Raw genomic sequence first — 56,227 nt, forward strand, 5'->3', positions numbered from 1 at the left:
TTCTTCCGCCAGCTCCTTGCGCAGGGCGCTCTTCTGGGGATTGGTCCCCAGGCGGCTGCCGAGCGCTCCGATGCGGGCCTCGGAGAGGTCCATGTCCTGGGACTCGTCGAACTCCACGGCCTCACCGCCGCCCCGCCGCTTGCGGAGCACGTCGATGCAGATGTTCGACGTGATGCGGTAGAGCCACGTGTAGAACGAGGCGTCGCCCTTGAAGTGGTCCAGGTACTTGTAGACCTTGACGAACGCCTCCTGGGAGACGTCCATCGCTTCCTCCTTGTCCTTCAGCATGCCCAGCGCAACGGCGTACACCTTGCGCTGGTAACGCTCGACGAGGAGTTTGAAAGCGCGCTGGTCGCCGCTGCGGACGCGCTTGACGAGTGTAAGGTCGTCGGTGGCCAAGGGAGTGCGGCACCGTAACACAAGCCGCCATAACCCCAAGTCTTCCGAACAACCTCCCTGCTTTAGAGGGAGCTGACCAGGGCGATGACCGCCAGCGCGACGCCCGTGATGGCCAGCACCGCCCCGAAGACCATCCGGTCCCACTGCCCTTCGGCGAGGGCGTCCTCCTCCTCCGGGCCGGCCCGGAAGCGGTGGAGCACGTTCCAGAACATCCGCCCGCCAAGCTTCCCATCGGAGCCGCCGCGCCGGTCCGGGTCGCCCGGCGGCAGGGGCTGGCCGTGCTCGTCCCGGCGGATGAACGGCCTGGGCATCGGCTGGTAGAGCCCCGGCGTCATGGGGGCGGCCTGTTCGGAGTGCCGCACGTCGGGCGGGGGCTCCAGCTGGACGTCCTTCGCGCGCTCGCGGGCCTCCTCGGGCGAGGGCGCATCCAGCACCCAGAGCCCTGCCTCCACGCCCGTCTGGCCGGTGGAGGGGTCCTGGAGCTGGGCGAAGCCCTGGTCCTTCAGCGCCTGGGCGAAGGCGGCCTTGCCCTCCGGGGTGGGCGGGTGCCGGGCGGCGGCCTCCGCGTAGGCGGCGAAGAAGGTCCACAGGCGGGCCACCCGCTCCGACGAGGGCAGCGACGCGGGCCGCACCTGGGCGAACAGGAGCGCGCCGTCCGAGGCGAAGCGCTTCGCCACGGCGGGAGAGTCTTCCAGGCCCTGAAGGTCGCCGGGCACCAGCGACTCCACGTCCAGCACCGGGCCGCGCGCCTCGCCCGCGCCCAGGTAGGGGCTGGCGGAGGTGGGCTGCTCCGGCGTCCGGAAGCCGTCCTTCACCTTGCGCTGCTGCGGCGGGGCGCCCGGCGCGCGGGGCGGCTCGAAGCCGGTGCCGGGCTCCGCGCGGGGACCCCGGGGCGCGCCGGGACCGCGCGGCGTGCCGGGGCCACCGGGCCTGGGCAGCGGGACGCGGAGCGACTGGGGCCCGACCTCCGCCCCCTCCGGGAGCGCGCCGGCCTCCGGGCCCTCACCACCGGGGGAGCCCCCGGGGAGCCCCTCGCCGCCGGTTGAGGGCTCCATCCCGTCGTCCTGGAAGGGGGATGGGACGGGGCCCGTGACGGGCGCCGGGGCGGGCCCCGCGTCGGTGCGAGGCCCGGTGCGGGGGTCCGGCCCCCCTCGGGGACCGCGAATGTCGCCGACGTTTCCCATCCCCCGGATTCTCTCACATCGAGAACCCGGAGTTGCATGGGGGGCCCTACTCGCCCTCCCGCTCCACTTCCATGGGGCTGGTCATTCCGTTGGCATCCAGACGGATGCGGTAGACGGCGTTGAGGCCGTCGCCGTCCGCGTCCGCGCGGGCGAGGCAGGACACCTCCGGCTCGCCCACGGGGCTCTCCTGCACCGTCACCTCGTACTGGAAGTGCACGGTGGCGCCCGGCGCGAAGCCGATGCGGAGGAAGTCCTCGTGGTCCTGGGCGAAGGGCACCGCCTCGCCGCCCCGGGGCACGGGGACGGGAAACGGCGCGATGGGCAGGTAGTCGCCGTGCTCGTCCCGGTGCGCCTGCACGGCGTCGCACAGCGCCAGCACCTGGATGCGCGCCTCCTGGGTCAGCTCCTCGGGCGAGGCGCGGCCCCCGGAGCGGGTGGGCCCCGTGAAGATGAGCAGCAGGGCCATGGCCGCGCCCGCCACCACCGCGCCGACGAGGCCCACGACCACCGCCCTGCTGCGACGGGACGGCGGGACGGCAGGGAGCGGCGGCGGCATCAGGCCCACTCCCGGGGGTTGCGCAGCACCTCTTCCAGCCGGGCCTCCGGGGTGCCGGGCTCCGGGTGGTGGTCGTAGCGCCAGCGCACGCGCGGCGGCAGGGACATGAGGATGGACTCCGTGCGCCCCTGCGTCTCCAGGCCGAAGATGGTGCCCCGGTCATAGACGAGGTTGAACTCCACGTAGCGGCCCCGGCGCACCTCCTGCCAGAAGCGCTGCGCGTCCGTCACCGGCGTGTCCTTGCGCCGCTGGGCGATGGGCAGGTACGCGGGGATGAAGGCGTTGCCACAGTCCTGCACGAAGGCGAACTCGCGCTCCAGGTCGCCGCCCATGTTCTCGAAGAAGAGGCCGCCCACGCCGCGCGCCTCGCCCCGGTGGCGCACGTGGAAGTACGTGTCGCACGCGGCCTTGAAGCGCGGGTAGTACGTGGCGTCGTGCGCGTCGCACGCGGCCTTGTGCACGCGGTGGAAGTGCGCGGCGTCCTCGTCGTGCAGGTAGTACGGCGTCAGGTCCGCGCCGCCGCCGAACCACGCGCGCGCGCCCTGCTGGATGAAGCGGTAGTTGGCGTGCACGGTGGGCACGTGCGGGCTTCGGGGGTGCAGCACCAGCGACAGGCCGCCGGCCCAGAAGGAGCGCCCCTCGCCCTGGAGCTTCTTCGCGAAGGCCTCCTCCAGCTCGCCGTACACGATGGAGGTGTTGACGCCCGCCTTCTCCAGGACGGCGCCCTCCTCCAGCACGCGGCTGCGACCGCCACCGCCGCCCGGGCGGCTCCACGCGTCCTCGCGGAAGCGACCCTGCCCGTCCAGCGTCTCCAGCGCGCCGCAGATGTCGTCCTGGAGCTTCTGGATGAAGGCCGTCATGCGCCCCTTCATCCCCTCCACGTCCACCGTCGCCGTCATGTGCCCGTTGTCTCCCGTGCGGTACGAACGGGCGCGGATGCTACTAGGGCCCCTGGGCGGACGGGGCCTCGAAGTCCACCGGCGGCGTGGACGGCGCCAGGTTGCCCGCCGCGTCGAAGGCCTCGATGCGGGCGCGGTAGCTGCGGCCGTCCTCCAGCGCGAACGCCCCACCGCAGGCCTCATGGCCCAGATAAGCGGTGTTGGACTGGATGGGCAGCAGGTACTGCTGGGGGCTGACGCCCAGCCGGCGCGGGGCCAGCTTCACCACCAGGAAGGCGGGGCTCTCTTCCCGCATGGCGAGGTTCAGCTTCACGAACCGCGCGATGCCCTGGGGCGAGCGGCGCACGAAGCCCTCCGACACGGCGGGCTTCTTCACCCACTTGGGCGCCTTGACGTCCGGGCCCTTGCCGCTGAGCCACGAGGGCTGGACGCCAGGGCGGCCGTTGAGCACCGGCACGCCGGGCAGCACCTCGTCCAGCCGCAGCAGGTAGCGCTTGTCGGGCTGCATGGGCTCCGCCAGCTTGAGGATGATGACGGCGCGGCCCAGGGTGCTCTCCCAGCCCTTGATGACCTTGAGCTTCACGTCGTGGCCGTCCGCCTCCAGCCGCAGCGGCTTGCCCACCAGGCCCAGCACGGGCGAGCGCGCCGTGCCCACCCCCTCCAGCAAGAGGCGCATGTTGGTGGGGACGATGCCCCCGGGGGCTGGATACAGCTGGACGCCGTCCCCGGTGCACTGGGCGGAGGCGGAGGCGGCATACAGCAGGACGGCGATGAACACGCAGGCACGGAGCACGGTGCCCCCAGTGTGCGCCGGGAACGGGCGCAGGGAAAGTCAAAGTGGACCCCACCCTCCGGGGTGGGAGCGGGTCAGTGCCGGGGGCCCTCGTCCTCGCTCAGCAGGATGGGGCCGAAGCGCTCCTCGTGGCGCCGCAGGTTCTCCTGGAGGACGCCCAGCAGCCGCTTGAGGTGGCGCGGGCTGGTGATGATGCGCGAGCGCACGCGCGCCAGGGGCTGCTGCGGCTGGACGAAGAGGAAGTCCAACACGAACTCCGTCTCCGTGTGGTTCACCAACGCCATGTTGGAGTACTGGCCGTTGGCGACCTCGTCGTCCATCTGCACCTGAAGCTGCATGTCCGGGGGTTTCGGAGTGTCCGCCATGAGGCAGGCGGCATAGCGCCTGGGGCCCGTCATGGCCAGTGTCCACCGGGTGAGCACGCGCTGGCGGGACATCGACGGGGACGCCACGGCGGCCTTCACGCTGGGTCGCGGCCCGGACGCCTGCCTGCTGCTGCACGGCTTCACGGGCAGCCCGTGGGAGGTCCGTCCCCTGGGTGAGGCCCTGGCGGCGCGGGGGATGCGCGTCGTGGCGCCCCGGCTCCCGGGCCACGGCACCACGCCCGAGGCCCTGCTGGACGTGGACCACCACGACTGGCAGGACGCCGCGGAGGACGCGCTGACGGCCCTGTGCCGGGAGGGCCACCGCCGCGTGTTCGTGGCGGGGCTGTCCATGGGGGCCCTGCTGGCGCTGCGGCTGGCCGCGCACCACCCGGACCGCGTGCGGGGGCTGGCGCTGGTGGCGCCCGCGGTGCGCTTCCGGGGGCCGCGCATGGCGCTGGTGCGCCAGCTGGTGCGCACGCCGCTGCTCCAATGGACGACGCCGTGGGTGGACAAGGGCGGCACGGACATCTCCGACCTCCAGGTGCTCTCCCAGGCGCCGGTGCTGCCGGCCTTCCCGGTGGCCCGCCTGAGGGACCTGTGCACGCTCCAGGACCTGGCGGTGGCGGACGCGCCCCGGGTGCGCTGCCCGGTGCTGGTGGCGACCGCGGAGCAGGACCACGTGGTGGACCCCGAAGGCGGACGCTGGCTGGTGCGGCGGTTGACGGCGGCCCCGGCGGTGCGGCTGGTGAACTACCGGGAGGGCTTCCACATCATCCCGCGCGACGTGGCAGGGCCCCGGCTGGCCACGGAGGTGGGGGACTTCCTGGAGCGCTGGCGCGGGCCGACGGAGGCTCCGGAAGACACGCGGGACGACTTCAGGGGCGCGGCGGGATGGGAGGCGCAAGGCGCGCCACCGCCGTGAGCAGCTCCACCGCGTCCAGGGGCTTGGTGACGAACGCGCTGAAGCCCGCGCGCAAGGCCCGGTCCCGGTCCTCGCGGCGGGCGGCGGCGGTGACGGCCAGCGCGGGCACGCCGCCGCCGGACTCCCAGGGCAGCGCGCGCAGCCGGTACAGGAGCGAATAGCCGTCCTCGCCCGACAGCGCCACGTCCGTCACCAGCACGGTGGGCGGGGCGCGGCGCACCTCGTCCATCGCGTCGGTGACGTTGGTGGCGGTGAGGACGTGGGCCCCCACGCGGGTGAGCAGCACGGACATCCATTCGCGCGCGTCCGGCGCGCCGTCCACCACCAGCACGCGCTGGCCCTCCAGCTCCGGGAAGCGCGGCAGCGTCATGCCCTCCAGCGGGCGCGGCTCGCGCGTCGCGCCCGGCGTGGAGCCCACGCGGGAGCGGGGCAGGAAGACGGTGAAGGTGGAGCCCCGGCCCGGCCCTTCGCTGGCCGCGGACACGGTGCCGCCGTGCAGCTCCACCAGGTGGCGGACGATGGACAGGCCCAGGCCCAGGCCGCCGTGCTGGCGGCTGACGCTGGTGTCCGCCTGGTGGAAGCGCTGGAAGAGGAAGGGCACGAAGTCGGTGGGGATGCCCTCGCCGTCGTCCTTCACCACCAGCTCCGCGCCCTCGTCGCGCGTGCGCGCGGACACCGACACGCAGCCCCCGGGCGGGGTGAACTTGATGGCGTTGGCGAGCAGGTTCCACACCACCTGCTGGAGCCGGTCCGGGTCGCCGAACAGCGGCACGCCGTCCGCGTCCACGGAGACCTCCAGGCGCAGCTCGCGCGCGAGCGCCGTGGGCCGCACCGCGTCCAGCGCCGCGTCCACCACGCGCCCCAGCTCCAGCGGCACGGGCTCCAGGCGCAGCCGCCCGTTGGCGATGCGGCTGATGTCCAGCAGGTCCTCGATGAGCTGGCGCTGGGCGCGGGCGTTGCGTTCGATGGCCTGCACCGCGCGCTGGCGCTTGTCCTCGCCCAGCAGGCCCTGCCGCAGCATCTGCGACCAGCCCAGGATGGACGTGAGCGGCGTGCGCAGCTCGTGGGACACCATGGCCAGGAACGCGTCCTTGGCGCGGTTGGCGGCCTCCGCGGCGCCCCGGGCCGCGCGCTCCTCGTCGTAGAGCCGCGCGCGGTCCAGCGCCTGCGCGCACTGGCGGCCCACCGTCAGCAGGAAGGCGCGCTCCGCCTCGTCGAAGTCGCGCGCGTCGCTGAAGCCCAGGCCCAGCGCGCCCAGCACGCGCCCGCCGCTCACCAGCGGCACCGCGGCCCACCCCACCAGCGACAGCGTGCGGGGCAGCAGCCCCAGACGCGGGTAGCGCGCCATGCACTCCGTCCAGGAGCCCATCGCGCAAGGCTCGCGCGTGCGCGTCACGTCCGTGAGCGGGCAGGTGGCGGAGACGTCGAAGCGGCGCCAGTCGTCCCGCTCCAGGTCGCCCGGGGAGAAGCCGTGCGCGGCGACGCGTTCAAAGACGTCCGCGGACTCCGACGTGGGCACCACCACGAGGCCGGTGAGGGCCCCCAGCGCGATGGCGCCTTCGCGCGCGGCCACGTCCACCACCTGCGCGGGGGTGAGGGCCTCGGAGAGCGCGGCCGTCATGGCCTGCAGCCGTTCGGTGCGCCAGGCCGCGGTGGCCCACGCGGCGCGGCGCGTCCGCACGAGCTCCGTCACGTCCACCGCGAAGGCGAGCACGCCCTCCACCTGCCCCTGGGCATCGAGGCGGGGCAGCAGGGAGAGGTTGAAGAAGAAGGCGTCGTCGCCCGGGCCGGCGGCGGAGGAGGAGGTCTCACGCAGGTGCAGGGCCTGCCCGGTGGTGAAGACGCGGTCCCAGGCGTCGTGCCAGCCCGCGCCGTCCAACTGGGGGCAGGCCTGACGCAGGGGGACACCCACCTGTCCGCGCGCGTCGAGCAGGCCCAGGCGCGTGGCGGTGCTGAACTCGATGACGTGGGTCGGCCCTCGATAGAGGCCGAAGAAGGCGGGGAGCTGCTGGAGCAGCTCCTGGAGTCGGGGGGGCTCACCGCCGGGCGTTGCCCCCCAGACAGCCTGGGCTTCGTTCACGGAGTGCCCCCTCCCTTCCCTGAAAGCCGATGCCTCCTGACCGAGAAGAGGCGGCCATTCAACGCCAGCCGCGCCAGCATGGCACGAAAAGCAACGCGGGGCCGGCGCGGATGTCCTGGGCCGGGCGATCCCTTCCGCTGCTGACGTCCAGTAGAGGGCATCCGCCCGGTGGCGGCGGAAACGCTGCCGGGCACCGGGCATCGGTTATGTCGGATGACAGGCATGCACTCCTCCCCTCCTGATTCGCGGCCCCTCGTCGAACTGCGCGCCGTCACCAAGTCCTACGCGGAGGGAGACTCCGTGCGCGAGGTGCTGTCCGGCACGTCGCTCACCCTCCACCGGGGCGAGTTCGTGGTGCTGCTGGGCCGCAGCGGCTCCGGCAAGTCCACGCTGCTCAACCTCATCAGCGGCATCGACCAGGCGACCCGGGGCGAAATCCTCGTGGAGGGCCGCGACCTGGGCCGCATGCAGGAGCGCGAGCGCACCCTGCTGCGCCGCGAACGCGTGGGCTTCATCTTCCAGGCCTTCAACCTGCTGCCCACGCTGACGGTGGAGGAGAACGTGCGGCTGCCCTTGGAGCTGCTCGGGCGCACGGGCGCGGAGGCCGGCGCGCGGGCGCACGAGCTGCTGACGCGCGTGGGGCTGGAGGGCCGGGCGAAGAGCTTCCCGGACCGGCTGTCCGGCGGCGAGCAGCAGCGCGTGGCGGTGGCCCGCGCCCTGGCCCACGCCCCGCCGCTGCTGCTGGCGGACGAGCCCACGGGCAACCTGGACGAGGAGACGGGCAAGCAGGTGCTGGACCTGCTGGAGGGGCTCACGCGCCAGGACAACGCCTGCGCGCTCATCGTCACGCACGAGCCCGCGATGGCGGCCCGCGCGGACCGGGTGCTGACGATGGAGGGCGGGCGGCTGGTGGAGCGCCCCGGCGGCGCGCGCGGGGGGACGTCATGAAGTCGCTGCTCGCGCGCTCCAGCCTGCGCCACCTGGGCGGGCACCCGTGGCTCACCGCCCTGTCGCTGCTGGGCATCGCGATGGGCGTGGCGGTGGTCGTGTCCATCGACCTGGCGAGCGGCAGCGCGCTGCGCGCCTTCGAGCAGTCCACCGACGTCGTCGCCGGCAGGGCCACGCATCAAATCATGGGCGGCACGTCGGGCCTGCCCGAGGGCGTCTACACGGCGCTGAAGCTGCGCCCGGACGCGCCGGAGGCGGCGCCCGTGGTGCAGGGCTTCGTGCAGGTGGAGGCGGGCAACCGCCGCACGCTCACGCTCCTGGGGTTGGATCCGTTCGAGGAGGCGCCCTTCCGCGACTTCTCCACGGGCAACGCGGTGGGGGACGTGGGCGAATTGCTCACGAAGCCCGGCACGGTGGTGATGGGCGCGAAGACGGCGCGGGTGCTGGGCGTGAAGGCGGGGGACACGCTGCCGGTGACGGTGATGGGGGTGCGCCGGGAGCTGCGCGTGTCGGCCCTGCTCTCCCCGGCGCAGGAGACGACGGAGCAGGCGCTGGAGTCGCTGCTCATCTGCGACCTCTCCACCGCGCAGGAGGTGCTGGGCCAGCAGGGCCGGCTGACGCGCGTGGACCTGAAGCTGACGGACGGAGAGGCGCAGGCCGCGCGGCTGAGGGCCGCGCTTCCCCAGGGCGCGGAGCTGGTCCAGACGTCGGGGCGCGCGGGCACGGTGGAGCAGATGACGCGGGCGTTCCGCACCAACCTCACCGCGCTGTCGCTGCTGGCGCTCGTGGTGGGGATGTTCCTCATCTACAACACGATGACGTTCTCGGTGGTGCAGCGGCGCGGGATGCTGGGCCGGCTGCGCGCGGTGGGCGTGACGCGCGGGGAGCTGTTCGGGCTGGTGCTGGGGGAGGCGCTGGTGCTCGGCATCGTGGGCACCACGGCGGGGCTGCTGCTGGGCATCCTGATGGCCAGCGGGCTCGTGGGCCTCATCACGCGCACCATCAATGACCTGTACTTCGTGGTGAACGTGCGCCGTCTGTCATTGGAGCCCTTCACCCTGTTCAAGGGCCTGGGGTTGGGCCTGGGCGCCACGGTGCTGGCGGCGCTGGTGCCCGCGTGGGAGGCGGCGCACGCGACCCCGGTGACGGCGCTGCGGCGCTCGACGGTGGAGGACGCATCCCACCGCAAGGCCCCCCGGAGAGCGTTGCAGGGCCTGGGGTTGCTGGCCCTCTCCGTGGGGCTGCTCGCGTGGCCCACGCAGGCGCTGACGCCCGCGTACGCGGGGCTGTTCGGCGTGATGATGGGCGCCGCGCTGCTGGTGCCCTGGGTGACGGAGAAGCTGACCGCCGCGGCGGCGCGGCCCCTGGGCGCGCTGTTCGGTCCGCTGGGGCGCATGGCGGCGCGCGGGGTGACGGCCAGCCTGTCGCGCACGGCGGTGGCGCTGGCGGCGCTGATGGTCGCGGTGGCGACGACGGTGGGCGTGGGGCTGATGGTGTCCAGCTTCCGGGGCACGGTGGTGGCGTGGCTGGAGTCCGCGCTGCAAGCGGACGTCTTCGTGTCCCCGCCATCGCTGGTGGCACGGCGGGGGGACTCCGCGCTGGTGCCAGGGCTCGAGCAGAAGCTGCGCACGACGCCCGGGGTCGCGGCGAGCGGCTCCATCCGCGTGGTGCACGTGCGCGTCAACGGCGTGGACACGGACCTGCTGGCCATCGACTTCGCGAAGGGGCACGAGCGCTCCTACCGCTTCAAGGAGGGGCGCGCGGAGGACGTGTGGCGGCGGGTGGACGCGTCCCGGGACGCGGTGCTCGTGTCGGAGCCCTTCGCCTTCCACCGCCGCGTGCGCGCGGGCGACACGCTGCGCGTGTCCACGGACCGGGGCCCGCACGACTTCCGCGTGGCGGGCGTGTACTACGACTACGGCTCGGACGTGGGGACGGTGATGATGCCGCGCGCCACGTACGAGCACTGGTACGACGACCGGGGCGTGAGCGGCCTGTCCCTCATCGCGGCGCCGGGCCAGGACGTGGACGAGCTGGTGTCCCGCGTGCGCGACCGCGCGGGCGGTGAGCAGGCCTTGAACGTGCGCGCGAACAAGGCCCTGCGGCAAGCGTCGCTGGAGGTGTTCGACCGCACCTTCACCATCACGCAGGTGCTGCGCCTGCTGGCCATCGGCGTCGCGTTCGTGGGCGTCCTGAGCGCGCTCATGTCCCTGCAACTGGAGCGGGCGCGCGAGTTCGCGGTGCTGCGCGCGACGGGGCTCACGCCAGGTCAGCTCTGGGGGATGGTGTCGTTGCAGACGGGTTTGCTGGGACTGCTCGCGGGGTTGTTCTCCATCCCGCTGGGGCTGGCGCTGGCCTACGTGCTGGTGCACGTCATCAACCAGCGCTCGTTCGGGTGGACGTTGCAACTGGTGGTGTCACCCGGCGTGGTGGGACAGGCGATGCTGCTGGCATTGGTGGCGGCGGCGCTGGCGGGCCTGTACCCAGCGTGGCGGATGGCGCGCGCGAATCCGGCGATGGCGTTGCGGGAGGAATGAGACATGGGCCGCGGACTCGTCATCGGCGTGGGGTTGGTGCTGGCCGTGCTCGGCGTGGCGGTGGGCGTGGTGATGCGGGACACGGAGGAGGCGGGCCAGGGCGGCTCCGGCACCATGACGGTGGCGGGAGCCCTGGGAGGCAATGGCAGCCTGGAGGGGTATGCGCGCGCCATGGAGTTCCGGCCCTTCCGCTTCCCGGAGGACCACGGCCCCCACCCCGACTTCCGCACCGAGTGGTGGTACTGGACGGGGAACCTGGAGACGGAGGACGGCCGGGCCTTCGGCTATCAGTTCACGCTGTTCCGCAGCGCGCTCTCGCCAGGGAAGCAGGACCGGGACTCGGCCTGGGGCACGCGGCAGGTGTTCATGGGGCACTTCACGGTGACGGACGTGAGCGCCGGGCGGTTCCACGTCACCGAGCGCTTCAGCCGCGCGGCCCTGGGGCTGGCGGGTTCGGAGGGAGCCCCCTTCCATGTCTGGCTTCAGGACTGGGACGTGCGCAGCGAAGGCGCGGGCACGTGGCCCATGCGCCTGCGCGCGCAGGGTGACGGCGTGGCGCTGGACCTGGTGATGGACGAGGGCAAGCCGCCCGTGCTCCAGGGCGACCGGGGCCTGAGCCAGAAGGGTCCGGAGAAGGGCAACGCGTCCTATTACTACTCCCTGACCCGCATGCCCTCGCGGGGCACCGTGTCCGTGGACGGACAGACGGTGTCCGTGAAGGGCGAGAGCTGGATGGACCGCGAGTGGAGCACCAGCGCGCTGGGCCCCGACATGGTGGGCTGGGACTGGTTCGCGCTCCAGCTCTCCGACGGCGGTGAGCTGATGAACTACCAGCTGCGCAACAAGGACGGGAGCGCGGATCCGTTCAGCGCGGGCACCTGGAACCCGCCCTCGGGTGACGCCGTGCACCTGAGCCGCGAGGACGTGAAGCTGGAGGTGCTCGACACCTGGAAGAGCCCGCGCGGGACGAAGTACCCGTCCCGCTGGCGCCTCCAGGTGCCCCGGCTGTCATTGGACCTCACGGTGACGCCCAGGCTTGAGAACCAGGAGCTGCCGGTGAGCGTGCGCTACTGGGAGGGCACGGTGTCGCTGGAGGGCACGCGGGAGGGCAAGCCCGTGCAGGGGCGCGGCTACGTGGAGCTGACCGGGTACGCGGACAGAATGCACACAGAGGACGTGACAACCCGCAGCCGCACGCCGTAGACCATGGGAGGCAGCTCGTCCGGAGAAACCCTCAACGTCAGAAACCCTCAACCTCGCCAGAACGAACAAAGCCATCCCCAAGGAACTCCCCCAGAGACTCTAGTCGCATAGAAACAGGTACTTTACACTTCAAGGCGCCTTCAAGCGCCCTGAGGCGCATCGCCCGACATACTCACACACGAGGAGAGGCCAGAAACTCCGGAGAAACACAGTGTTCAGCAGACACAAGCCACAACCCCGCACCCGCACCCCGCGCCATGCCCCATCCACCGACCTCAACATCTCCCCCTCAACAGTATCCGCGCGTCACGTCAGTAGTCAACCTAAAGGGAGGCGTAGGAAAAACAACACTTTGCGTAAATCTCGCTTATGGACTCGCGTACTTCAAAGACAAGCGAACACTACTGATTGATCTCGACCCACAGGCCAACGCGACACAGTACCTCATCTCTCAACACACATACCAAAAACTCTACCTCTCCGAACCACCGCCCAAGTCGACAATTGTCGAGGCTTAGAACACCTAACGAAAGTCAGGACTGGGCTGGTCAGCGGCAAGGGGCATCCTCAGCTTGTGGGACATGGTCCGTGAACTTGTCCCCGACGCTTTCTGGCAGCGCGTGGCGCCCCTGCTGCCTCCGCCTCGGCCCAAGAAGAAGCCCGGTCGCCCTCGGGCGGATGACCGGGCGGCGCTGGAGGCCATCGTCTTCGTGCTCCGGAGCGGCATCCCGTGGGAGATGCTGCCTCGCAAGCAGTTCGGCCTGTCGGGCATGACGGCCTGGCGCAGGTTGGAGGAATGGACCCGAGCCGGCGTGTGGGAGCAGCTTCAAGCGCGGCTCTTGGATGAACTGGGCCTTCGCGGCAAGGTGGACTTCTCCCACGTCTCCATCGACTCCGCGTCCGTCCGGGCGTCAAAAAGGGGGCCCTCACGGGCCCAAGCCCGACGGATAGAGCGAAGGCGGGTAGCAAGCATCATCTTCTCGTAGAGGCTCACGGTCTGCCGCTCACCGAATCGGTGACAGCGGCCAACGTGCACGACACGCACGAACTCTTCCCCCTCATCGACTCCGTGCCCGCGGTGAGGATGCCTTCGGGGCAGCGGCGACAGCGGCCTGGGAAGCTTCACGGCGACAAGGCCTACGCCTCCAGGAAGAACCGGTGGGGACTTCGCCTGCGCGGCATCACTCCGCGCATCGCTCGTCCTGGCGTCGAGTCCAAGGAGCGGCTGGGACGCTACCGCTGGGTGGTGGAGCGTACGCTGGCCTGGAAGAACCAGCTGCGCAGGCTTCGGGTCCGCGACGAGCACAGGGACGATGTCCACTTCGGCTTCCTCGTCCTTGGCTGCTGCGTCATGCTCCTACGCAGGCTCTACCCTGACATTTGTTAGGTGCTCTTATGACGAGTTCGTCCAGGCGACCCGCACCACAGACGCCCCGCCGAAGGATCCCAACCGATACATTCAGCGAATCTACAAAGGCGAAAAGGGATATCTAGACCTAGTCGCATCCAAGCTCGAACTAAGCCTATTGGCCTTCGAGGGAGGCCAAGTCCACAAAAACAACCAAGTTCGCTGGCTAATCGAATCAGTCCAGAACAACTACAACATAGTACTAATCGATTGTCCGCCAACAGTGTCGCGAATGCTAATGGGCGGCTTCGAGGCTTCAGACCACGTACTAGTACCAATGAAGCCAGAGTTCCTGTCAACAATCGGACTCCCTCTCCTGCACAGGATAATCACAAAAACCTACAACAAGGAAATAAGCAAAAGAGCCGACTTTCTCAACAAAGAACTCAGCGTCATAGGAATTGTCTACACAATGTCCAACTCAAACTTAATAATGACACAAGAAAGCATGGCCGAAATACAAAAAGAAGCGACTCGCCTCAAGTATCCGATTTTCAGTTCGACCATCTCACAATCAACAAAATTCACATGGAGCGCCAAGCGAACACTGCCCATCTTCCGCACAGAACCAAACAGTCGATATGCTTCTGAAATCGAGTTCCTGGTCACCGAATTTCTCACGAGACTCAATCCAACCAAAGCCTCGCCATGACAACAGCACAAATATTCTCACTAATCGCCGAAATTTTCGCCTTGTCGGCTCGACTTGAACCCAAATCCATCAACTCTCTCCACAAATACATTTCCGAAAACTTCCAAGGCGACACCCAGCACGGACTGCTGACAATTTTAAAGGGGATAGAGTACCTCCAAGCCCCCTCAGAGGCCCCTCCCTCACATCCACTTGCCTTTGAGGAACCAACAGAATCCTACCCATCTACCAGCACACTCGACTCCACAACGCGTGAATTCAAAGCAATGCTCCTAGACGGCATATTCGTCCCAACCAAAAGCGACTTGGTCGACATCCTAAAAAAGACCTTCAACAAAGACAATCCGGTCCGAATCAACAACAAAGATTCCAAGCAAGAATTAATTGAACGCTCCGTCCGCTACTTCAAGAGCGCCAATGACGCCGAGCGTAGGCAGGCGTTCCAACAACTCCGGAATCTCTACTTCCGCAACCGCAACTCCAGCCTAGAGGAGTGGTCCAGAATTATCACTAAGGGAAAATAGACCAACCAATGCTCCCAGACGACCTGAACGACAAAGACGGCCCTACGATAGCCCAAGAGCTATTTGGTCGAGACCCAGAAACCCCCTCTTGGTGGTCACTGGAGAGAATAAACAACAAACATCTTGAGTGGAAAGACAATCGACTCGGTCTATCTTGGAAGGTAACCCATGGACTTCTCGTTGCCCTCCGAGAAGTCAGCACTCCAGAAGACGCAGCATCATTCGCGTTAAGTAATAAAATCCACCTGCTACCCAACGGAGGATTCTATTTTCGGAACACCGCCGAAATCCTCATTCACTGCAATGAAATTCCAGCACCCGAACAAGTGACGACGCCCGATGACTTGTATGGAATATCAACTACCGCAAACATGGAAGCCACTATCGGATATTCTTCTCAACTTTTCGTTCGACTCGTTGGCTCTCCCATGGCCGAGATCAACAAAGGAGCCCAAGAGCCCTTCTCAATAAGAACCATTGTTATTTCACATATCGAAAAGGAGCAGGTCGGCGGCGCAGCAGAACTAGCGCTCTATCACCTCCGTAAGAAGTTCCCCGGTCTCTCCCTTTCCTTTGGTCCCTTCTCTGACACGGGAAGCATGCCGGGCCTCTTAGACCTAGAACACCCCATCAGTCCAATGAGGTTTGAAAACCTCCTAAGCACGGACCGCACAGAAGCAATTGCCTTTTACAATAGGGCACTGGAATCACCGCCCATCCCCGGATTCCTCTACTACTACAGAGTACTGGAGTCTTGTTTTGACGACATTCTAAGAGCCTGTTGAAATGGAGCGAGCGAGCCAGGGCGTTGAAGGAACAAGATGCCGGACCTCCCAATGCCCTCGCGCACGCCGTATCCGAGCGACCTGACGGACGAGCAGTGGGCCCTCATTGAGCCGTTCGTTGGCGCCGTCGGTGGCGGCCCCAAGGAGCAGGTGCATCCTCGCCGCGAGGTGGTGAATGCCATCCTTTACGTGACGAGGACGGGCGTGCAGTGGCGCTACCTGCCGCACGACCTGCCCGACTGGCAAAGCGTCTACCACTACTTTCGACTGTGGAAGAAGGATGGCACCTGGAAGCGCGTGCATGATGCGCTGCGCGGCCAAGTGCGCCAGGCGCAAGGGCGTGGGCTCGCGCCAACGGCGGGAGTCATGGACAGCCAATCGGTAAAGGCGTCCGAGGAGGCCGACAGCCGAGGCTACGACGCGGGCAAGCAGGTGAAGGGGCGCAAGCGCCACCTGCTCGTGGATGTGCTGGGACTGGTGCTCGTGGCCTGGGTGACGACCGCCGACGTGCAGGACCGGGATGCCGCGGCAGGGGCGGTGCTGCCACGTGCCTCCGAAGACTTTCCCTCGTTGAACAAGGTCTGGGCGGATGCGGGCTACCAGGGGCCCGTGGTGGCGGATGCCGCGAAGGAGGCTGGATTGGAGGTGGAGATCGTCCGGCGCGCCGAGGAGGACAAAGGCTTCGTCGTGCAGAAACGTCGCTGGGTGGTGGAGCGCACCAACGCGTGGCTGACGCGCCAGCGGCGCCTGGCTCGCGACTACGAGCGTCACGAGCACTCGTCCGAAACCTTCATCCACATCGCGATGACCGGCCTCATGCTGCGCCGCCTCGCATAGCACTCCAATTCAACAGGCTCTAAGCGCTACAGTGGACGCTTGGCGCCACGACAAACTATTGCTCGGGATTGATCTCCTACAGAAAATAAGAGCAATTCACCAGAAAGAAGACGTATGGTCTCTTCGCCGCGTTTTGGCGGAGATTGTTGACCAAAAAGACCTAGATGGTGCTCAGCAAGAAAACATCATTGATGTCGCAACTGCCGATGCCTTGGCGCGAGAAATTTATCTCCGCAGAAACAGCATTGCGCATGGTCGCAAGGGACAACACCGCAAGGTGCTTGTCCCTCTTGCCCACTCATTCAATGATGAGGCAGCAAGAGAGCGTGCTTGGTATCAACTACTTAAGCAGCTCGCGGAACGCGCAATCGACAAGTGGATCTTCTCGAAGTAGCCATTCCACCACGTTCTCCAACAAGAGAGCATTCCAAGGTATAGCCGGTTTATGAACGTCCTCGTCACCGGCGCCACCGGCCTCATTGGCAATGCCATCGCCCACCGGCTCGCGCAGCGTGGGGACTCCGTCCGCGCGCTCGTGCGGGATGTCAGCAAGGCCGCCCCCCTGCTGCCGTCCAACGTGCAATGCATCCAGGGGGACATCACCGCCCCCGCGTCACTGCCGGCCGCGATGCAGGGCGTGGACGTCGTCTTCCACGCCGCGGGCATGCCCGAGCAGTGGCAGCGCGACGACTCCATCTTCGACCGGGTGAACCGCCAGGGCAGCGTGAACGTGCTGTCCGCCGCGCACGCCGCGAAGGTGCGCCGCGTGGTCTACACCTCCACCATGGACGTCTTCGCCGCGCCCCGGGGCGGAGAGGTCATCGAAGCCAACATCGACGCGCACCCCAAGCCCACCGCCTACGAGCGCTCCAAGCAGGATGCCGAGCGCGCCGTGGAGGCCATCCGCCAGCAGGGCCTGGACGTCGTCTACGTCAACCCGTCCGCCGTCTACGGCCCCAGCCCCGTGCACGTGGGCCTCAACTCCTTCTTCATCCAGTTGCTCAACAAGAAGGCCCCGCTGCTCCCGCCGGGCGGCATGTCCTGCGTCTACGTGGACGGCCTCACCGACGCGCAGCTCGCCGCCGCCGAGCGCGGCGTCAACGGCGAGCGCTACCTCGTCTCGGACCGGTACATGAGCAACGCGGACCTGGCGCTCGCCATCCATCAGGCCGCTGGCGCCGGGAAGCCCCCGGCCACTGCGCCCGTCTTCCTGATGGAGGCCCTGGCCCGCGTGTCCGCGCCGCTCGCGCGCGTGTTCCCCTTCACGCCGCTCGTCGCGCCCGGCCAGCTCTCCTTCATGCGCTGGGAGGCCCACGTCAACGCGGCCAAGGCCCAGCGTGAGCTGGACTTCCGCCCCACCCCGGTCGAAGAGGGCGTGGCGCGCACGGTGGCCTTCCTGCGCGAGAAGCGGCTCGTGCCCCAGGCCTGAGCGGCCCGGCTCAGCGGGGGCCCGGCGCGGACTCGTGGTAGTGGATGGCCCGCCACTCCCCTGCCTTGCGGTGGAAGACGAAGCTCACGCGCCCGTCGTTCGTGAACGGCCCCGCCCCGTCCGCGCGCTCACCCTCGAAGTGGTACGTGAAGAAGGCGAAGGCCACCTCGCCCATCACGTCGAGCGCCACGTCGTCCAACGTCATGCGCTCCGCCCGAGCCAGGTGCGTGCGCAGGGCGTCGTAGTACTGGGAGATGCCCACCCATCCCCGGATGGGCCGGGCCCGCTCCTGCGCCACGTAGAGCAGCTGCGGATATTCCCGGTCCCAGAGGGCCTGGAGCCTCGCGACGTCCAGCGCCTCGAAGCCGCCGCGGTATTGCTCCAGCAACGCCGTGAGCTGCTGCCTGTCCGTGTCCACCGACGCCATGCGACCCTCCCCTGTCCCGCCACGAATAAGAACGTGGGGGCCCGCCCCACAGGGATGACGGCCCCCCACGCATGCTGTCACCTGCCTGCGACACTTCCTACGACTTCACCGGATCCGCCATGGAGCCCGGAACTTCCCTTGAGCATGGCTGTGATTGCGCCCGGGACCGGAGGGACAGGCGCCATCACCTGACAATCTGGAGACGCCCGCCCGGGATGGAACCCGGTGCGCTTCACACCCACGCAGTCGGTTCCGCCGTTCGATGAGCAGCCGGTCACCAGACCTGGACCCGGGGGGCGGACATCCAGTCTCCACGCGATTCCGTAGCGCCTGCTCCGACGAGGTGGGACAGGCCCGCCCGCCTGCCCACCGGGCAGCGATACGGCGGCCCGCGCCCCCTCTTCGACACAGGGTGTCGTCCCGGGGAGGAAGGCCCACTTTACAACGCACGCGCGCCCCGACGGGTCCCATCCCCGCGACGGCGTGACGGCATCCACCCTTTCCCACGGAGCGACACCATGGCTTTGCTTACGAACCTGCTGGCCGCGTTTGGCGGATCCCGCCGGAGCAGCACCTGGAACCGGGGACGCAGCTCCTTCGGCCGTCGTCCCAGCGGCTACGGCTACCGGGGACGCCAGTCGAGCGGCGTGGGCGGCTCCTTCGGACGGATGCTGCTCGCGGGCCTGGGCACCTACGGCCTGCGCCGGTTCTTCAACAGCCGCGCGCGCGCCACCGGCTATTGAGCTGGACGGCCAGGACGGGTGTCGCCGGGAAGTACCGTGGACTTCCCCCTTCGCATGGCGCACCCCATCCTGGTCCCCCTGGGGCACGGGAGGGTTCCACGGCCTCCTCCCGGTGCCTGACATCCCGCACGCGCCGTCCGTGCGAGCGCCTCCGCCTGGAGTAGGGTCCGGTCCCATGTCCGGCCCTCCGCCGGCGGAAGAGGACTCGCACAGATGGCGAAGGCGAAATACGTCCTGGCCCTGGACCAGGGCACCACCGGAACCCACGTCTCCATCCTCGACACCCGGTTGCAGGTGGTGGGGCGCTCCTACAAGGAGCTCACCCAGCACTTCCCGAAGCCGTCGTGGGTGGAGCACGACCTGAACGAAATCTGGTCCACCAGCGAGTGGTGCATCGCGCGCGCCCTCAAGGACGCGGGCCTCACGGGCAAGGACATCGCCGTGGTGGGCATCACCAACCAGCGCGAGACGACGGGCCTGTGGACCCGCGACGGCGGTGAACCCCTGGGCCGCGCCATCGTCTGGCAGGACCGCCGCACCGCGGACATCTGCCAGGAGCTCAAGAGCCAGGGCGTGGAGCCCCGCGTGCGGGAGATGACGGGCCTGGTGCTGGACCCGTACTTCTCCGGCACCAAGCTCACCTGGCTCTTCAAGCACCTGAAGGGCGCGAAGAAGCGCGCGGAGAAGGGGGACGTGTGCTTCGGCACCATGGACTCCTGGCTCGTCTACAAGCTCACCGGCGGCGTGGCCCACGTCACCGACGTGTCCAACGCCAGCCGCACCCTGCTCATGGACCTGCGCTCCCTGGAGTGGGACAACGAGCTGTGTTCGCTGCTGGGCGTCCCCCGCGCGTGCCTGCCGGAGATCCGCGGCAACGCGGAGGTGTACGGCACCACGCGCGGCATGAAGAGCCTGCCGGACGGCGTGCTCGTCGCGGGCATGGCGGGGGACCAGCAGGCGGCCCTCTTCGGGCAGGCGTGCTTCACCCCCGGCGAATCCAAGTGCACCTACGGCACCGGCGCCTTCCTGCTGATGAACACCGGCACCCAGCCGGTGCGCTCCACGGCCGGGCTGCTCACCACCGTGGCGTGGAAGCTGGGGGACACCACGCACTACGCGCTGGAGGGCAGCTCCTTCATCGCGGGCGCCGCCGTGCAGTGGCTGCGCGACGGCCTCAAGGTCATCAAGCGCGCCCCGGACGTGGAGGCGCTGGCCGCCAGCGTGAAGGACTCCGGCGACGTCGTCTTCGTGCCGGCGCTCGCGGGCCTGGGCGCGCCCCACTGGCGCCCGGAGGCGCGCGGCCTGTTCGCCGGCATCGACCGCTCCACCACCGTGGCCCACCTGGCGCGCGCGACGCTGGAGGGCGTGGCGCTCCAGATTCACGACCTGGCGGACGCGATGCGCCGCGACAGCGGGCGGGACATCCCCACGTTCAAGGCGGACGGCGGCGCCGCGGCCAACAACCTGCTCATGCAGTACCAGGCCGACCTGCTGGGCGTCCCCGTGGTGCGCCCCCGCAACCTGGAGACCACCGCCCTGGGCGCGGCCTTCCTGGGCGGCCTGGGCGCCGGGGTGTGGACCAGCCCGGACGCCATCCGCCGCGCGTGGAAGGCGGACCGCACCTTCAAGCCGAAGATGAAGCCCGAAGTGCGCGCGCGCCACCTGGAAAAATGGAAGCAGGCGGTTTCGCGCGCGTGAGTTGAAACACCGAAGAGCGGACGTCACACGCGCCGGGGCTTCCATCAAACCCCGGAGCGGGTAGAACGCGAGGCATGGCCTACGACCGCACGTTGCTCTCCCCGGATGCGCTCCAGACCTTCCTCGCGAAGCACCCCGCCTGGACGCACGAGGGCGGGATGATCCGCCGCGTCTATGAGGCGCCCTCCTTCCTGGAGGGCATCGCCTTCGTGGAGAAGGTGGCCAGGGCCGCGGAGGCCGCCAACCACCACCCGGACATCGACATCCGATGGCGCAGGGTGACGCTGGCGCTCGTCACCCACGACGCGGGCGGCCTCACCTTCCGCGACACCGACCTGGCCACCGAAGCGGACCGCCTCTTCTGCGAAGGGACCGGCGGTCGGTGATTCACGGCGTGCGTGGCGCGGCGTGGGCCCTGGCGTGCGCGGCGTGGCTCGCCGCGCTCCCGGCCTCCGCGCAGGATGAAGTCCCCACCGAGCCCCGCCCGGAACGTCTGTATTTCAACTCCGGCACGCTCCTGGGCTCCGCGCGCGTGGTGGGCCTGGGCGGCGCCTACGTGGGCATCGCCGAGGGCGCCGCGGGCTTCCCCAGCAACCTCTCCGCCCTGGCGCATCGCAGCCCCACGCTGGAGCGCGACTGGGACCTGGGCGTCACCCTGTCCTGGCTGGACCTGCCCTTCACCGGCACCAAGCGCCGGGACGTGGACAACGACGGCCAGGCCGACGAGTCCGTGGACAGCCGGCAGCTGCTGGGCGCGTTGATGTTGCAATACAAACGCTTCGGCATCGGCTTCTTCTGGCGCAACAGCCGCACCGGCTACTGCATCACCCTGGACTGCCGGGGCGAGGGCGAGCGGCTGCGCGTGTCGCTCACCCAGTCCGTGCTCGCGGGCTCGGTGGCGTTCGGCCAGGACGACTTCATCCTGTCGCTGGGCATCTTCTCCGCGCAGGCGAGCTTCAGCGAGCTGGGCGACCAGTCCTGGCGCTACGGCGACACGGGCGTGGCGGTGGACATGCTCTACCGTCCGCACGGGCGGCCCTACCGCATTGGCGTGGCGGTGCGTCCGGAGGTGGTGGCCGGCTGGCGCCGCGACGACGGGCAGAGCCCCTTCATCGCCGGGCGGCAGATCTACGCGGCCGTGGTGTCGCCCGCCGTGCTGTCCCTGGGCGCCAGCTGGCGGCTGGGCGAAGGCGCGAACCGCTACAACCGGCTGTCCCCCGCCGGACGGCGCCAGCTGCAGGTGGAGGGGGACGACCTGCCGGTGCCGGCCGAGGAGCCCCGGGACGCGCTCGCCGGCCGCTGGCTCATCACCGCGCAGGTGGACCTCATCTCCAGCGTGAGCAACGCCGTCCCGGAGCGCTCCTTCTCCTCCACGGCGGAGCCCCAGCGCGTGGGCGACAGCGCCACCTTCCAGCCCCGCGTGGGCGCGGAGTGGGACACATTCCCGGGCATCCTGCGCCTGCGCGCGGGCACCTGGCTGGAGTCCACCCCCTTCTCGGGGCGCAACCCCCGGCCGCACCTCACCGGCGGCCTGGAGCTGTTCGTGCTGCGCTACTGGGAGGACTGGTCCATCACCGCGTCGTTCGACCTGGCGAGCCGCTACTCCAACTGGGGCGTCTCCATCGGCTTCTGGCGGTAGTGTCTGTCTTTGGGGAGGGGTGGGAAAACGCGGGGACCGCCCGGGGCGCCCGCGTCCCCATCCACGGTGTCGCGGGCCCCACGCGCGCGCCCCGGTGGTGCGTTCAGCAGCGGGCGACCGAGCAGCCTCCAGGGCAGCCGTTGCTGGTGTGAGACAGCGTGAGGAACCTGCCATCCACGGAGGCGATTCCATGTATCTCGGGCGGGGGTGGCGCAGGACTGTCGTGAGAGCGACGGTGCTGGGGTGGGTGGTCGGTGGGGCCTGGGGTTGCGGTGGCGAAGCGACGCCGCCCGAACCGAAGGACTGCCGGGACACGGCGGCGGGGTGTCCGGCGGGGCAGCCGGCGGTGCCGGACGACATTCCGCCGCCCCCTCCTGGAGCGGAGACACCGCCCGCGGACCCGAATGCAACCCCGCCTCCCGACAAGGAGCCGGAGCAGTTGCCGCCCGCGTCGGGCGCCACGCTGTGGCTCTCCAAGGAGGGCGCCGCCCAGGACGACCTGGCGCTGGACCTGGCGGTGGACCCATCCGGGGACTTCTTCAGCGCGGCGGTGCACGGCTACGACGACCTGGAGGCACGCACCCCCACGGACGATTCGATACAGCTGGTGCTCACCCGGCGCTCGGGCACGGGCCAGACGCTGTGGTCCAGGGCCTATGACGTCCAGGTGGCCATGACGCCCGTGGAGCTGCGCGCCGACGTCCGGGCCCGCATCGCTGCGGATGGCGCGGGTGGCCTGCTGGTGGCCGGCAACCACCAGGGCCTCATGGACCTGGGCACCGGGAAGCTGGCCGGTGGGACCTTCGTCGCCAGGCTGTCCGGGGACGGCGTCACGCTCTGGGCCCACGAAGTGCCGGCGGCCCTGACGGTGGCGGACGTGGCGGCGGACGCGCAGGGCCGGCTGTACGTGGCCTATACCGCGCCGGACACGGTGGACCTGGGCGCGGGCGTGAAGGGCCCCAGCGCGGGCGTGGCGGTGTTCGCGCCGGACGGCACGCCGGAGCGCGCCTTCGCGGTGGGCAGCGCGGAGGCCACCGGCGCGGGCGCGCAGCCCCTGGCGCTGGCGCTGGCGGAGGACGGCAGCGTGGCGGTGGCCGGGAAGTACGTGGGCGCCGTGCGCTTCGGCACCCAGAGCACGCAGGCGGCGGGGACGGGCAGCCCCTTCGTGGCGCTGTACCGGACGAACGGGACGCTCGGGTGGGCCAAGGTCCGGCCCGGCGTGAAGGGCGCCGCGCGGGACGTGAGCTGGGGCCCCTCTGGCGACCTGGTGGCCGGCGGTGACTTCCAGGGCACCTTCTCCTGGGCGCAGACGCCGCTGAAGGGCGCGTCCGGCCCCAGCCCCTTCGTCGTCGTCACCGCCGCGGACGGCACCGAGCGCTGGGCGCGCGACCTGGGACAGGACGCCCAGATGCAGGGCGTGGCCATGCAGGCCTCCGGCGAGGTGCTGGTGACCGGCTACACGTACTCGTGGCTGGAGAACGGCACCACCGGCCAGGACGGCCTGGGCGCCGCGCAGCTCTTCACCCAGCGCTTCGACCCACAGGGGCAGGCCCTGGTCTCCCGCCTCTTCCTGGGCGTCACCCCGGAGCCCCGGGGCGAGCTGTACGGCGTGGAGGCCGTGCCCGCGGTGGTGCTGATGCCGGACGGCGACGCGGTGCTGTACGGCCACACGGACCGCGTCACCGACTTCGGTGTCGACAAGCTCAGGCCCCTGCGCGGCGACGTCTTCCTGCTGCGCGTGAAGTACTGAGCGCCAGGGGATGAAATGAAGACGGGCCCGGTGCATCCGCGCCGGGCCCGTTCCATTTGATTCAATTCAACTCAAGACATCAGTGACCGAGTTCGACGTTCTCCAGGACACCCAGCGCGTCGGGGACCAGGAGCGCGGCGGAGTAGTACGTGCTCACCAGGTACTCGCTGATGGCCTTGTCGTTGATGTCCATGCGGCGCACGGAGATGCCGGGCTCCACCTCGTCCGGGAGCTTCCCGGGGTGCAGGCCGATGACGCCCTGGTCATCCGCCCCGGTGCGCAGCACCAGGATGGAGCTGGTGAGCGTGTTGGAGATGGGGATCTTGTCGCACGGCAGGATGGGCACGCCGCGCCAGGCCATCATCTTGCTGCCGGCCACGTCCACCACCGTGGGGTAGATGCCCCGGCGATTGCACTCCCGGCCGAAGGCCGCGATGGTGCGCGGGTGGGCCAGGAAGAAGCGGGACTTGCGACGGCGCGACAAGAGCTCGTCCATGTCGTCCGGCGTCGGCGGCCCGCTCCGGGTGTTGATGCGCTGCTTCAAGTCCGCGTTGTGCAGCAGCCCGAACTCAGGGTTGTTGATGAGCTCGTGCTCCTTGCGCTCCTTCAACGCCTCCAGGGTCAGACGCAGCTGCTCCGCCGTCTGGTTCATGGGGTCGTTGTAGAGGTCCGCCACGCGGGTGTGCACGCGGAGGATGGTCTGCGCCAGGCTCAGCTCGTACTCGCGGGGCTTGAGCTCGTAGTCCACGAAGCCGCCCGCCAGCGTGGGCTCGCCGTGGTGGCCGGCGTTGAGCGGGATGGCGGCCTGCCCCGCCTTGTCCTGGGGCTTCTTGAGGTTCGCCTTGTACCGGGCCACGTGGGCGCTCAGCGCGGGGGCGTTCAGGATGAGGGACTCGAACACCTGCTGCGGCAGCGCCATCACGGTGCAGGCCGTGTTCGCCTTCACCGTGAAGGGCCAGACGTCGTTGGACTCCACCACGGCCGAATCGCCAAAGTGGTCGCCGTCCGCGAGCGTGTCCAGCACCACGGGGTCGCCGAACTTGCCCGTGCCCAGCTTCGTCGCCTTGCCGTGCGCGATGAGGAAGACGTGTTCGGCGGGCTGGCCCGCCTCCACGATGGACTCACCGGCCTTGTACTGCTTCTGCACGAAGCGGCTCGCGAGCGCCCGGACCGTCAGGCCCTCCTCGTCCGCGTCGAACCCGCGCAGGAGCGGCAGCTTGAGCAGCTCCTGGGGGATGACCTCCACCTTCGCGCCGACGTTGGTGAAGTTCAGCCGGTCGTCGCCCACGGAGTACGTGAGGCGCCGGTTGACGCGGAACACGCCGTTCGTCGCCACCCAGGGCAGCATGCGCAGCAGCCACCGCGGGGAAATGCCCTGCATCTGCGGCTGGGACTTGGTCGTCGTCGCCAGCTGGCGTGCACCCGCCGTACTGAGGCTGGAGTGCTCGGTGTCGCCGTTGTTGATGGGATTCGCCATGAAGAGAGCTCCGGAAGTGCGTGGGGGCCTGGGACTACGAGCGACCGATTTCGACGCTCTCCAGGATGCCCAGCGCGTCCGGGGTGAGGACGGCCGCGGAGAAGTACGCGGTGACCAGGTAGTTCATGATGGCCTTCTCGTTGATGCCCATGAACCGGACGTTGAGGCTGGGCTCGATCTCATCCGGGATGCCGGCCTGGTGCAGGCCGACGACGCCCTGGTTCTTCTCACCCACGCGCATCAGCATGATGGAGCTGGTGCGCGACTCGGTGACGGGGATCTTGTTGCAGGAGACGATGGGGATGCCGCGCCAGGCGGGGATCATGTTCCCGTTCATGTCCACGCTGGTGGGGTAGATGCCCTGGCGGTTGCACTCCTGGCCGAACGCGGCGATGGCGCGCGGGTGGGCCAGGAAGAACGACGGCTCCTTCCACACGGTGGCCAGCAGCTCGTCCATGTCGTCCGGCGTCGGCGGGCCGCGGCGGGTGTGGATGCGCTGCTTGAGGTCCGCGTTGTGCAGCAGGCCGAACTCACGGTTGTTGATGAGCTCGTGCTCCTTGCGCTCCTTCAGGGCCTCCACGGTCAGACGCAGCTGCTGCTGGGTCTGGTTCATGGGGTCGTTGAAGAGGTCCGCGACGCGCGTGTGTATCTGGAGCACGGTCTGCGCGACGCTCAGCTCGAACTCGCGGGGCGCCGTCTCGTAGTCCACGTAGGTGCCGGGCAGCACGGGCTCGCCCTTGTGGCCGGCGGCCAGCTCGATGGCGGCCTGGCCGGAGGTGTCCTGCTTCTTCTTGGAGCGGGCCTTGAACTCCTCGATGTGCTTGTTGAGCGAGGGGGCCTGGGCCACCACCGCCTCGAAGGCGGACTGCTGGAGGATGAGCACCGTCACGGGCGTCACGGCCTTCACCGTGAACTGCCAGTGGTCCTGCGACTCCAGCAGCGCCTGGTAGCTGTAGTGGTCGCCGTCGGCCAGCGTGTCCAGCACGGTGGGCTCGCCGTACTTGCCGGCGCCGATGCGGTTCACCTTGCCGTGCGCGATGAGGACGATGGAGTCGGCTTCCTTGCCGGCCTCCGTGATGACCTCACCGGCCTTGTACTCCTTCTGCACGAAGCGGTTGGCCAGGGCGGAGAGGACCTCCGCGTCGTCGTAGCCGCGCAGCAGGGGCAGCTCGCCCAGCTCCGCCGGGATGACCTGCACCTTGGCGCCGGTGCTGGTGAAGGTGACGCGGCCGTCGCCCACGGCGTAGCTCATGCGGCGGTTGACGCGGTACGTGCCGCCGGACACCTGCACCCACGGCAGCAGCTTGAGCAGCCACCGCGAGGAGATGCCCTGCATCTGCGGCTCGGACTTGGTGGTGGTCGCCAGCTGGCGTGCCGCCGCGGTCCCGAGGCTCAGCGAGTTCTCATCATGCGTCTTGGGGTTCGACATGGGTCACCTCTCCCTAGGTTGGAAAATCAAAGCCTGTTCACTGCCTTCAAGACTCAGGAGCGCTCGCGCTTGAACAGCTCCACCACGCGCATCGCGGACGTGCCCAGCGCGCCAAGACTGCCGATGTTGCCGGTCTTGAACTTGGGCATGGCCGCGTCCCGCAATTCGAATTCCTTGTAGCGGTCCACCGCCGCGTGCCACATGGGGATGCCCGCCATCCACTGCTGGAGCTGCTCCACGTACTTGTTCAGCTTCTCCTGCGCGTCCGTGTCCAGGTCGAAGGCGCGGATGACCACCGGCACCTCCTTGGCGACCAGGTGCTCGAACTGCTTCATCCGCGCGGTCATCAGGTGGTTCACGACGAGGACGGCTTCGTCCTTGGTCACGCCCAGGAACTTCTGGACCACCAGCACGCCGTTGTTGAGCTCACCCTCGAACTCAATCTCCTTCTGGTAGGAGAAGATGTCGTTGACGAGGCAGGCGTAGTCCGCGGCCGAGTTCTCCAGCGCGCGCAGCGTGCGGGTCTTGAAGATGGCCTCCGGGATGGCGTCGCCCTTGGACAGCCGCGACAGGCTCATGGTGAGGTCCGAGCCGAACGTCTTGCGGCGCATCTCCACGTAGTCCACCGGGTCCGGGACGCGGTTGAGGATCTGGTTGTTCAGCTCCCAGACCCAGCTCTCCGTCATGTCCTGGATGGCCTTGCGGAACAGCTTGCGCCCGTAGGGGGAGAGCGGGCCGGCCGTGCGCTTCCACAGGTCCGCCAGGCCCACCTCCACGGGGTTGGTGGGCACCGCGGCGTTCGCGGCCTCCACGTCATCCGGCATGAACTGGGTGAGGCGTGCGTTGAACAGCTTCGCGCCCGGCATGTCGCGGGTGTAGCTGTAGAGCGCGGGGAAGTAGTCGTCCGCGTAGGTGCCCCACACGAGCCAGCACGCCGTGAGGTCCAGCTGTTCGGGGGTCGCGTCCGGGTGGATGAGCGCGCCGCAGAGGGCCACGTCCGCGACGTCGAACTTGTGGTCATCCCAGATGTAGAGCCCCACGCCGGGCAGCTCGTCCAGCATGCCCATCCGGCGCGCCCAGTCCTTGGAGTTGCGCCGCGCGCGCTCCAGGTGCGGGCTCAGGTACGTGCTGTAGGGCATGTAGAACTTCGGCAGCTTCACCGGCCCCACGTGCTGGCGCGGGACGTGGCTGAAGCTGCGGGCGCGGGGCCCCAGGCCCAGCGCGCCGGCCGTCAGCGGCAGCTTGAGGGCGGACATGCCCAGGCCGGCAGGCAGCGGGATGGACAGCTCCCGGTTCTCCCGCCCGGCGGTCTGGTTCATGTAGCGGTTGGAGCGCATGTGCCACTCGTGGCCGCCGGACTGCCAGTCCTGGAGCCCGCGCAGGTACAGCAGCACCTGCGCCTGCTCCGCCGGGTTCAGGCCGTACTCCGCGAAGAGCCAGGGCAGCTCCGTCGCGGCGGTGTTCTCGAACTGCTGGAGCCGGGAGGTCAGCAGGTCGTTGACCAGGTCCGCGGCGCGCTGCGTGTCGCACTCCAGGAACTTCTCCACCACCAGCACGCCGTTGGAGAGCTCACCCTCCTCCAGGATTTCACGCTCGTAGGAGAACAGGTCGTTGCGCAGGTGGACGGCGTCGGAGAACGTGTCCTTGAAGACGCGCATCGGGCGGCTGTGGACGACGCGGGCGGGGATCTCCGCGACGGCGTGCTCCACCAGGTCGGAGGACCACGGAGCGCCACCGACCTTGCGGCGCATCTCGATGTACTCGACGGGGTTGGAGACGCGCGCCTCGGAGATGTTTTCAATCTCCCACATCGACTCATCGAGCAGGTGCTTGGTGTTCTCGAAGAAGCGGCGGCGCCACTCCATGGACATGGAGGGCACGGTGCGCTGCCACAGGTTCCACAGGCCGCGCTCCACCGCGTTGGTGGGCTCCGGCGGCGTCTGCGCCAGGTCCAGCGGCATGAACAGCGGCAGCCGGTCCAGGTACGCTTGCCCCCCCTGGATGTCGCGCGAGTACTTGTAGACCTCCAGGAAGTGGTCGTCGAAGTAGAAGACCCAGACGTACCAGTCGGTGACGAGGTCCAGCTCCACGCTCGGCGCTTCCGGGTGCGTGTACGCACAGAGCAGCGCGTAGTCCATGCCGTCGAAGCGGCGCTCGGACCAGATCTCCCGCTCCGTCCCGTCGTTCGGCGGGCCCAGGATGCCCATCTCGTACGACCACGCCTTCGTGTGGACACGGGCCGCTTCGAGGTGCGGATTCAGGCGCGCCGGCCACGGAACATAGAAATCCGGCAGCTCGAACGGCTGTTTGTGTCGCGCCTTGGACATGGGTACCCCTCGTTGGACTCCCAAGCCTTGTAGTGGCGTTGAGAACCCGACTCCACGCTAAACATGGTGCTCGGGCAAATTCGAGTAATCTCAGGAATTAGGAATGGCGGGCCGGGTTGCCCTCCACCCACGGGATGTCACGCATCTGTTTCGGGATTGGCGGGAACCCGTCGCAGATTGGCATTTCCGCCACTCACGGCGGGGGCGTGAGGACAGGCACAAGGCATCCACCGGCGGGCCCTTCTGGCGCGCCGCGAAAGGATTGCCATGCTTGCTCAAATCGTCCTCTTCGACGGCTTCGACCTGCTGGACGCGCTGGCCCCCTATGAAGTGCTGTGGGCGGGCGGCGACATCGCGGGAGGCGCGTTGCAGGTGGAGCTCGTCTCCTTCGAGGGCGCTCGCGAGGTGCCGAGCACTCCCACAGGTATGTTGGTGAAGGCCACGGGCCGCATCGACCTGGAGCGCGCGGACCTGCTCATCCTCCCGGGCGCCGCGGGTTCGCAGGGTGGGAGTGGACCGGGCTCCATTCCGGCGCTGCTCGCCAACGCCGTCGGGACGGGGCTTTCGGACGTGCTGGAACAGGCGCTCGCGAAGCCGGGGCTCACGGTGGGCACGGTGTGCGGAGGTTCAATGCTGCTGGGCATGGCGGGGCTGTTGAAGGGACGCCGCGCCACCACGAACCACGCGGCCCTGGAGGCGCTGAAGGACACGGGGGCGGACGTCATCGCCGCGCGCATCGTGGACGACGGGAACCTGGTGACGGCCGCGGGCGTCACGTCCGGCCTGGACCTGGGCGTGTACCTGCTGGAGCGCATGGTGGGGCCTCGCGTGGCGCACGGCGTGGAAGCCCTCTTCCAGTTCGAGCGGCGCGGCACGGTGTGGCGCGCGCAGGGCCACGAAGCCCTGGCCTGGTGATGTCTCCCCTCCCCTCCATTCAACCGGAAAGACTGCCCATGAACGACCTCACGAACCCCATGACGCGCCCCGAGCCGCTCCAACTGGGGATGCTGCTCTACCCGGACCTCACGCTGCTGGACCTGGTCGGTCCCCAGGCCGTGCTGGGCATGCACGCGCGGACGCATCTGGTGTGGAAGACGCTGGAGGTCGTGATGTCCGACTCCGGGATTGGCATCCAGCCGACGGCGACGCTCGACACCTGCCCGGAGGACCTGGACATCCTGTTCGTGCCGGGTGGCATGGGCACCGCCCGGGCCATGGAGGATCCGGCGCTGCTCGCGTTCCTGAAGGACCGGGCCCCGCGCGCCCGCTATGTGACGTCCGTGTGTTCGGGGTCGCTGCTGCTGGCCGCGGCGGGCCTGCTGCGGGGCTACCGCTCCACGTCGCACTGGGCGTCGCTCGAATTCCTGCGGGGCTACGGCGCGGAGCCGGTGAAGGCGCGTGTCGTGGTGGACCGCAATCGGTTCTCCGGCGGCGGCGTGACGGCGGGCATCGACTTCGGGCTGACGCTGCTCGCGCACCTTCGCGGCGAGGACACGGCGAAGCTCACGCAGTTGATGCTGGAGTACGACCCGGCCCCGCCCTTCAACGCGGGCACGCCGGATGCGGCGGGTCCGGAGATGACGGAGCGGGTGCTCCAGTTCCTGGATGAGACCCAGCAGCACCTGCAACGGCTGTCTGACGAGGCCCGGAGCGCCATGGCCGCCTGAGCCAGAACGGGCAACGGGCCTCCAGCCTCACCCGATGGAATGATTTCCCTCCGGCGGGACAAGGACATGCGCGCAGGGCCTCAGGCCCCTCTCGTGGTGACTCCTTCCTTCACGCCACTCCGTTGATGACGTCGACCTCCGGAAAGGAGCAAGCCCTCACGGGCCCTCCGGACGGGGGTGCGCTGGCGTCGGAGGCATTGGTGCCGGGTGGGTGGGTGACGACGGCACAGCGGGAGCCGGAGCCTCGGGCGTAAGCGGAGAAGGCGCGGCAGGTGGGGCGGGCGGAGCGGCCTCCTGGTCCGGAGGGGACCCGGCGTCAGGCGGTGCCTTCACGGGTGGCACTGACTCCGCAGGGTCCTCTCCCGCCGGAGTCGGAGCCTTCGCGACCACGACGCCCTGGGGCGTCACCGCATACACCTCCCACCAGTCGAGGACGCGTCCGCTGGGGCCGCCGCAGCGGTGAAAGCGCTGGTCCACGACCACGAAGTACAGGTCGGGCGTCGGGCCCGTGAAGACGGTGACATCCAAGCCCTGCTCCGGACTTGAGCATCCCGCGAACAGGTTCGGAAACGGCTGGGTTCGCACCACCTCGCGAATGGCGCCCGCCGCGGCAAGCGCGGCACCGGCGTCCATGGACTCGGCGACAGTCCTCGCCGAATGCTCGTCCGGCTACGTCACCTCGCCCTTCCAGGCAGCAGCGGGCGCAGCACACCCGTGGAGCACCGCGACCCACCCAGCAAGCGTCAAGGCCTTGATCATCGTGCACACCTGATCACGGAGTAACCGTAACCCACCGGGGCGCCATTCAGGCACCACGCTCCGGAAGGACGGGCGCGCGCTGCGTGGGGCGCAGACTCCCAGCGTGACCAGCAAGCTCGGACGTCGCTCCACTGCTGGACCTCGCCCGTGGGAAAGCAGCGCAGGAGTTGCCTCGTCTTCGCGGCGCTCCTGCGCTTTATGTGGATTCACTGCAAGGCGGTCTTGGTGAATGAGGAGCACTGTCCCTCCCTTCGGTCCCGCTGCTGCTCAGCGAGCGGCACGCCCCCGTGCACTCGACGTAGAGGGCGTAGTCCGCCTTGCCGTGGCCACGAGCCAGGGGGAACTCGCGGACGGCCACCCCGAGCCCGGCGGCGAGGTTGAGTTCGGCGAAGTCCTGGACGAGCCAACCCGCCTTCTGGAGCGCAGCGTCAATGTTCTCGCGAGCAGCAGCTTCGGGCGTTGGCATCGGAGCGCCGATTTTCGCTGAAAGCCCCGCCCACGGCGATCTCGAAGTACCCACCGGCGGGCTTCCGCATCGATTCGGCCGGTGGGACCCACCCTCACATGAGTTAGCAGGACGCCTGTCCCCCCCAAACGGGTGGCGCTTGCCCTTCTTCGAGGCGGCCTTTCAGTGAATCCAGCACACACCCACGGGCCGATACGATAGTCTATTGCCACTGGGAGGTCGCCGCGATGGCCGTCAATACCGGTGTCAACAAGATGTCCGTGGTGACCAAGGATTCTGGTGGCATCACCGTGGCCTTCCCGGACGTGTGCAAGACCCCCAGTCCGGGCGGCCCCATCCCCATTCCCTACCCCAACATCGCGAAGTCCTCGGACACGGCCAAAGGCAGCAAGAAGGTGACGGTGGAGGGCAACCCGGTCTGCCTGAAGGATTCGAACTTCGGCACCAGCACGGGCGACGAGGCAGGGACGGCCGGCGGTGGGGTGGCCTCCAGCAAGACAAAGGGCAAGGCCGAGTTCGTGAACTTCTCGTTTGATGTGCAGTTCGAAGGGAAGAACGTCGCGCGTGCCATGGACCTGATGCTGCACAACGACAAGAACACGCCTCCTTCCCCGGTGATGCAGCCACCGGTGGTTGCCCTCGGCGGCTCCGCCAAGGACGAGTGCGACGTCTGTCATGAACCGCGATAAGCATCGCGTCACAAGGCCGGACAAGGACTCCCGCATGGCTCCCGTGAAGCCAGAAGGCAACCGTTCCGACGCGCCACCTGATGTGGAGGAGCGCATCATCGAGCCCAGGACGGGGTGGCTCGTCGGCTTCGAGGCAGGGCGTATCCTGGTGGACTTTCCCGGCAACCACCGGGGCCCGCTACCGGCTCGTACCGCGGTCGCCCTGGAGCCAGGGGTGCTGGCGCATGCGGCGGCGCAGCGTCAGGAAGCCGTGCTGCTCTTCGCGGGCGGGGACCCGTCCCGTCCGCTGCTGATGGGGCTGCTCCAGCCAGAGCGCTTGACGCCGCTCATCGACGCGCTGCTCGACACACCGCCCGCCGCGCCGAAGGAGGTCCACCTGGACGGCCGTCGCGTGGTGCTCGAGGGGCGAGAGGAGGTCGTGCTCCGCTGTGGGAAGGCGAGCCTCACGCTGCGCCGCAATGGCCAGGTCGTCCTGCGGGGGGTGAACATCCGGACCGAGGCGGATGAGGTCCAGCGCATCAAGGGCGGGAAGGTCCAGATCAACTGAGCGGGGCCGTGAAGGCGCTTCGCATGAGACGCGACTGGTGGTGGTGTTAGCCACCGCTCGTGGGAGGAAGGCATGTCCAAACAGGAGCACAGCTGGGATGCCGAGAACATGCCGACGATGCACACGCATACGGTCGGCGCGGAGGCCAGCATCGTCGAGGGGGCAGGAGCTTGCCTCAACCGCCACAACGCTGGCCGCAACAAGTCCACGGGATTTCTCACGAAGAGCTCCTGCAACTACAGATGGCAGGCCTTCCGCAGGGCCTTGGATACAGCAGACAAGGCGAAGTACAACTGGCCGGCCTATGAGTCCATCCAGGAACTCGTCCAGAAGACCCAGCGTGGGAAGGCACGAAAGACCATCGACCTGCTGAGCCGCACCCCCAGCGGCACCAGGCGGCACCCCGTCCCCTCCGAGGACAACAAGGCCTGGGACATCACGGCGGGCGGTGAGAACTTCCAGACCCGGTGCACCCGGCCCTACTGGCACGAGTCGCACCACATCATCCCCGATGGCGCATTCCAGGCCGCCATCGCCGAGGCGGCGGCGGGCGAACCGCTGGAGCCGGTCTATGTCAGGCTCATCCGGGGCGGTTTGTTGAGGGAGAAGTACAACCTCAACCACACGCACAACATGATCATCCTCCCCATGGCCAAGGAGGTTGCATTCGCGCTGGGGCTGCCCCGCCACCGGGTCTCCCGGACCATGCGCTCCCACGAGGCGTATAGCGACAAGGTCCGGACGGACCTGGACAAGATATTCAAGCCGGTCCAGAGCGATGCGAAGAAGCACCGCAAGAAGCCGGATTACGCTGACTGCAAGAAGCAGCTCATGGACCTCTCAGGGACCTACCGCAAGGGCATCCTGGATGCGGGAGAGTCGATGAAAGCGACTGGGGAGAAGGAGAACAACGCCTTGGAGGATGCCTTCGAGGCAGATGCCGCCGCGGGCTCCCTGTGAGGGAGCGCCGGGAAGGGACTTCATGCTGCGGTTCTTCAAGCTGATGGTGAGTGGCAAGCTGGGCGACCCGACGCTGTGCATGCTGCACAGCCTGGTGGAGGGCCTGGGGATGGACGTCGCGCGTGTGGGCCTGGGCGAACGGGTGGGGAGCCTCTATCCGGAGGATGCGCGCGTCTACATGTCCGAGGACTCGCCGGGCATCAAGCTGTCACCCCTGCTGGGCAATACCCGCAACACCCTCATCGTCTCCAGCGAGCTGCGCGCCGTCATCCAGAAGCACTGCACGAACGAGATCGAATATCTGGGCTTCACGCTGTACGACCATCGCAAGCGCAGCTACAGCCCTGACTACTGCATCGTGAATCCCATTGGCACCTTCGACTGTGTCGACTTCCAGGCCAGTGAGGTGCTCTGGAGCGACAAGACTCCCAACAAGCCCCTCACCATCAAGAAGCACGTGCTGGACCGCGAGAAGGTGGAACGCGCGCCGCAGTTGTTTCGTGTGGACAAGGATCCCATGACCTACGTGCTGCGCTACGAGCTGGCCAAGGAGATCAGTGACCGGCGGTTCGCCAACGTCTACTGGAAGGAGCTGCCGCTCAATGACGCGGGAAAGTAGGTGCCGGTGATGGCGGACCGCCCCATCCCGCCCGGGCCCCGCGGCGCACGGCGCATTCTGTGGGACGTCCTGGAGGAGCACCTGGATGAAGCCTCCTTCCTGTGGCGCCAGCGCGAGCGCTCCCTCCTGGCTCCCGATGAGCGGTTGGAGGATCTCGCGGGAGGAGAAGAGGCGCGGCTGCTGGCGCACCTGGGGGGGCTGGTCACCGGAGGCAGGGCCGCGGCCGGTCGGCTGCTATGGCCTGCCCTAGCAGCGGAGGAGCCGGAGCGCGTAGGCGCCGCCGCCTGGTCCCTGATGGCCTCGCGGGAGGAGGACCGGACCCCGTCCGTGCTGGAGGCGTTGGGAACAGCGGAGGACGCCCAGCGCGCCGGGTTGCTGAGGGCCCTGGAGCTGGGGGAGCGCACCGGGCTGGAGGGCGCGTTGCTGCGGGTAGCGCCTGGACTGGAGGCGCTGCCTCAAGCAGGGGTGCTGGAGGTGCTTGTCCACCGCGGGGCGGACGTGACGCCGCTGCTGGCGCGGCTGGCTCCCGGCGGCCCGACACCGCTCCATCGGGCGGCGCTGCGGGCGGCGCGCCTGGTGCCGACGCCCCTGGCCATGGCCTGGGTCCGAGGCGCGATGGAGGACGCCCCGCCCTCGCTCCAGGACGCCGCCCGGGTGGCGGGGCTCATCCACCACCTGCGCGAGCCGTGGCTGCGATGCCGCAAGGAAGTGGAGCAGGGCCGTGTCCGGGGACGGGTGCCGCTGCTCGCGCTGGCCATCAGCGGAGGCCCCCGCGAAACGGAGGCGCTGGTGCGGGGACTGGAGTGGCCCCAACTGCGCGAGGAGGTGCTCTGGGCCCTGGGGTTCTGCGGTCGGCTCTCCGCGGCGGAGGCGCTGCTGGACATCATCCGGGATGAAGGGAGCTGGGCGGCGGCCGACTCGTTCGCGACCATCACCGGACTGCCGCTGGAGGAGCCTCGGTTCCTGGAGAGGGTTCCAGAGGACGAGGAGCCCGCCGAGGAGGGCGAGGCCGGCGGCGGCGGTGACGAAGCGGAGCTGCCGGGGCCCGGCGTGCTGGCGATGAAGGTGCATGCGGCCCAGGTGGAGGCATGGTGGCGCGAGGCCCGCCCGCGCTTCGAGGACCGAGGGCGTTATCTGCTGGGCCGACCCTGGTCGCCCGAGGGGCTGGTCGCGGCCCTGGAGGAGGTCTCCATGAGACGGCGCCCGGTGTTGGCCTGGGAACTGGCGGTGCGCAGCCAGGGGGCCTGTCAGGTGGAGCCTCGGGCCTGGACCTGGGTCCAGCGGGCCGCGCTGTCGCGGGCCAAGGGAGTGAGGATGTCCGTGCAGCCCTTCGAGGCCTTCATGACGGGGAACGCATGAGCGCGCCACGAGCCGCGATCACCGCCACGGGCGCCATCACTTCGGTGGGAAGGACCGCCGCCGCAGCCTGTGCCGCCATCCGCGCGGGCATCGCCCGGCCTCGCAAGGTCCCAGGTTTCCGGCTCGTGGACGAGGAGACCCAGGAACCCATGGAGCTCGTGGGCCACCCCATTCAGGCCTACACGGAGGGGTTCCATCTGGTGGGCCGTTGGCTGCGGCTGGCGCGCGGGTGCGTCGCGGACCTGCGGGAGCACGCCTCGGTCCCTGGCGCTTCGGATGGGCGCTTCTGGGGTCGAACGGGGCTGCTCGCGGTGCTGCCAGCGGTCAACGCGGAGCTCCTGCTCTCCGAAGTGGAGGACATCCCTGGCATCCTGCGAGACGACTACCTGCGCCCCCTGCACCGGCTGTTGGGCCTGCCCATTCCGGAGGCAAACCTGCACCTGTTTCCCTCGGGACACGCGGGCACCGCGCTCGCCCTGGGCAGCGGCCTCCAGCAGTTGGAGGCTGGGAGGCTGGAGCAGTTGCTGGTGGTGGCCGTCGACTCGCTGTTTGATCCGCTGCTGCTGACCCAGTTGTCCGAAGCGAGGCGCCTGAAGTCCGAGGACCAACCCGTCGGGCTCATGCCAGGCGAGGCGGGCGTGTGCCTGCTGGTGGAGCGGGAGTCGGGTGCGCGGCGGCGGCAGGTGGCGGCCGAAGCCCTCATCACCGCCATTGCCACCGGCCAGGAGCCACATGCCCATGCCTCAGGGCAGCCGAACACGGGCCAAGGGCTCGCGGCCTGCGTCCGGGAGGGCCTGGATCGGGTCTCTCCGACGGGCCCCTTCGAAGGAGAAGTCTACGCGGACCTGAATGGAGAGGAGTGGAGGGCCCGTGAGTGGGGGGGTGCGCTCGTCCGGCTCGAACAGCGATTGGGCCGCTGTCAGTCGCACCTGCCCTGCGGCTCCGTCGGAGATGTGGGGGCGGCAAGCGGCGCCCTGGGGGTATGCCTCGCCAGCCAGGCCCTGTCCTTGCGCCAGGCCTGGCAGGGACAGGCGCTCATCCTCTCAAGTTCCGCTGAAGGCGCCGTGGGCACGCTCCACCTCCAGGAGGCGGAGTCATGAACCACGGTGCCCCTGCGGTTCGCGGGAGCCGCCGATGACCCTGCCCTCCGAATTCCTCCCTGTGTTCGTACACAATGCGCTGGGCGATGCGGCCGAGTTGCTGCCCGCGGTGCGCGCCGGGACGATCTCCTGGCGGAAGATGATGGAGTTCTGCCAGCACCTGCGGTTGGCGGGTATTGGCTCGCTCTTCCTGGAGGGCACCTCCGAGGGGCTGCTGCTCCGGCTGTTCCAGAGCGGGCGTGCCTTCGGGCACTACCTGACGCATGCGGTCGATGCACCCATCCGGACCAGTCAGTGTGCCCCGTTCTTCGACGCCGTGGCGGCGGATGACGTCGAGGGGGCCACGTTGGTGGCGCGCCACGCGCGTCGGGCATGGGTGCAGGGCGAGGAGTACGCGGAGGACTTCTACTTTGTCGAGCTGCTCATGCAGCACTTCTTCCTGGGGGCGGAGCCGCATCAGTGTGAAGGGCTGCTTGCGCGGTACGAGCAGGCCCTGAAGGGCGCAGAGGATGCGCGGTGGGGCATCTGCAAAGCCTTGCTCGAATCGGATGGAAAGGCATTTGGGGAGAGCCTGTCCCTGTTCCTGTCAGAGCGCGCCGACCACTTCCAACGGCAGGTCCGCAAGGACAGGCTGGCACCGGAGTTGGCGGTCACCGTGGCCCACTTCTGCGTTGAAGGGCTCGCGCTCGTTCGGCTCGCGGAGCGGAAGGGGCTGCCGACGGAGGAGGACTACCTCCATGTCCCGTCCATCGCACGGGAGCCGCTTCCCAGCACGGCGCGTGCGGACTCCTGGCTCCAGTTGGACCCGTGAGCTTGTTGTCCATATCCAAGCCGTCGCGGTCCGTGGACTCCAGCGCCATGCCGGAATGAGTCCACGGCCATCCGCGTGGAGTGGGGAGCGGCGAGGAGCCGTACGCCTTGCGCTTCGCCGCTGACAGTGCGGGGAGCGCGCATCCCTTCACGGGACGGCCACCCTCCCCACCTCCCGCCAGCGAAGGTCCTAGCGGCGCGGCGAGCGACGCGACGGGCTCTTGCGAGCGCCCGCGCGGGTGTTCTTCCGGGCCGTCGTGCCGCGCTTCGCGGTCGTCGTCTTGCGCGCGGTGCGGCCCGCGGCGGCGCGACGGACGGGCGACTTGCGGACGCCCCGCTTGGCGGTGGCGCGCTTCGCCGTCCCACGCTTCGTGGTGGCGCGCTTCGCCGTCCCACGCTTGCCCGCGGCCTTCTTCGCGGCAGGACGCTTGGCCGCGGCCTTCTTCGCGGTGGTGCGCTTCGTGGTCGCGCGCTTCGCGGCGCCGGTGCTGCGGCGGGGCGAGGCCTTGCGCGCGCTCTTGCGCGTCCCTGAAGCGCGGCGGCGCGACGGCGTGGCGGACTCACCGGCCAGCATCAGGGTGTTGGACAGCGACGGGGTCTCGTTCGGGTCCTGCGCGTTCGTTTCAGCGTTCATCAATACCCTCCAGGTTTGAAAACACCCGGAGCGTACGCGCAACCGCATGAAGTCAACCCATGCGCCCCAGCACAGATGCACGCCATCCAACGAATGCCCGCGCGATCACCACCGCGCGAGGCCGAAAATCCGGCCCCGGCGCGCACGGGTCAACGCTTCGCTACGCCGCGCCCTTCAGGAACGCGGCCAGCTTCTCGTACGCCACCGCGAGCGGAGGGATGGGCGCGCTCTCATGGAGCTGGTGCGCCTGCGCCGTCTCACCGGGCCCGAAGTTCACCGCGTCCACGCCCCACTCACCGAAGCGCGCCACGTCCGTCCACGCCTGCTTCGACGCGGCCGGCAGCCCCGTGAGCGCCATCAGCCGCTGGAAGAGCGGGTTGCCCGCGGCCACCGGCCCGCTGGGCGACGCATCCGTGAACTCCACCTCCGCGCGGCCCGCCACCAGCGCCAGCACGTCCTCCTTCGCCTGCGCCACGCTCTTGCCCGGCGCGAAGCGGTAGTTGAGGTTCAGCTCGAACGCCTCCGGCACCACGTTGCGCGCCCGGCCTCCCTTGGCGAGCGTGGCGCTCATCACCTCGTAGAAGGGGAAGCCCGCGACGTTCACCTCCACGCGCTCGCGCCCCAACAGCTCCGTGAGCAGCGGGCCCGCCTTGTGGATGGCGTTCTCCCCCTGCCACGGCCTGGCGGAGTGCGCGCTGCGCCCGGTGAAGCGCACCGTCACCTGCATGCTGCCGACGCAGCCCACCTGCACCACGCCATCCGTGGGCTCCATCGCGATGCCGAAGCTCACGCGCGTCAGGTCCGGCCGCTTCGCGTACAGCGGGATGAGGCCGCTCTCCGCGTAGGCCCCCTCCTCGCGCTCGTACAGCAGGAAGGCCACGTTGACGGGCAATGTGTCGCGGCGCAGGTCCTCCGCCAGCGCCATCATCACCGCCAGGCCGCCCTTCATGTCGGACGCGCCCAGGCCGTGCACGCGCTCGCCTTCGATGCGGGGCGCGCGGCCCACGTCGCCCGGGTGCATGGGCACCGTGTCCAGATGGCCGATGAGCGCCACCGTGGGCCGGGTATCCTCCAGCGACCCCAACAGCAGCGTGTGGCCGACGCGGAAGACCTCTTCCCGGCGGAAGTGGCGCAGCGCCCAGCCCTCGACGTGGGCCGCGATGGGACCCTCGTGGCCAATGGGGCTGTCGATGCGGCACAACTCGAGCGTCGTATGGGCAAGACGGGCGGCGAGGTCGTTGGAAGCCATGCGGGGCCCACCATACTCCCCGCCCCCGCCCGCTCCCAGCACGCCGCCCGCCAGGGCCTACAGGTCGTCGAAGGACGTCACGCCGTCCAGCACCGTGACGGCGATGCACGCGGGCCCCTGCAGGGCCGTGAAGTCATGCATGGAGCCGTCCGTCTTCTCCAGCTCCTCGCCCGGCCACACCTCATGGCCGTTGTCCTCGCGGAAGCCGCCCTCCAGCACCAGGTTCCACTCGCGGCCCACGTGGGTGTGGCGCGGGTAGCGCACGCCGGGCATCAGCCGCACGATGGCCGCCATCATCCCCTCGCGCGCGGGGCCCGTCTCCACCGGCATCAGCTCCACGCCCTCCACCGGGCCCGGCATCCAGTTGTTCGGATCCGCCGTGGACTCCAGCAGGGCGAGCGCCCGCTCCTGGGTCACGTCCAGGAACGCGGCCACCTTCGCGCCCCACCGGGCGAAGCGCCCGGGGCCCTCCATGTGCCGCATCAGGCGGGGCAGCGCCTCCGCCGGAGGCGACACCGGGACCACCAGCGTCCCGAGGGCATCCACGGCCGGCGCCAGCCGGGAGAGGTCCGCCCGACACCGGGCACACCCGTCCAGGTGACGGGACGCGGCCTCCCGCCGGGCCGGCTCCAGGGTCCCGAGCAGCCACTCGGGGAGGATGTCGTCGAGGTGTTCCATGGGGTGGGTTCTTGGGACCGCGTGAGTCACCGAGGTTCTATACGCGCCTCCGGCGATGGCGGATTTTCGCGCCTCACACCGGAACCGCGAACTCCCGCAGCGCCGCGTTCAGGCTCGTCTTCTGGTCGGTGGACGCCTTGCGCTGCCCGATGATGAGCGCGCACGGGACCATGTACTTCCCGGCGGGAAACTCCTTCTCCCGCATTCCGGGAATCACCACGCTCCGGGCCGGCACGCGCCCCTTGTAGACGCGCTCCTCCGGGCCGGTGACGTCGATGATCTGCGTGGACGCGGTCAGCACGACGTTGGCGCCCAGCACCGCCTCCTCCTCCACCACCACCCCCTCCACCACGATGGAGCGGCTGCCCAGGAAGGCCCCGTCCTCGATGATGACGGGCGACGCGGAGGGCGGCTCGAGCACACCCCCCAACCCCACCCCACCCGACAGGTGGACATGGCGGCCCACCTGCGCGCAGGAGCCCACCGTGGCCCAGGTGTCCACCATGGTGCCCGCGCCGACCCGGGCACCGATGTTCACGTAGCCGGGCATCACAACAGCGCCCTTCTCCACGAAGGCGCCGTAGCGCACGGTGCCCGGCGGCACCACGCGCACGCCCGCGGCCTCCAGGCCCTTCTTCAGGGGCACCTTGTCGTAGAACTCGAAGGGGCCCACCTCCATCACCTGCATCTCCGACACCGCGAAGAACAGGAGGATGGCCTCCTTCACCCAGGCGTTCACCCGCCAGCCGTCCGGCTCCTTCTGGGCGACGCGCAGCTCGCCGGCATCCAGCCGCGCCAGCGTTTCGCGCACCGCCGCCACGGTGTCCGCGTCCTTCAGCTTCGAGCGGTCCGCGAAGGCCGCGGACACCCTCTGGGAGAGCTCTTCGATGGAGGTGGCCATGGGGCGGGGTTGAAGCACACTTCAGCGCCCCGCGCCGCACCGGAGTGTCCGGCGCCAGACCCCGCCGGCCCCGGCGTCAGACGTGTGACGTCCCCGGAATCAACGCCAGGGGGAACGTCTGGGTCGGGATTTCCCCGTGAAACTGCGCGTCCGCGTCCACCAGCGGACCCGCGTCGTCGCGCAGGAGGACGTCGCCCTGGAGCACCCGCTTCACGGCGGACAGGGGCACTTCCTTCCAGCGCCGGTTGAAGGGCGAGCGCCGGACATAGAGGTGCTCCTGGCCGATGAGGGCCACGTACCCCAGCAGCTTCCCGTCCGAAGCGCGCACGTGCATGCCGCTGATGATGGAGCGCCGCTCGAACGGCGTGTCGTCGAAGGCCATCGGTCGTCACCTCCCCTGGATGAAGCAGGTGAGGCAAAGGTGGGGATGGCCCCTGGCCCGCGCGAGCCGCTCGGGTTCCCGTCTGCCCCCTGCCTGCCCGCCCTCCCTAAGGCCCCACGGCCCTGGCCACGGCGTCCACCACCTCCTGCTCGGTGGGGAAGGCCAGCCCCGTCTTGCGGATGACGACCCGTCCGTTCACGGCGATCTCAAAGCTGCCCGACGGGCCCTTCTTCAGCTCCGACTCCAACTCCAGCTCATCCTTCAGCGCGGCCGCCGCACGGGCGGCCCTGGGGGCATAGCCTCAAGCGCTGCAGTAGGTGATGGTCACCGTCGTCTGGGACACGGAGGGCCTCCTGGCGTTTCGGGGGCGCGGAGCGCGCACGCCCGGTACCCCCTTGGATTAATCCTCGCCGGGCCCGGGCACCAGCCCCTCCACGGTTTCCCCGTCGCGCCGCCACCCGCTAGCTTGCGCACGCCATGACGACCCCGCTGGAAGCCGCCTACGCCCCGGATGCCTTCCGGACCACCGCCCACGCCCTGATGGACCAGCTCGCGGACTACCTGAAGGCCGCGCTGAAGGGGGGCGACATGCCGGTGCTGCCCTGGGCGCCGCCCTCGGTGAACCAGGAGCGCTTCGCCGCGCCCTTCCCGGAGGAGCCCTCCGCCGAGCCGGCCGGCGCCTTCGCGCACCTGATGGCGCGCGTGCTGGAGGGCTCCCACCACCTGCACCACCCGCGCTACGTGGGCCACCAGGTGACGGCGCCGCTGCCCCTGGCGGCCCTGTGCGACGGCGTGTCGTCGCTGCTCAACAACGGCATGGCCGTGTACGAGATGGGCCCCATCGCCACCGCGATGGAGCACCACGTCCTGGCGTGGATGGCGTCCAGGCTGGGCCTGCCCGACACCACGCGCGGCGTGCTCACCTCCGGCGGCAGCGCGGGCAACCTCACCGCGCTGCTCGCGGCGCGGCAGGCGAAGGCCGGCTTCGATGCGTGGAACGGCGGCGCGCACGCGGGCCCGCCCCTGACGGTGCTGGTCCCCCGCTCCGCGCACTACTGCCTGGCCCGCGCGGTGCGCATCATGGGCTGGGGCGAGGGCGGCCTCACCCCGGTGGACGTGGACGCCTCCTTCCGCGTGCGGCCGGACGCGCTGGAGGGCGCGCTCCAGGGGGCGCTGCGCCAGGGACGCAAGCCCATCGCGGTGGTGGCCAGCGCGGGCTCCACCGCCACCGGCGCCTTCGACCCGCTGGAGCCCGTGGCGGACTTCGCCCGGGAGCACGACCTGTGGTTCCACGTGGACGGCGCGCACGGGGCCGCCGCCAGCCTGAGCGCGAAGTACCGCGCGCGGGTGAAGGGCATTGAACGGGCGGACTCCGTGGTGTGGGACGCGCACAAGGGCCTGCTGATGCCGGCGCTGGTGACGGCCGTGCTCTTCCGCGACGGGGCGCGCTCCTTCGACGCCTTCTCCCAGGAGGCCCACTACCTCTTCCACGGCGACGACGCGCGCCCCTTCAGCGACGTGGGCCTGCGCACCCTGGAGTGCACCAAGGAGATGATGGCCCTCAAGCTGTACACCTGCCTGTCCGTGCTGGGCACGCGCCTCTTCGAGGAGGCCGTCACCGCGTCCTACGACCAGGCCCAGGCGTTCGCGGGGATGCTGACGGCCGCCCCGGACTTCCAGCTCGCGCTGCCGCCCGACTGCAACATCGTCTGCTTCCGCCACACGCCCGCGCACGTCCCCCCGGACGGGTGGGACGCCCTCCAGGTCCGCCTGCGCGAGGCGCTCGTCACCTCGGGAAAATTCTACCTGGTGCAGACGCGGCTGCCGGAGGGGGTGTACCTGCGCACCACCCTCATCCACCCGCTCACCCGGGACGCGGACCTGGAGGCCCTCCTGGAGACCCTCCGGGGGGCGGCGAAACCCTGAATTTTGTGTGCAAGGGAGTCGCCCGGGGCCACGAAACGCGATAGGGGCGGGGCGCCATGCTCGTCTCGCTCGTCATCCCCGTCTACAACGAGATTCCCACCCTGGCGGAAATCCTCCGCCGTTGCATCGCCGTGGACTTCCCGAAGGAGCTCGTCCTGGTGGACGACTGCTCCAAGGACGGCAGCCGTGAGTTCCTGCGGCAGCTGTCCGAACAGGGCCTGTCGCTCTTGGGGGGAACGCCGCAGAACCGCAACGAAGTGCGCGTGCTCTTCCAGGACACCAACCAGGGCAAGGGGGCCGCGCTGCGCCGGGGCTTCGCCGAGGCCACCGGGGACATCATCCTCGTGCAGGACGCGGACCTGGAATACGACCCCCGGGACATCCCGCGCGTCATCCAGCCCATCCTGGACGGGGACGCGGACGTCGTCTTTGGCAGCCGCTTCATCGGTTCGCCGCGCCGGGTGCTCTATTACTGGCACACGGTGCTGAACAACCTGCTGACCACGCTCTCCAACATGACGAGCGGGCTCAACCTCACCGACATGGAAACCTGCTACAAGGCATTCCGTGCGGAGGTGCTGCGGTCCGTGCACGTGGAGGAGGACCGCTTCGGCTTCGAGCCTGAAATCACCGCCAAGGTGGCGCGCGGAAACTGGCGCGTTTTCGAGGTGCCCATCAGCTACCACGGGCGCACCTACGAGGAGGGCAAGAAGATTGGATGGAAGGACGGCGTGCGCGCCCTCTACGCCATCGCGAAGTACTCCGTGAAGCGCTGACGCCCGCCCGGCTGCTGTCCTGGGGGGGATGCGCTCCTCCCCTGGAGGGACCGGCGGGAGTGCGGAGAAGGGAACACAGCGGCCGCTGGGGCTGGTTATCCAGCAGGCGGTACCCGAAGGTGCTTCCGGCTTTTCTTCCTCCGTATTGCGGCGCGTAGTAGTTTCGGCAACGCACACCGTCTGAAGGGCTGGGAAGTTTCGGGGCCCTTCCGAAAGTTTCCGCCCCCGTATGTTCGACTGGCTCCACACCCTGTTTTCGCGCGACCTCGCCATCGACCTGGGTACGGCGAACACGCTCATCTACATCCGCGGTCAGGGCATCGTGTCCAACGAGCCCTCGGTCGTGGCGGTGCAGCAGGATTCGCGCGGGGGCAAGAAGGTCCTCGCGGTGGGCAAGGAGGCCAAGGAGATGCTCGGCAGGACGCCGGGCAACATCGTGGCCATCCGGCCCATGAAGGACGGCGTCATCGCCGACTTCGAAATCACCGCCGCGATGCTGCGCTACTTCATCCAGAGCGCGCACAACCGCAAGACGCTGGTGAACCCGCGCATCATCATCGGCATCCCGTCCGGCATCACGGAGGTGGAGCGCCGCGCGGTGCGTGAGGCCGCCGCCAACGCGGGCGCCCGGGAGGTCTACCTCATCGAGCAGCCCATGGCCGCAGCGATTGGCGCGGGCCTGCCGGTGACGGAGCCCAGCGGCAACATGATTGTCGACATCGGCGGTGGCACGTCCGACGTCGCGGTCATCAGCCTCGCGGGCATCGTGTTCGCCAAGTCGGTGCGCATCGGCGGCGACAAGCTGGACGAGGCGATCATCCAGTACGTCAAGCGCAAGTACAACCTGCTCATCGGTGAGCGCACGGCGGAGCTCATCAAGATGGGCATCGGCACGGCGTACCCGACGGACGAGGTCATGACCATGGAGATCAAGGGTCGCGACCTGGTGGCCGGCGTGCCGCGCACGCTCACGGTGTCCAGCGACGAGGTGCGCGACGCGCTCGCGGAGCCCGTCAACGGCATCGTCGAAGCGGTGAAGCTGACGCTGGAGCGCACGCCGCCGGAGCTGGCCGGTGACATCGCCGACAGGGGCATCGTGCTGGCCGGTGGCGGCGCGCTGCTCAAGAACCTGGACACCCTGCTGCGCGAAGAGACGGGCCTGCCGGTGTTCCTGGCCGAGGACCCCCTCTCCGCCGTGGTGATTGGCGCGGGCAAGGCGCTGGAGTCGCTCGACATCCTCCGCCAGGTCTGCCAGCCGGGCTGAGCCCTTCAGCCCCCGCTGCACCGTGACGGCGCCGGACCCGCTTCAGGGGTCGGCGCCGTTCGCGTTTCCGGCCTTCGGCGGGGGCAGCCCGGCCGCGGCGAACACCCGCGCCTCGCAGTTGGGCCGGCGGGCCTCGCGGTCGCTGTCCTGCTGGTTCCAATGCCGGAGGAGGTCGCCCCTCGGGTGGATCATCACGCGGTAGTCGGACTCGCGCTTCACCTTCGTGTCCATGCACGCGTCGAAGGCGAGCCGCGTCCAGGGGCGGGCGGCACGGACCGCGAAGCCCCCGAGCGCATCCAGCCCCTCAAGCCCGTCGAGCCGCGCGTTGACCACCGTGTAGCCCTCCTGCGCCTCGGAGCGGGCACGGGTCAGGACCGCGGCGGCGCGCAGGCCCGGGGCCAGCCGGGAGAACGCGGGGGTGGGCTCGCCGGTGCGCAGGAACTTCAGCAGCGCTTCGCGGCCGAGCATCAGCGGCAGGGACGCGTTGAACAGATGACTCGCCCTCGCGTCGCCCGTGCGCGCCAGCTCCAGTGCGAGCAGCGCGGCGACCTCCGGCTCCAGGCGGGACAGCACCGCTTCGGACTCCGTCGCGGCCTGCGCCATCGCGCGCTTCGGGTCCTCCAGCACGTCCCGCGTGAGGCCCACCACGGCGCGGTCGGTGGCGGACGGCAGCGACATCCGCTCCGGCTCCTTGGGCGAGCGACGGCCGGTGAGCAGGTTCAGGAGCATCATCCGCTCGGGCTGACGGCTCAGGGGGGCGGGAATCCAGTCCTGCAACACATAGGGCGTGTGCGCGGGCCCGACGGCCTCCGCGAGCCGGCCCGCCAGCACCAGGAAGTCCCAGCCGCGGTGGCGAGGGTCCTGGCCGAAGCGGTGCACCAGCGCCGTCGCCGCGTCCCGGCGCCAGGCGCGCAGGTGGATGCGGACGAACAGCTCCAGCTGCTCCACGGTTTCAGGAGGATGCTTCGCCGCGAGCGCCTCCGCCATCCGCGACGTCTCCCGCACGCGCTCCCTGGAGGGGTCCACCGCCTGCTGCCGCGACAGCAGCGGATCCTCCAGCTCCTGGAGCCAGCGGGCCTTCAGCACGGCGCGCCCCACGTCGGGCGAGTCCGGGAAGCGCTTCGCCAAGCTCTCGTATTCAGGCAGGGCCAGGGAGGGCAGCACTTCCATCGTGCGGGCCCGCCGCAGGTAGAGGGCGGGCAGCGGCTGGTCCCGGAACGCGTCCTCGTGCTCGTAGTAGCGCTCCAGGGCCTCCTTTCCCATGCCCGCGAAGGCCATCAGGTCCTGCGCCAGGGATTGGGCGCCCAGGTCGTTCTGCCACTTGTGCATCAGCATCCGGGCGAAGGGGGCGGTGTGCTTCGCGCGCGGGTCCTTGGGCTGGTGCGCGTGGGTCCGCGCATCCGCGAGCAGGACGCCGCGGGCCCCCAGCTCGCGCGCGCGGACGTTGCCCGCCTCCACCTCCGCGACGGCGGAGGCCACCTGTCCCGCGCGCTCCCAGCGGCCCGCCTCCATGTGGGCGAGCACGCTGGCTTCCCAGCCCGGATGCGCGACGACCAGCTCCTCGTCCGCGAAGAGCAGGGCGCCGGTGCCCCACAGCGGCCGCCGCCCCGTCAGGCCCGTTGCTCCCGGCGCCGGGGGTGGCTGGCCTTCCAGCGTCGCCGCGCCGCGCACGTTGTAGACGAGGTGCTCGCCGTCGGTCGGCAGCACCACGTCCTCGAAGGGCCACTCCGAACCGGGCCAGCTCGCCTTCGCGTGCGGCACCTCGTCGCTCTCCACCATCACGACATCGTCGACCCGCGCGCCGGGCGCCACCGTCCAGTGTTGCGCGCCGATGCGCACCTCCACCGGCCGCGACAGGCCATTGACCACCGACACGGCGCGCTCGCGGCCCCGGTTGAGCCACACACCGCCCAGCCCCACGCCCACGCAGACGCCCAGCACCACGCTGACCACGACGCCCGCGCGACGACGCGCACGACGCGTCGGGGGCGGCACCTGCCCGATGACCTGGAGCGGCGCCGAAGGGACAGCGCGCACCAGGTAGTCGTTGAGCGGCCACACCGGCAGCCCCAGCACCGTCACGGTGCGCTCGGCGACGAAGGGGGCGTCAGGCGCGGTGGACGCGGGCTGGCCCCTCCACCGCAGCCCCGTGCCCAGGAAGGAAGGGGTCCGGGGGGTCGGGGCGGAGGTGACGAACGCGGCCCGGTCCTCCACGAGCGCGGCCAGCAGGTCCCGCGTGGGCCCCGGGCGCTCCTGTGAGAGCCTTTGCACCAGCGCCGCGTGCACCCGCCACGCGTCGCCCCTCGCGAGCGCCTCCGACAACGCGGCGTCCGGCAGCAGCTCCGCCAGACGAGGGGCTCGCTCCAGCAAGCCGCTGGGGTCGGTGAGGGGGGCAAGGGACATGGGCCGCATTCAACCCATCACACCGAGGGTGAGGGCAAGCCCCCACGCCTTGAATCTCCTCCCCTGGCCTGCCGCCGGGACGGCCCTCAGTGCTTGCCGTACTCCAGCTTCGTGCCCTTGCGCTGCGCGTAGATGTAGGCCTCCATCGCGCGCATCCTCGGGTCTCCGTCCGCCAGCGGCTTGCCGCGCGACGGGTTCTCGATGCACCAGTTGATCATGTCGCGCAGCAGCGCCACACGGCCCAGTTGCACCTGGTACTTGGGATAGGTCTCCGGGTGGGTGTTGGCCGCGTCCGGATGGCACATGTCACAGGACACGCCCACCGTGCCGCCCACGGCCTCCGCGTCGTGGAACACGCGGTGGCCTTCCTTCACGAACGCCTGCGTGGACTCCGCCCATATCTGCTCGTCGCGTTCGGAGTACGCGCCATAGGTGTGGCCCGTCTGCACGTTCGCCTTCTGCTGCTGGGGCACCGCGCTCGCGCCCGTCTGAGCGCCCACGCCGCCCTGGCGCACGTCGTTGCCGGCGGGCCGTGAGCCCGGGTTGGGCTGGGGCGCGGGCGAAGGGGACTTCTTCGCGCCGGGGGGCGCGGCCTGCGCCAGCACGGGGGCCGGCACGTCGTCCCAGTTCGCGTCCGGGTTCTTCTGGCGCCAGTCGCTCATCAGCTTCGCGGAGGCGCGGAGGGCCTGCTCGCGCGTGAGCTTCTGGCCCTCCTTCACGCCCTCCACCTCCAGCGTCGTCTCACCGTCGCAGAGGCCCAGCACCAGGTTGCCGTCCTTCGACGCGGGCACGGCGTGCTTCGGCAGGGGCTCCGTCGCCGGCGCGGGCTTCGTGGGGGACGTGGCCAGCGCCACGCCGCCAGCGAAGGACAGGGCCGCGCACGGGACCACGAGCAGCTTCATTCGCAAGGTCATGAGAGGGGGTCCTCGTCGGGGCGGTCAGTAGGTGGGCAGCTTGGGCTTGGGGGGCGCCAGCTGCTTGCCATTGGAGGCCAGGTAGCCGGAGCGCACGGTGATGGGGTCGCGCTGCCAGAGGTTGTAGACCTTGTCCACGAGCCCCGACTCCAGCACGTCCATGCGCCCGTCCCCGCAGCCGTCGAACTGGCTGAACGGATCCGCGCGGTTCATGGGCACCGTGAGCGCGGGCAGGCCCTCCGGCGCGTACGGCCACGGCCACGCGGTGGACAGCATCCCGTGGAACTGGATGTTGCCGATGCGGTTGCTGAGCAGCTGGTGCGTGTGGCCGTGGATGACGGTGACCTTGTCGTACGGCTTGAGGATGGCCTGCACCTCGTCCGCGTCGTCGGTCCAGAAGTTCCAGGGCTTGTAGTACTTGTAGAGCGGCGAGTGGCTGAAGACGATGACGGGCGTCGTCTTCGCCACCTTCGCCAGGTCCCTCTGGAGCCACTGGCGCTGCTCGGCGCCGACCTCGAAGCGGGACTGGATGCCATTGTCCAGGCCAGCGACGATCTTCATCCGCTCCATGGGGGTGAGCTTCCGCTCCGTCCAGAAATCCTTCTCAAGGATGGAGTTGAGCACCACGAAGTGCACACCCTTGTGGTCGAAGGAGTAGTTGGGCGAACCGAACAGGTCGCGCCACAGCTCGCCCATGTCCAGGAACCAGTCGTGCTCGCCCACCATCATCTTGATGGGGGCCTTCACGCTCTTGAGGATCTGGGCGCCCAGCTTCAGCTCGCCCGCCTGTCCCAGCTGCGCCAGGTCCCCGCCGAACAGCACGAAGTCCGGCTGCGGGTCCAGCGCGTTGACGTCGTCCACGGCCTTGAGGATGGCGCGCACGAAGCGGTCGTTGAGCTTGTTCTCGTACAGGTGCGTGTCGGAGATGTACGCGAAGGAGAACTTCGGCTTCTCTCCCTGGGCCTCCGCCACGTTGACCAGCTGGAAGCTCTGGGGCGTGAGCTTGCCCATGCCCGCCACGATGCCGGCGGAGATGCCCGCGACGCGGAGGAAGGCGCGGCGGTCCAGCTTCTTCAGGCCCTCGAAGAAGGCCTCGCGTTCGGCGTAGTGCTTGGTTTCGATGCTCCGGAACTTGTTGGCCATGGCGCGCCTCCGTTACCGCGGCTTGGACTGCGTGGGAGGCGCCACCGGGGTGACGTCTCCATAGATGCCCAGGTCCGCCGGATTCTTCACGTTGAGATCCGGGTTGGGCGCCAGGTCTCCCAGGTGGCCCTTCTTGCCCATGGCGACCGCCGTGTCCCGCTCCGGCCGGGTGTTCCTGCGGGCGCGCTGCTTCGCGAACAGCTCCTTGTTGAGCTTGTCGAACTTCGAGTCCGTGAGCGCGAAGAGGAACGCCACCAGGTCGTCGATTTCGGGCTCGGTGAGCCCCAACCGCTGCATCCCCCCGTCGAGGTAGGGATTGGGCACGCCGCCCTTGTTGTAGTGGTCCATCACGTCCCACAGCGTGGTGAGCGACCCGTCGTGCATGTACGGGCCGGTGATGCCCACGTTGCGCAGGGTGGGCGTCTTGAAGGCGCCCACGTCGTTCTCCTGCTTCGTCACCAGGAAGCGGCCCAGCTCGGAGAACTCCGTCTGGAGCGCCAGCTCGTCGATCTGCTTCTCATCCCCGGTGCGCACCACCTGCACGCCCTTGCGCGCCAGGGTGACGAAGTCCTGCTTGTGCGCGGCGACGCCGATGTTGTGGAACTTCTGGTCGCTGAACAGCGGCGACACGGCGTTGCCCGCGTGACAGGAGTTGCAGCGCGCCTTGCCGTTGAAGAGCGCCCAGCCGTTCTTCTCCGACGCGGTGAGCGCCTTGGCGTTGCCGGTGATGAACTGGTCGAAGCGCGCGTCGCCGGAGAACTGCATCCGCTCGAACGCGGCGATGGCCGCCGCCAGGTCGTCGAAGTTCACCTCGCGGCCGAAGACCTTCCGGAACTCCGCGGCGTACTCCGGCATGGCCCGCACCTTCTTCACCACCGACTCCGCGTCCGGCATGCCCATCTCGCGCGGGTTGAGGATGGGCAGCTTCGCCTGGTCCTCCAGCGTGCCGGCGCGGCCGTCCCAGAACTGGGTGGCGTTGAAGAGGGCGTTGAGCACCGTGGGGCTGTTGCGCGTCACCTTCTGCTGACCGATGCCCTCCGACAGCGCCTTGCCGTCCGTGAAGCCCAGCTCCGGCTCGTGGCACGTCATGCACGCCACGGTGTTGTCCGCCGACAGGCGCTTCTCCCGGAAGAGCTTCTCCCCCAGCGCCACCTTCTCCGGCGTGGGCTCCGAGCCCGGAGGCACCGACAGCCGCCACAGCGTCGCGGAGACCCCGGGAGGCAGCTTCGGAGGAGGGGCGGAGGGGGCCTGCGAAGGCGGGGACGCCGCGAACCCCACGCCGGTGTTCAGCACCACGGCGAGCACCGTGACGACGCCCGAAGGCAGCCGCATGACACCCCTCCCACCCGCCCTCAGGAGCCCACGCGGGACATCCGCGCGACCTGCGACCGGATGCCTCTCATTTCACGCAACCCGGGCAAGCCGGGCAATGTCACTCCAGCCCCGGGGAGGGCCGAGTGTCTGGGATTGAAACCTCTCCGGTCCCCCGGAGTGGGTGAGACACGAAAGGGCTTCATCTTTCCGTGGAGCCTGGATGCTGAAGGGCTTCCGCGTTCAGGCCCCGGTGCCAGCGGTGGGACTGGCGCGGGCCCTACGGTTCGGGGACGCGCAGGTCGCGCGAGCGCAGCAGCATCGCGGACGCGGTGGCGGGGGCGAGCACCGACGCGATGATGATGCACCAGTCCCACGCGCCCCGGGCGCGGGCCGCGTTGAAGGTGACGGCCTGCACCAGGGTCAGGCACGCATCCACGGTGGTGAGCCGGCCCAGGAGCGTGGCCAGCCCGTCACGCCAGCGGCGCAGCAGGAGCAGCAGTCCCACGACGAGCCCCACGTCGAACAACACCCAGCCGGCCTGCACCCAGGGCGAGGGGAACCACGGGGCGCTCACCGGCAGCGCGAGCAGCACCGTCCACGGCACCAGCAGCGCGGTCAGCGTGCGCACGAAGAGGCGGGGCCGGCGCAGCAACGTGACGAGGCCGAACTTCACCAGGCTGCCCCGCGCGAAGGCCCGCAGCGCATCGTAGACGGCCCAGGGCGCGGGTTCATCCGCGGGATGGGAGAGGAACAGGGGCACCCAGGCGTCGGGGCGGAACTTGGCCTTGAAGGCGCGCAGGCCCTCGAAGTCGAACAGGGGGCGGCCGGCGGTGCGCGCGAAGCGCAGCCATGGGCGCACCGGGCCCGACAGGGGCGCCAGTCCCAGCGTCACGTACCGGCGTCCGTTCGCGTGGGCGGCGCGCATCGCGGCGTCCACCAGCGTCTCCGCGGTGCCATTGGGCGCGGAGGGTTCGCGCAGCAGGTCCTGGAGGAACCAGCCGTCGCGCGCGAACACGGGTGTCACGGACAGGAAGCCCACCACGCGGTCCTCGACCTCCGCGACGAAGGCCCTGCGCTCACGGGCGAAGGCCTCGGGGGCCAGCCCCACGAGGAAGCCCATGGTCGCCATCCGCCGCGACGCCAGCCAGTGCTCGGCCAGCAGCTCCACCGCCGCGCGCAGCGGGTGGCCCGGCGTCTCCATCACCTCCGCGGGGACCTCGCGCACGCGCACACCGTGGGCCCGGGCGCGGCGCAGTTGTTCGCGCAGGCTGCGGCTGCCGCGCACCACCGCCTCCCATTTCGCCGGGTCCCACACCGGCTGCTCGCCGATGGGCAGCTCGTGGAAGGGAACGAGCTGGGAGAAGCGCGCCTCCGTGGCGAAGAAGCTCACGCGCCGGCCCGCGCTCCGGGCCGCCTGATGGAAGCCCTCCACCAGCGTCCGCACCTGCTCCGGCGCGGTGATGGGACCGCCCCCCGCTACCCACGCGCCGCCCGTGTCCACGTAGGCGACGCACCCCTCCCCTCCCGGCGAGAACCAGTAGCGGAAGCCCGGCTGGAGCACCTGGAAGGACGTCGCGTTCCAGCCGTGGTGGCGCAGGAGCGCCAGCACCCGTTCGCGTTCGTCCTCCGCGCTCGGGGCCGGTGGAGGAAGGGAGGCGGTCATGTCGCTCGCGCTCAAGCTACGTCCCGCCCTGTCCCGCCGCCAGACAAAGCCTGTTCCAGAACCTGTTGGAGAGCAGCGCCCGCTGGCGCACGGGACGCTGAAGCAGGACGGAAGCCAAGGGGCACCGGAGCCCGGACCTCCCGTCAGGCCGCTCGGGGGAGGCCCTGTCAGGGGACCCCACCACCCAAGCCTGGAGCCCGGGCGCCCGCGCGGCGCCACCTGAACGAACCGGGGTCCGGTGGCTCAGGGACCGTCCTCCTCCGCCTCGTCACCGGCGTCCTTGGACGCGCGGCCGAGCAGCCGGTCCACCTCCGCGTGCGCGGCCTCCTCCTGCTCCGCGCTGATGCGGCGGTAGACCTTGAGCGCATGCACCACGCGGTGCGACTGCTTCAGCAGGGCGCGCGAGCCGCTCGACGGTGAGCGCTTGCGCGGCGAGGGCAGCATCGACGCGAGCACCGCGCCCTGGGCCACCGTGAGCTGGGAGGCAGGCACCCCGAAGTGCTCTCGCGCGCCCGCTTCAATGCCATACACGCCGTTCCCCCACTCCACGACGTTGAGGTACAGCGTGAGGATGCGCTGCTTGGTGAGCGCCTCCTCCAGCCGGTGGGCCAGCATCAGCTCCTTCGCCTTGCGCAACAGGCTGCGGTCCGTGGACAGCCAGAGGTTCTTCGCCAGTTGTTGCGTGAGCGTGGACGCGCCCCGGCCCAGCTTGCCCTCCTCCACCGCCTGCCCCACCGCGCGCGCCAGCTCCACCGTGTCCACGCCGTCGTGCAGGTAGAAGCTCGCGTCCTCGGAGAGGAGCACCGCCTCCACCGCCGGCTTGGAGATGGCGGACAGGGGCACCCACTGCTGGCGACGGCGCGGCTTGCGCCCGGCCTCGCGCGCCTCGTCCGCCCGCTGCTCCATCAGCGCCGTCGTCTTCGGGTTCTCCTTCGCCAGGGGCCGCGCGTCCGGCAGCGTGACGTATGCGTGCGTGATGACGGCCAGCACCGCGAGCAGCAACCCTCCCAACACCCAGCGCCCCCACCGCCGACGTCGTGGCGGCGCGGGCGTGGAGGCCAAGGGGCCGCGGCCGGACGTGTCAGGAACAGCAGGCGTGGCACCGGACCCGACGGGTTCGCCGCGCGCACCGGGCCCGGCGCCGGAATCAGACTTCGCGCCGGAGGCAACCGCTCCCGTGGGCGCGGCAGCGGGCTCCGAGCCGGACTCGGAGTTCGGGGCTTCGGGCGGACCTTCGGCTTCGACCTTGGACATCGCCAGCCGTGTCTAGCGCTGGGCGCCCGTGGCGTCACCCTTCACGACGAACCGGGCGGAGGCCACCCGCTGCGGCTCGGGCGAGCGCCAGCGCTCGTCCACCGCGGCGAAGCCCGCCACCAGCTCTCCGGCCAGATAGCCGCGCGTCTTCTTCCCCTTGCGGCGCAGCCAGTCGTTGACCACGCGGCCCTTCTCATCCTTGCGCGCCTCCGGCTGCTGGAGGTTGAAGCGCGAGCGCTTCACCAGCCCCCCGGACTTGTGCACGAACGTCACCGTGCCATCCGCGCCCACCCGCTCCACGATGCCGATGTGCGTGAGGCCATCGTTGATGAGCCCGTCGCGGTTGCGGTCGAACGTCTCCTTGAAGAACACCAGCGCCCCCGGCGTGGGCGTCTCCATGAGCATGCCCAGCGCCTGCGCCTTGCGGTGGATGGCGGTGACGCCGTTCTCCTCCGGCAGCACGTCGTCGGGCAGCAGGTCCAACCGCCGCTGCTGGAAGGCCAGCCGCGTCATCCCCGAGCAGTCGTCGTTCATCGTCTGGCTCACCGACGCCAGCGTCGTCAGCCCCACCCAGGACTTCGCCCGCCACAGCGCCCGCTCCGCCAGCACCACCGGCGTGGCCTTCTTCGTCGCCGTCGCCTTGTTCGCGGCCTCGGCCGCGCCCCCCCACACCAGCGCGCTCACCAACGCGCCCACCCACACGCCTCGTCCCATGCGCCCGCGACAGAGCAATGGGCATGCCCGGTCCTCGCGGAGCCCGCGTGTTCAGCTCAAGACGCGCGGCCCATGCGGCGCCCGCATGCGGTGGGCAAGGAAGTTCCCAGCCACGGCAACGGCGCACCCAACCTTCAGGCAGCGGGACCGGTGGACCGTCAGTGCGCCACGGGCTCGGCGGGCTCGGCGGGCTCGGCGGTGCTTGCGGCGTTGTTCCACCGGGTCGTCCCCTGCACCTGTACCTCCTCCGAGGGGGGCAGGACGAGCAGGTGCTCGTCATGGACGCTGGGGGCAGGGGCGCGGCGGTCCGCGGCGGCGCCCCTCCGGGTCGGCCAGGGTTTCGGCGACAGGTCACTGACGTCATCGTGGGTCATGGCCGGCTCGCAGCCACGGCTGGCACATCCGGGGCTGAACACCATCGAATCCGGGGTCGCCGGGACGGCCAGGGCCCGAGGAGGGTGCCGTCGCACCGCCCGCGCCCCCGGGGCCTCCGCCAGCGCGGTCCACCTCCGGATGCCATCCTGGAACTCGCGCTCCCTCGCCTCGCGCGCCCGGGCCTCCATCGCGATCAGCAGGGGCAGGCACAATCCCAGCACCGCCAGCTGCGCCACGGCGCCGGGCATCCGCGAGCGAGGACCGGGCAGCACCTGCGTGCGCAGGCTCGAGAAGATGTATGAACCGCCGATGGCCGTGAACACCGCGAGCGACACCACCGCCATGCCCAGCGTCGTCCAATCCATGGGGGACGCATACCCGAAATGGCGCACCGCCAACGCCGCCTCGCGCGTGCGCTCGCCCCACGCCGCCGCCGGCCCGGCCATTCCGTAGCCCACCACGCACGCCACCAGCCACACCTCCGCGCCGTGCACCTCGCGCCGGAGCACCGACCCCTGCGCCAGGCCCATCACCACGCCCAGCCCCAGGGGGGCCATCGCCTGGGACCACCCCAGGGTCGCGACCAGGGCGCGACCGCCGACCAGGCCCACCGCGAGCCCCAGCGCCGTCACCATCACCCACCCGGTCGC

At 69.7% G+C, this 56,227-nt stretch carries 53 protein-coding genes and 1 pseudogene (1 of these 54 cut by a window edge); 29 read left to right on the forward strand and 25 right to left on the reverse strand.

The features are described from left to right. From OV207_RS21235 to OV207_RS21260, 6 genes are all read right to left on the reverse strand, one after another. The coding region (locus OV207_RS21235) for an RNA polymerase sigma factor (RefSeq protein ID WP_267556946.1) at positions 1–399 on the reverse strand (399 nt) is incomplete at its 3' end. A gap of 62 nt (positions 400–461) precedes the next feature. Continuing rightward, entirely contained in the window at positions 462–1,454 is a 993-nt protein-coding gene (locus OV207_RS21240; RefSeq protein WP_267556947.1) for an Immediate early protein ICP0, read from the reverse strand. A gap of 175 nt (positions 1,455–1,629) precedes the next feature. Then, on the reverse strand, positions 1,630–2,139 hold the full coding sequence (locus OV207_RS21245; RefSeq protein WP_267556948.1) for a hypothetical protein: 510 nt from the start codon (positions 2,137–2,139) through the stop codon (positions 1,630–1,632). Then, positions 2,139–3,038 carry an oxygen-dependent coproporphyrinogen oxidase gene (gene hemF, locus OV207_RS21250; protein WP_193428114.1) on the reverse strand — a complete coding sequence of 300 codons (900 nt, stop codon included), beginning with the start codon at positions 3,036–3,038 and terminating at the stop codon, positions 2,139–2,141. Before hemF ends, OV207_RS21245 begins: the two co-directional genes overlap by 1 nt. 43 nt (positions 3,039–3,081) lie before the next feature. Further along, on the reverse strand, positions 3,082–3,831 hold the full coding sequence (locus tag OV207_RS21255) for a hypothetical protein (RefSeq protein ID WP_267556949.1): 750 nt from the start codon (positions 3,829–3,831) through the stop codon (positions 3,082–3,084). 74 nt (positions 3,832–3,905) lie between these two features. Then, positions 3,906–4,196: a DUF3467 domain-containing protein gene (locus tag OV207_RS21260; protein ID WP_193428165.1), complete on the reverse strand. Its 291-nt coding sequence runs from the start codon at positions 4,194–4,196 to the stop codon at positions 3,906–3,908. A gap of 70 nt (positions 4,197–4,266) precedes the next feature. On the opposite strand from OV207_RS21260, the gene OV207_RS21265 reads away from it, so the two are divergent. Beyond that, positions 4,267–5,118: an alpha/beta hydrolase gene (locus tag OV207_RS21265; RefSeq protein ID WP_267556994.1), complete on the forward strand. Its 852-nt coding sequence runs from the start codon at positions 4,267–4,269 to the stop codon at positions 5,116–5,118. On the opposite strand, the gene OV207_RS21270 is transcribed toward OV207_RS21265, so the two are convergent. Beyond that, on the reverse strand, positions 5,072–7,198 hold the full coding sequence (locus OV207_RS21270) for a hybrid sensor histidine kinase/response regulator (protein ID WP_267556950.1): 2,127 nt from the start codon (positions 7,196–7,198) through the stop codon (positions 5,072–5,074). The two genes, OV207_RS21265 and OV207_RS21270, sit on opposite strands and share 47 nt — an antisense overlap. 222 nt (positions 7,199–7,420) lie before the next feature. On the opposite strand from OV207_RS21270, the gene OV207_RS21275 reads away from it, so the two are divergent. The 11 genes and pseudogenes from OV207_RS21275 to OV207_RS21325 all read left to right on the forward strand — a co-directional run bounded on the left by OV207_RS21275 (position 7,421) and on the right by OV207_RS21325 (position 17,521). Then, positions 7,421–8,146 (forward strand): ABC transporter ATP-binding protein, encoded by a 726-nt coding sequence (locus OV207_RS21275; RefSeq protein ID WP_267556952.1) that lies wholly within the window; start codon positions 7,421–7,423, stop codon positions 8,144–8,146. After that, entirely contained in the window at positions 8,143–10,683 is a 2,541-nt protein-coding gene (locus OV207_RS21280) for an ABC transporter permease (RefSeq protein ID WP_267556953.1), read from the forward strand. Before OV207_RS21275 ends, OV207_RS21280 begins: the two co-directional genes overlap by 4 nt. A gap of 3 nt (positions 10,684–10,686) precedes the next feature. Further along, positions 10,687–11,886, forward strand: a complete 1,200-nt coding sequence (locus OV207_RS21285) for a lipocalin-like domain-containing protein (RefSeq protein WP_267556954.1) — start codon at positions 10,687–10,689, stop codon at positions 11,884–11,886. Between the two features lie 257 nt (positions 11,887–12,143). After that, positions 12,144–12,323, forward strand: a pseudogene (locus OV207_RS21290) (ParA family protein); the annotation flags it as partial. A gap of 144 nt (positions 12,324–12,467) precedes the next feature. After that, positions 12,468–13,273, forward strand: a protein-coding gene (locus tag OV207_RS21295) for an IS5 family transposase (protein WP_420715251.1) whose coding sequence is annotated in 2 segments (ribosomal slippage) — positions 12,468–12,813 and positions 12,813–13,273 — 807 coding nt in all. Because the reading frame shifts where the segments join, the coding sequence is not laid out codon by codon here. Next, a complete protein-coding gene (locus OV207_RS21300) occupies positions 13,200–13,946 on the forward strand; it encodes a ParA family protein (RefSeq protein ID WP_267556956.1) in 747 nt (248 codons plus the stop codon). Before OV207_RS21295 ends, OV207_RS21300 begins: the two co-directional genes overlap by 74 nt. Continuing rightward, entirely contained in the window at positions 13,943–14,470 is a 528-nt protein-coding gene (locus OV207_RS21305) for a hypothetical protein (RefSeq protein WP_267556958.1), read from the forward strand. Before OV207_RS21300 ends, OV207_RS21305 begins: the two co-directional genes overlap by 4 nt. Positions 14,471–14,478: 8 nt before the next feature. Next, positions 14,479–15,255: a hypothetical protein gene (locus OV207_RS21310; RefSeq protein ID WP_267556959.1), complete on the forward strand. Its 777-nt coding sequence runs from the start codon at positions 14,479–14,481 to the stop codon at positions 15,253–15,255. A gap of 51 nt (positions 15,256–15,306) precedes the next feature. Continuing rightward, positions 15,307–16,092, forward strand: a complete 786-nt coding sequence (locus OV207_RS21315) for an IS5 family transposase (protein WP_267556961.1) — start codon at positions 15,307–15,309, stop codon at positions 16,090–16,092. A 31-nt stretch (positions 16,093–16,123) separates the two neighbouring features. Next, complete coding sequence (locus tag OV207_RS21320) at positions 16,124–16,486, forward strand: hypothetical protein (protein WP_267556962.1); 363 nt, start codon at positions 16,124–16,126, stop codon at positions 16,484–16,486. 51 nt (positions 16,487–16,537) lie between these two features. After that, positions 16,538–17,521 carry an SDR family NAD(P)-dependent oxidoreductase gene (locus OV207_RS21325; protein ID WP_267556963.1) on the forward strand — a complete coding sequence of 328 codons (984 nt, stop codon included), beginning with the start codon at positions 16,538–16,540 and terminating at the stop codon, positions 17,519–17,521. A gap of 10 nt (positions 17,522–17,531) precedes the next feature. Here the strand turns inward: OV207_RS21325 and OV207_RS21330 are convergent, their stop codons facing one another. Then, on the reverse strand, positions 17,532–17,948 hold the full coding sequence (locus OV207_RS21330) for a YybH family protein (RefSeq protein WP_193349544.1): 417 nt from the start codon (positions 17,946–17,948) through the stop codon (positions 17,532–17,534). Positions 17,949–18,466: 518 nt separating this feature from the next. Here OV207_RS21330 and OV207_RS21335 point away from each other — a divergent pair. The 5 genes from OV207_RS21335 to OV207_RS21355 all read left to right on the forward strand — a co-directional run bounded on the left by OV207_RS21335 (position 18,467) and on the right by OV207_RS21355 (position 23,778). Beyond that, positions 18,467–18,691, forward strand: a complete 225-nt coding sequence (locus OV207_RS21335) for a hypothetical protein (protein ID WP_267556964.1) — start codon at positions 18,467–18,469, stop codon at positions 18,689–18,691. A 213-nt stretch (positions 18,692–18,904) separates the two neighbouring features. Further along, positions 18,905–20,389, forward strand: a complete 1,485-nt coding sequence (glpK, locus tag OV207_RS21340) for a glycerol kinase GlpK (protein WP_267556965.1) — start codon at positions 18,905–18,907, stop codon at positions 20,387–20,389. 74 nt (positions 20,390–20,463) lie between these two features. Further along, positions 20,464–20,775 (forward strand): 4a-hydroxytetrahydrobiopterin dehydratase, encoded by a 312-nt coding sequence (locus OV207_RS21345; protein WP_267556966.1) that lies wholly within the window; start codon positions 20,464–20,466, stop codon positions 20,773–20,775. A gap of 8 nt (positions 20,776–20,783) precedes the next feature. Then, a complete protein-coding gene (locus tag OV207_RS21350; protein WP_420715252.1) occupies positions 20,784–22,028 on the forward strand; it encodes a hypothetical protein in 1,245 nt (414 codons plus the stop codon). A gap of 223 nt (positions 22,029–22,251) precedes the next feature. Beyond that, positions 22,252–23,778 (forward strand): hypothetical protein, encoded by a 1,527-nt coding sequence (locus OV207_RS21355; protein WP_267556967.1) that lies wholly within the window; start codon positions 22,252–22,254, stop codon positions 23,776–23,778. 79 nt (positions 23,779–23,857) lie between these two features. Here OV207_RS21355 and OV207_RS21360 read toward each other — a convergent pair whose 3' ends face one another. Genes OV207_RS21360 through OV207_RS21370 form a run of 3 tightly spaced genes read right to left on the reverse strand, consistent with a single transcriptional unit; the run spans position 23,858 to position 29,011 of the window. Continuing rightward, complete coding sequence (locus OV207_RS21360) at positions 23,858–25,255, reverse strand: family 2B encapsulin nanocompartment shell protein (RefSeq protein ID WP_267556968.1); 1,398 nt, start codon at positions 25,253–25,255, stop codon at positions 23,858–23,860. A gap of 34 nt (positions 25,256–25,289) precedes the next feature. Continuing rightward, positions 25,290–26,684 (reverse strand): family 2B encapsulin nanocompartment shell protein, encoded by a 1,395-nt coding sequence (locus OV207_RS21365; protein WP_267556969.1) that lies wholly within the window; start codon positions 26,682–26,684, stop codon positions 25,290–25,292. A gap of 53 nt (positions 26,685–26,737) precedes the next feature. Further along, positions 26,738–29,011, reverse strand: a complete 2,274-nt coding sequence (locus OV207_RS21370; protein ID WP_267556970.1) for a family 2 encapsulin nanocompartment cargo protein terpene cyclase — start codon at positions 29,009–29,011, stop codon at positions 26,738–26,740. A gap of 267 nt (positions 29,012–29,278) precedes the next feature. Here OV207_RS21370 and OV207_RS21375 point away from each other — a divergent pair, with 267 nt between their 5' ends. From OV207_RS21375 to OV207_RS21415, 9 genes are all read left to right on the forward strand, one after another. Next, complete coding sequence (locus tag OV207_RS21375; RefSeq protein WP_267556971.1) at positions 29,279–29,926, forward strand: DJ-1/PfpI family protein; 648 nt, start codon at positions 29,279–29,281, stop codon at positions 29,924–29,926. Between the two features lie 38 nt (positions 29,927–29,964). Then, positions 29,965–30,678, forward strand: coding sequence for a DJ-1/PfpI family protein (locus tag OV207_RS21380; RefSeq protein ID WP_267556972.1), 714 nt, complete (start codon positions 29,965–29,967; stop codon positions 30,676–30,678). Positions 30,679–32,130: 1,452 nt separating this feature from the next. Further along, on the forward strand, positions 32,131–32,592 hold the full coding sequence (locus OV207_RS21385; protein WP_267556973.1) for a DUF4150 domain-containing protein: 462 nt from the start codon (positions 32,131–32,133) through the stop codon (positions 32,590–32,592). Between the two features lie 34 nt (positions 32,593–32,626). After that, complete coding sequence (locus OV207_RS21390; RefSeq protein WP_267556974.1) at positions 32,627–33,139, forward strand: DUF6484 domain-containing protein; 513 nt, start codon at positions 32,627–32,629, stop codon at positions 33,137–33,139. Between the two features lie 72 nt (positions 33,140–33,211). Continuing rightward, positions 33,212–34,099 (forward strand): AHH domain-containing protein, encoded by an 888-nt coding sequence (locus OV207_RS21395; RefSeq protein ID WP_267556975.1) that lies wholly within the window; start codon positions 33,212–33,214, stop codon positions 34,097–34,099. A gap of 22 nt (positions 34,100–34,121) precedes the next feature. Further along, the gene (locus tag OV207_RS21400; protein ID WP_267556976.1) at positions 34,122–34,718 is read left to right on the forward strand and encodes an imm11 family protein; all 597 of its coding nucleotides are present in this window, start codon (positions 34,122–34,124) and stop codon (positions 34,716–34,718) included. A gap of 9 nt (positions 34,719–34,727) precedes the next feature. Further along, complete coding sequence (locus OV207_RS21405) at positions 34,728–36,077, forward strand: TIGR02270 family protein (RefSeq protein ID WP_267556977.1); 1,350 nt, start codon at positions 34,728–34,730, stop codon at positions 36,075–36,077. Continuing rightward, entirely contained in the window at positions 36,074–37,177 is a 1,104-nt protein-coding gene (locus tag OV207_RS21410) for a hypothetical protein (protein ID WP_267556978.1), read from the forward strand. Before OV207_RS21405 ends, OV207_RS21410 begins: the two co-directional genes overlap by 4 nt. Positions 37,178–37,211: 34 nt before the next feature. After that, positions 37,212–37,988 carry an Imm49 family immunity protein gene (locus OV207_RS21415; RefSeq protein WP_267556979.1) on the forward strand — a complete coding sequence of 259 codons (777 nt, stop codon included), beginning with the start codon at positions 37,212–37,214 and terminating at the stop codon, positions 37,986–37,988. 189 nt (positions 37,989–38,177) lie between these two features. Here OV207_RS21415 and OV207_RS21420 read toward each other — a convergent pair whose 3' ends face one another. The 6 genes from OV207_RS21420 to OV207_RS21445 form a co-directional block, all read right to left on the reverse strand. Then, on the reverse strand, positions 38,178–38,621 hold the full coding sequence (locus OV207_RS21420; protein ID WP_267556980.1) for a cell envelope biogenesis protein TolA: 444 nt from the start codon (positions 38,619–38,621) through the stop codon (positions 38,178–38,180). 160 nt (positions 38,622–38,781) lie between these two features. After that, complete coding sequence (gene dapE, locus OV207_RS21425) at positions 38,782–39,870, reverse strand: succinyl-diaminopimelate desuccinylase (protein WP_267556981.1); 1,089 nt, start codon at positions 39,868–39,870, stop codon at positions 38,782–38,784. A 57-nt stretch (positions 39,871–39,927) separates the two neighbouring features. Next, a complete protein-coding gene (locus OV207_RS21430; protein ID WP_193349562.1) occupies positions 39,928–40,548 on the reverse strand; it encodes a cupin domain-containing protein in 621 nt (206 codons plus the stop codon). Between the two features lie 73 nt (positions 40,549–40,621). Then, positions 40,622–41,449 carry a 2,3,4,5-tetrahydropyridine-2,6-dicarboxylate N-succinyltransferase gene (locus OV207_RS21435; protein WP_267556982.1) on the reverse strand — a complete coding sequence of 276 codons (828 nt, stop codon included), beginning with the start codon at positions 41,447–41,449 and terminating at the stop codon, positions 40,622–40,624. A gap of 76 nt (positions 41,450–41,525) precedes the next feature. Further along, positions 41,526–41,831 carry a hypothetical protein gene (locus OV207_RS21440; RefSeq protein WP_193349564.1) on the reverse strand — a complete coding sequence of 102 codons (306 nt, stop codon included), beginning with the start codon at positions 41,829–41,831 and terminating at the stop codon, positions 41,526–41,528. Between the two features lie 106 nt (positions 41,832–41,937). Beyond that, the gene (locus tag OV207_RS21445; protein WP_267556983.1) at positions 41,938–42,174 is read right to left on the reverse strand and encodes a SelT/SelW/SelH family protein; all 237 of its coding nucleotides are present in this window, start codon (positions 42,172–42,174) and stop codon (positions 41,938–41,940) included. 134 nt (positions 42,175–42,308) lie between these two features. Here OV207_RS21445 and OV207_RS21450 point away from each other — a divergent pair, with 134 nt between their 5' ends. The 3 genes from OV207_RS21450 (at position 42,309) to OV207_RS21460 (ending at position 45,797) form a co-directional block, all read left to right on the forward strand. Further along, on the forward strand, positions 42,309–43,757 hold the full coding sequence (locus OV207_RS21450) for a pyridoxal phosphate-dependent decarboxylase family protein (RefSeq protein ID WP_267556984.1): 1,449 nt from the start codon (positions 42,309–42,311) through the stop codon (positions 43,755–43,757). Between the two features lie 56 nt (positions 43,758–43,813). Then, positions 43,814–44,533 (forward strand): glycosyltransferase family 2 protein, encoded by a 720-nt coding sequence (locus OV207_RS21455; protein WP_267556985.1) that lies wholly within the window; start codon positions 43,814–43,816, stop codon positions 44,531–44,533. Between the two features lie 229 nt (positions 44,534–44,762). Next, the gene (locus OV207_RS21460; RefSeq protein WP_014400170.1) at positions 44,763–45,797 is read left to right on the forward strand and encodes a rod shape-determining protein; all 1,035 of its coding nucleotides are present in this window, start codon (positions 44,763–44,765) and stop codon (positions 45,795–45,797) included. A gap of 42 nt (positions 45,798–45,839) precedes the next feature. Here OV207_RS21460 and OV207_RS21465 read toward each other — a convergent pair whose 3' ends face one another. From OV207_RS21465 to OV207_RS21500, 8 genes are all read right to left on the reverse strand, one after another. Beyond that, positions 45,840–48,200 (reverse strand): hypothetical protein, encoded by a 2,361-nt coding sequence (locus OV207_RS21465; protein WP_267556986.1) that lies wholly within the window; start codon positions 48,198–48,200, stop codon positions 45,840–45,842. An 86-nt stretch (positions 48,201–48,286) separates the two neighbouring features. Beyond that, positions 48,287–49,114, reverse strand: coding sequence for a c-type cytochrome (locus OV207_RS21470; RefSeq protein ID WP_267556987.1), 828 nt, complete (start codon positions 49,112–49,114; stop codon positions 48,287–48,289). Between the two features lie 24 nt (positions 49,115–49,138). Then, complete coding sequence (locus tag OV207_RS21475) at positions 49,139–50,257, reverse strand: metallophosphoesterase family protein (RefSeq protein ID WP_193349570.1); 1,119 nt, start codon at positions 50,255–50,257, stop codon at positions 49,139–49,141. Positions 50,258–50,269: 12 nt separating this feature from the next. Then, positions 50,270–51,589 carry a cytochrome-c peroxidase gene (locus tag OV207_RS21480; protein WP_193349571.1) on the reverse strand — a complete coding sequence of 440 codons (1,320 nt, stop codon included), beginning with the start codon at positions 51,587–51,589 and terminating at the stop codon, positions 50,270–50,272. Between the two features lie 259 nt (positions 51,590–51,848). Next, complete coding sequence (locus OV207_RS21485) at positions 51,849–53,234, reverse strand: bifunctional lysylphosphatidylglycerol flippase/synthetase MprF (RefSeq protein ID WP_267556988.1); 1,386 nt, start codon at positions 53,232–53,234, stop codon at positions 51,849–51,851. Between the two features lie 243 nt (positions 53,235–53,477). After that, a complete protein-coding gene (locus tag OV207_RS21490) occupies positions 53,478–54,248 on the reverse strand; it encodes a biosynthetic peptidoglycan transglycosylase (RefSeq protein ID WP_267556989.1) in 771 nt (256 codons plus the stop codon). A gap of 252 nt (positions 54,249–54,500) precedes the next feature. Continuing rightward, entirely contained in the window at positions 54,501–55,202 is a 702-nt protein-coding gene (locus OV207_RS21495) for a CHAP domain-containing protein (protein WP_267556990.1), read from the reverse strand. Positions 55,203–55,360: 158 nt separating this feature from the next. Next, positions 55,361–56,227: the 3' portion of a hypothetical protein gene (locus OV207_RS21500; protein ID WP_267556991.1), read on the reverse strand. 249 nt of this gene lie beyond the right edge of the window; 867 of the gene's 1,116 nt are visible here — the last part of the coding sequence; its start codon lies off the right edge, out of view; the stop codon is at positions 55,361–55,363.

The organism is Corallococcus sp. BB11-1 (assembly GCF_026626625.1).
In the GTDB taxonomy this organism is placed as follows: domain Bacteria; phylum Myxococcota; class Myxococcia; order Myxococcales; family Myxococcaceae; genus Corallococcus; species Corallococcus soli.

Bases quoted from the DNA above. Each gene is read 5' to 3' on its own strand.
- OV207_RS21240 (WP_267556947.1), bottom strand. From the start codon at position 1,454: ATGGAGCCCTCAACCGGCGGCGAGGGGCTCCCCGGGGGCTCCCCCGGT.
- OV207_RS21245 (WP_267556948.1), bottom strand. From the start codon at position 2,139: ATGCCGCCGCCGCTCCCTGCCGTCCCGCCGTCCCGTCGCAGCAGGGCG.
- hemF (WP_193428114.1), bottom strand. From the start codon at position 3,038: ATGACGGCGACGGTGGACGTGGAGGGGATGAAGGGGCGCATGACGGCC.
- OV207_RS21260 (WP_193428165.1), bottom strand. From the start codon at position 4,196: ATGGCGGACACTCCGAAACCCCCGGACATGCAGCTTCAGGTGCAGATG.
- OV207_RS21275 (WP_267556952.1), top strand. From the start codon at position 7,421: ATGCACTCCTCCCCTCCTGATTCGCGGCCCCTCGTCGAACTGCGCGCC.
- OV207_RS21280 (WP_267556953.1), top strand. From the start codon at position 8,143: ATGAAGTCGCTGCTCGCGCGCTCCAGCCTGCGCCACCTGGGCGGGCAC.
- OV207_RS21285 (WP_267556954.1), top strand. From the start codon at position 10,687: ATGGGCCGCGGACTCGTCATCGGCGTGGGGTTGGTGCTGGCCGTGCTC.
- OV207_RS21300 (WP_267556956.1), top strand. From the start codon at position 13,200: ATGTCCACTTCGGCTTCCTCGTCCTTGGCTGCTGCGTCATGCTCCTAC.
- OV207_RS21305 (WP_267556958.1), top strand. From the start codon at position 13,943: ATGACAACAGCACAAATATTCTCACTAATCGCCGAAATTTTCGCCTTG.
- OV207_RS21310 (WP_267556959.1), top strand. From the start codon at position 14,479: ATGCTCCCAGACGACCTGAACGACAAAGACGGCCCTACGATAGCCCAA.
- OV207_RS21315 (WP_267556961.1), top strand. From the start codon at position 15,307: ATGCCCTCGCGCACGCCGTATCCGAGCGACCTGACGGACGAGCAGTGG.
- OV207_RS21325 (WP_267556963.1), top strand. From the start codon at position 16,538: ATGAACGTCCTCGTCACCGGCGCCACCGGCCTCATTGGCAATGCCATC.
- OV207_RS21330 (WP_193349544.1), bottom strand. From the start codon at position 17,948: ATGGCGTCGGTGGACACGGACAGGCAGCAGCTCACGGCGTTGCTGGAG.
- OV207_RS21335 (WP_267556964.1), top strand. From the start codon at position 18,467: ATGGCTTTGCTTACGAACCTGCTGGCCGCGTTTGGCGGATCCCGCCGG.
- glpK (WP_267556965.1), top strand. From the start codon at position 18,905: ATGGCGAAGGCGAAATACGTCCTGGCCCTGGACCAGGGCACCACCGGA.
- OV207_RS21345 (WP_267556966.1), top strand. From the start codon at position 20,464: ATGGCCTACGACCGCACGTTGCTCTCCCCGGATGCGCTCCAGACCTTC.
- OV207_RS21360 (WP_267556968.1), bottom strand. From the start codon at position 25,255: ATGGCGAATCCCATCAACAACGGCGACACCGAGCACTCCAGCCTCAGT.
- OV207_RS21365 (WP_267556969.1), bottom strand. From the start codon at position 26,684: ATGTCGAACCCCAAGACGCATGATGAGAACTCGCTGAGCCTCGGGACC.
- OV207_RS21370 (WP_267556970.1), bottom strand. From the start codon at position 29,011: ATGTCCAAGGCGCGACACAAACAGCCGTTCGAGCTGCCGGATTTCTAT.
- OV207_RS21375 (WP_267556971.1), top strand. From the start codon at position 29,279: ATGCTTGCTCAAATCGTCCTCTTCGACGGCTTCGACCTGCTGGACGCG.
- OV207_RS21380 (WP_267556972.1), top strand. From the start codon at position 29,965: ATGAACGACCTCACGAACCCCATGACGCGCCCCGAGCCGCTCCAACTG.
- OV207_RS21385 (WP_267556973.1), top strand. From the start codon at position 32,131: ATGGCCGTCAATACCGGTGTCAACAAGATGTCCGTGGTGACCAAGGAT.
- OV207_RS21390 (WP_267556974.1), top strand. From the start codon at position 32,627: ATGGCTCCCGTGAAGCCAGAAGGCAACCGTTCCGACGCGCCACCTGAT.
- OV207_RS21395 (WP_267556975.1), top strand. From the start codon at position 33,212: ATGTCCAAACAGGAGCACAGCTGGGATGCCGAGAACATGCCGACGATG.
- OV207_RS21400 (WP_267556976.1), top strand. From the start codon at position 34,122: ATGCTGCGGTTCTTCAAGCTGATGGTGAGTGGCAAGCTGGGCGACCCG.
- OV207_RS21405 (WP_267556977.1), top strand. From the start codon at position 34,728: ATGGCGGACCGCCCCATCCCGCCCGGGCCCCGCGGCGCACGGCGCATT.
- OV207_RS21410 (WP_267556978.1), top strand. From the start codon at position 36,074: ATGAGCGCGCCACGAGCCGCGATCACCGCCACGGGCGCCATCACTTCG.
- OV207_RS21415 (WP_267556979.1), top strand. From the start codon at position 37,212: ATGACCCTGCCCTCCGAATTCCTCCCTGTGTTCGTACACAATGCGCTG.
- OV207_RS21420 (WP_267556980.1), bottom strand. From the start codon at position 38,621: ATGAACGCTGAAACGAACGCGCAGGACCCGAACGAGACCCCGTCGCTG.
- dapE (WP_267556981.1), bottom strand. From the start codon at position 39,870: ATGGCTTCCAACGACCTCGCCGCCCGTCTTGCCCATACGACGCTCGAG.
- OV207_RS21430 (WP_193349562.1), bottom strand. From the start codon at position 40,548: ATGGAACACCTCGACGACATCCTCCCCGAGTGGCTGCTCGGGACCCTG.
- OV207_RS21435 (WP_267556982.1), bottom strand. From the start codon at position 41,449: ATGGCCACCTCCATCGAAGAGCTCTCCCAGAGGGTGTCCGCGGCCTTC.
- OV207_RS21440 (WP_193349564.1), bottom strand. From the start codon at position 41,831: ATGGCCTTCGACGACACGCCGTTCGAGCGGCGCTCCATCATCAGCGGC.
- OV207_RS21450 (WP_267556984.1), top strand. From the start codon at position 42,309: ATGACGACCCCGCTGGAAGCCGCCTACGCCCCGGATGCCTTCCGGACC.
- OV207_RS21455 (WP_267556985.1), top strand. From the start codon at position 43,814: ATGCTCGTCTCGCTCGTCATCCCCGTCTACAACGAGATTCCCACCCTG.
- OV207_RS21460 (WP_014400170.1), top strand. From the start codon at position 44,763: ATGTTCGACTGGCTCCACACCCTGTTTTCGCGCGACCTCGCCATCGAC.
- OV207_RS21465 (WP_267556986.1), bottom strand. From the start codon at position 48,200: ATGTCCCTTGCCCCCCTCACCGACCCCAGCGGCTTGCTGGAGCGAGCC.
- OV207_RS21470 (WP_267556987.1), bottom strand. From the start codon at position 49,114: ATGACCTTGCGAATGAAGCTGCTCGTGGTCCCGTGCGCGGCCCTGTCC.
- OV207_RS21475 (WP_193349570.1), bottom strand. From the start codon at position 50,257: ATGGCCAACAAGTTCCGGAGCATCGAAACCAAGCACTACGCCGAACGC.
- OV207_RS21480 (WP_193349571.1), bottom strand. From the start codon at position 51,589: ATGCGGCTGCCTTCGGGCGTCGTCACGGTGCTCGCCGTGGTGCTGAAC.
- OV207_RS21485 (WP_267556988.1), bottom strand. From the start codon at position 53,234: ATGACCGCCTCCCTTCCTCCACCGGCCCCGAGCGCGGAGGACGAACGC.
- OV207_RS21495 (WP_267556990.1), bottom strand. From the start codon at position 55,202: ATGGGACGAGGCGTGTGGGTGGGCGCGTTGGTGAGCGCGCTGGTGTGG.